The sequence below is a fragment of the Rhodopseudomonas sp. RCAM05734 genome, from assembly GCF_052658035.1.
Map to the genome: position 1 here is coordinate 2,886,751 of NZ_CP199742.1, position 54,473 is coordinate 2,941,223.

Genomic DNA, 54,473 nt, shown 5'->3' on the forward strand with positions numbered 1-54,473 from the left:
AACCGCTCCGGGCACGCGGATATTTTGCTTTGAACTTGAAGCACTTCCGGAGAGATCAGGGTTCCAACACGATGGCGTGGATCTGGCGGCCATAGTCGGACTCGCGGCGATGGACCGAGCGGCGATAGCTGTAGAAGCGCTCGTCGGCGTAGGTATCGATGCCGATATCGTCGATCTCGCTCACTCCGGCCCGCTGCAGCCGCATTTTGATAAAGCCGGCAAGATCGAACATCGCGTGGTTTTCTTGCGTCGACGCACCGAAGAACCCGGCGTAACCGGCATCGGCCGCGAGGAAACTGTCGACGAACTCGGCGCCGACCTCGTAGCTGGGCTGGCGGATCAGCGGCCCGATCGCCGCCACCATGTTGGCGCGGGCGGCGCCGAGGTCTTCCATGGCTTGAATGGTGGATTCCAGCACGCCGTTGAGGGCGCCTCTCCAGCCGGCATGCGCCGCGCCGATGACGCGCGCCTTGGGGTCGGCGAACAGCACCGGGCCGCAATCGGCGGTGGTGACGCCAATCGTCAGCCCAGCGACCGCGGTGACGATGGCGTCAGCGCGCGGTCGCGTCGCGTTGTCCCACGGCGTTTTGGCGACGGCCACGTCGGCCGAGTGGATCTGGTGGGCGGTCAGGAAATGCTGCGGCTCGACGGCCATCCGTACCGCCATGCGCCGCCGGTTTTCCAGCACATGGGCAGGATCGTCACTGGAGCCGAGGCCGCCGTTGAGGCCGGCATAGATGCCTTCGGAGACGCCGCCGTCGCGGCTGAAAAAGATGTGGCGCAGGCCCGGTGTCGACGCCAGCAGGGGGGATGCAATGCTCATGATGCGGTTGCCTCGGTGTCGTCGCTGAGCGCCACCAGGTTGGGGATGGCGGGATCGGCGATGCCGATCACCTTGAACATCGAGCCCATGCCGCCGCGGCCGGAATCCGTCAGGCGTTTCAGGGCGCCGGAAATATCCTCCGACACCTCCACGCTTGCCTTGGCCATCAGCGTCAGCGCGCGGGTCTCGATGCCCAGCCGTCTCAGAAAATCGCCCTGGGTCACCGGGCCGTGCACGCGGGCGCCGACGTCCTCGGCGGCACGGCCGAGCGCCTGGAAGTCCACATGGGCGGTCACGTCGACCTGGCCGGGGTTTTTCAGCGGATCGGTGAAGCTGTGGCGGGCGATGGCCTGGAAGGTGTCGCCGGCGTCGGAGCGCAGATGGCCGTAATCGATGATCAGCGCGGCGCCGCCGTCGTCGCGGACGCGGCTGGCGATCTTCATCATCTCGACATCGGGGCGCCATTCGAACACCGCGCCCACTGGCGCCGCGCGCACCAGTGGCGGCAGCAGCAGTTCGAAGCGCGGGATCGGATCGGCGGAGGCGCCGAACTGCAGCCGGCCGTCGTCGGTGATCTCCACCGTGCGCTCGTGCCAGCCGGTGTCGCGCTTGATGGCCTGGTGCACCGGCAGCACGTCGAAATATTCGTTGGCGAGGATCACCGAGGGGCCGGCCGGCACGCTGTCGATGCTGTCGTGCCACTGTACGTTGCGGGCGCCCTGCAGGGTCGCCTTCTGCTTCTCGCGCAACACCGGGTTGATCTCGACCAGATGAATGTTCAGCGCCTGGTACAGCGGCGGCAACACGCGCAACGCGCGCAGCGCGTCGGCCATCATGGTGCCGCGGCCGGGGCCGAGCTCGATCAGGTGCAGCAGCGGCGGCGAGCCGATCGCGCGCCACACCGACGCGGCCCACAGGCCCAGCAACTCGCCGAACATCTGGCTGACTTCAGGCGCGGTGGTGAAGTCACCCTCGCGCCCCAGCGGATCGCGCGAGACGTAGTAGCCGTATTGCGGATGGGTCAGGCACAGCTGCATGTAACGCCATACCGGCATCGGTCCGGCGGACTTGATCAGGCGCTTGATTTCATCCTGCAGCGGTGAGGACTCGGTCACATCATGCTCTTGTCAAATTCGGCTCGGGCCGCAGCGGCGGTCTGCGCCAGGCGGTGATCATCACAACAAGTCCAACCACAATCATCGGCAGCGACAGCAGCATGCCCATGGTGAGACCGCCCCACAGGAATCCCAGTTGCGGGTCCGGCTCACGGAAGAATTCGCCGACGATACGCGCCAGCGCATAAAAAAAGATGAAACTGCCGAGGATCAGGCCGGGGCGCTTCAGCGCGCCGGCGCGGATCATCAGCGCCAGGATGGTGAACAGCACGATGCCTTCCAGGCCGGCCTCGTAGAGCTGGCTGGGATGGCGCGGCAGCGGCCCGCCATTGGGGAACACCATGGCCCAGGGCACGCTGGCGTCGGCCGGCCGGCCCCACAATTCGCTGTTGATGAAGTTGGCCAGCCGCCCGAGCAGCAGCCCGATCGGCCCGACCGCGCAGGTGAGGTCGCCGAGCGACAGCACCGGCAGGCCACGCTTCCAGCAGAACGCCATCACCGCGACCACACAGCCCATGAAGCCGCCATGGAACGACATGCCGCCCTTCCACAGCTCGAGGATCTCGGCGGGATGGGCGACGAAGAAGTCGAGATTGTAGAACAGCACATAACCGGTGCGGCCGCCGACAATGATGCCCAGCGTCACCCACAGGATGAAATCGTCGAAATCGAGCAGCGAGATCGGCGAGGGGCCGCCCCACAGCCGCTCGCGCTTGATCAGCGCGCGGGCATAGGCCCAGCCGAGCACGATGCCGCCGATATAGGCCAGCGCGTACCAGCGGATCACGATGGGACCGAGCGCGATGGCGACGGGATCGAAGACGGGAAAGGTGATGGCGAGAAAGTGCATCGTCTGGACTTACGATTCAAAGCCGCGGCGGTAAAGCACTAGCAGGCATTTGCGACGAATTTGGCGGGGCCTGTGGCGCGGGGCGCACCTGCCGGGGGCCGCGGGCTTGATCTGCACCGCCGGGATCGCCATTGTCAGGGATCAGTTGCCGCCGACCGGAGTTCCGCGACCATGACCCAGACCAATAATCGGTTTTTCGACGAGATCGGCCGCCTGATGAACGATGCCGCCGGGGCTGCCCAGGGCGTCAAGCGCGAGGTCGACACCGTCGTGCGCAACCAGGCCGAGAAGATCCTGCGCGATCTCGACATCGTCAAGCGCGAGGAATTCGAGGCGGTGAAGGACATGGCGCGCCTCGCCCGCGAGGAGAACGAGGCGCTGAAGGCGCGTATCGCGGCGCTGGAAGCGAAGCTCGGGGCAGGTGAGGCACCGAGCATCTGACACGAAGCGCCACGGCCAAGGCCGGGCATTGACCGCGGTTGCCGGCCCCCTCAGGTCTCGACGTATTCCGCAATGCTGGTCGGCGCCGGCACCGGAAGGCCATCATCCTTCAGGCCGTCGATATGAAAACGGATCGCGTCGCGGATCTCGATTTCGACGGCTTTCACGCTGTCTCCTGTCGCAATACAACCGGGCAGGTCCGGCACATAGGCAGAATAATTGCCGTCAGCCTTCTCGATCACGACCGCGTAGCGCATCAGCGTCGCTCCTTCAGGCCAGCTTGTTTTAAGATACTGGCAAACGTCCCCGGTGCAAGGTCATCGGAGAGGTGACCGGCGATCGTAACGCGGCCTGGCTTCAGCAAATGCTTATATTGCCGACGGCTTCGCCGCGTGGCGACCAGAAACCAGTCGTCGTCCTCGATCATGCGGATGGCGTCGCGAACTTTCATCGCCGGCCCGGAACCTGATAGGGTATGGAGCAATCCTATCCCGCGCCGGATACCGGGTACAAACCGCAAAATTCCCCCACGTTTCCTTGTGTTTTCGCCCCTTTGGGGCTAAAAGCCCGGCACGTCTGCAGCCCCCGCACCCCTGGAGGCTTGCTGCGACGACGAAACGGGCCGCGTTGCGGCCTTTAACTTTTTTGAAAACAAGGACTTAAACGATGGCTTCCGTCAAGGAATTGAAGGCGACCGTACGTTCGGCAGGCGGCAAGGGGGCCGCACGGGCTGTACGGCGCGCCGGCCGAGTGCCGGGTGTGATCTATGGTGACAACAAGCCCCCCGTGTCGATCTCGGTCGATGATGCCGAGCTGCGCCAGCGCATTCTGGCCGGCCGTTTCCTGACCACCATCTACGACATCGAGCTCGATGGCGCGAAGCACCGCGTGATTCCGCGCGACTTCGCTCTCGATCCCGTCAGGGACTTCCCGCTGCATGTGGACTTCCTGCGCCTCGGCGTCGGCGCCACCATCCGCGTCAGCGTTCCCCTGCATCTGAAGAATGCGGAAACCGCTCCGGGCGTGAAGCGCGGCGGCACCATCAACGTCGTCACCCACACGCTCGAACTCGAAGCCGAGGCCGACAGCATTCCGCAGTTCGTCGAAGCCGACGTCGGCCAGCTCGACATCGGCGGCTCGCTGCACATGTCGGACATCGCCTTGCCGAAGGGCGTCAAGACGCTGAAGAGCGCCGAGGACGTGACCCTGGTCACCATCGTGCCGCCGTCGGGCTATGGCGAAGAATCCGCCGCGCCTGCCGCTGGTGCTGCTGCTGCGCCCGCAGCTGCCGCAGCCGGTGCCAAGGCTCCTGCCGCTGGTGCCAAGGCTCCCGCAGCCGGTGCTAAGGCTCCCGCAGCCGGTGCCAAGGCGCCTGCCGCCGCCGCCAAGGCGCCTGCGGCTCCCGCGAAGAAGAAGTAAGAGACCGCGGACAACCGCGCCGTGCGACTCTTTGTTGGTCTCGGAAACCCTGGCGCGAAATACCAGGGCAACCGGCACAATATCGGGTTCATGGTTGTCGACGAGTTGGCACGGCGTCACGGTTTTGCACCGTGGCGCCGCCGCTTTCAGGGCGAGACCTCGGAAGGCACGCTGGAGCGCGAACGCGTGATCCTGCTGCGCCCGCTGACGTTCATGAACGACTCCGGGCGCGCGGTGCAGGAAGCCGCTGCTTTCTTCAAGCTGACGCCGGCCGAGATCGCGGTGTTCCACGATGATCTGGAATTGCCGTACGGCAAGGTGCGCGTGAAGGTCGGCGGCGGTATCGCCGGCCACAACGGGTTGCGCTCGATCTCCGCCCATGTCGGCAACGAATATCGCCGGGTGCGGCTGGGTATCGGCCATCCCGGCGTCAAGGAACTGGTGCATAACCACGTGCTCAGCGACTTTGCCAAGAGCGAGCGGCCGGCGCTGGAGGCGCTGATCGACGCGGTGGCCGACAATGCCGGGCTGCTGGCGGTGGATCGCGACTCCAACTTTCAGAACAAGGTGCATCTGACGATGCAGGCCAAGGGTTTCACGTCGAAAGACGACAACGGCGTCATCGCGAAGCCGTCGAAGATTTAGGACAGGTCATGGGATTCAAATGCGGTATCGTCGGGCTGCCGAATGTCGGCAAATCGACGCTGTTCAATGCGCTGACGGAAACGGCGGCCGCGCAGGCGGCGAACTATCCGTTCTGCACCATCGAGCCGAATGTCGGCGAAGTCGCTGTGCCCGATCCGCGGCTCGACAAGCTGGCCGCCGCCGGCAAATCGCAGCAGATCATCCCGACGCGGCTGACCTTCGTGGACATCGCCGGCCTGGTGAAGGGCGCTTCCAAGGGCGAAGGCCTCGGCAACCAGTTCCTTGCGACCATCCGCGAGGTCGATGCCGTGGCGCATGTGGTGCGTTGCTTCGTCGATGACGACATCACGCATGTGGAAGGCAAGATCGATCCGCTCGCCGACATCGAGATCATCGAGACCGAACTGATGCTGGCCGATCTCGACTCCTGCGAGAAGCGCGTCGACAACCTGACCAAGAAGGCCAAGGGAAACGACAAGGACGCCAAGGACCAGCTCGACCTGGTGCAGCGCGCGCTGGTGCTGCTGCGCGAAGGCAAGCCGACGCGCTTCCTCGAGCGCAAGCCGGAAGAGGAGCGTGCCTTCGGCATGCTCGGCCTGTTGACCTCGAAGCCGGTGCTCTATGTCTGCAACGTCGAGGAAGGCTCCGCCGGCACAGGCAACGCCTATTCGAAGCTGGTGGCCGAGCATGCCGCGAAAGAGGGTGCCGTCGCCGTTGCCATCTCCGCCAAGATCGAATCCGAGATAGCCACCCTGTCGCGCGCCGAGCGCGCCGAATTCCTGGAGACCCTGGGTCTCGAAGAAGCCGGCCTCGATAAGCTGATCCGCGCCGGCTATCAGCCGCTGAAGCTGATCACCTATTTCACCGTCGGTCCGAAGGAAGCCCGCGCCTGGACCATCACCCGTGGCACCAAGGCACCGCAGGCGGCGGCGGTAATCCATACCGATTTCGAGAAAGGTTTCATCCGCGCCGAGACCATCGCCTATGACGACTACATCGCCTTCGGCGGCGAATCCGGCGCGCGCGATAACGGCAAGCTGCGGCTGGAAGGCAAGGAATACGTGGTCGCCGACGGCGACGTGCTGCACTTCCGGTTCAATAACTAAACGCTGATCTGTTCCCCGGACGCTGCGCAGCGCGAAGCGGTGCGCCGCAGATCCGGGGCCACGGTTCTTGCAAAGAAGTTACTTGGATCCCGGATCTGCGCAGCGGCATGGCGGCGATGCAAGCGCATCGCCTCAGAATGACGCAGCGCGTCCGGGACACGATGCATACGATAGTTCAATGCACCTGGCCCTGGTCGCGAATGGCGCCGAGATGCTCGTTGATACGAAAGACGATAAGGATGAATTCGGCGGCGATACGCGAGAAGACGATGCCGACGACGACGCTGGCGATGCTCGACAGAACGATAATGAATCCGCCGAACGGACTGATGGCCATGGCGGCGAGGCCGGAGAAAACGCCGGAGACGCCGAACAACAGGATCAGCACGATGATCAGCCAGTAAAACGTCTTGATGATCGTGGGCGTGATGAAACGGTCCCACTGAAAAAGATCTCGAAACTCGAACATCGAACGCTCTCCTGGCGATTCAGCGAAAGTGACATGCAAAAATCTGGCCGTACAGGCACTATCGCTGAAGGTCGTTGCGGGCAAGATCGCGGGCAGGCCATGCGACCGCGTTGCTTGAGAATGACGCAAATAGCGGCCACAATCAGGCCTCCTCACCGGCAATTCCCATCATGACCATGACATTCGAAGATTTCCCGCCGGGACATTTCGGCACATTCGGGCCGCGCCATGTGACGCGCGAAGAGATCATCGCGTTTGCCACGGAATTCGATCCGCAGCCGATGCATCTCGACGAAGCCGCCGCCAGCAAGTCGATGCTCAAGGGCCTCGCAGGATCCGGATGGCACATGTGCGCGCTGATGATGCGGATGATGTTCGACGGCTTCCTGCACAACACCGCGTCGATGGGCTCGCCCGGCGTCAACGAGATGCGCTGGCTGGCGCCGTTTCGGCCCGGCGACGACCTCACGATGGATGTTGAGGTGCTGGAAGCGCGACCGTCGCAGAGCCGTCCCGAGACCGGAATCGTGACATTCAAGTGCAGCACGCGCAACGCCGCCGGGCAGGCCGTGGCGGAGATGGTCGCGCCGATCATCATTGGCCGCGCCGCTGCAATGGACCAGGGTTGAGCGATGCGATTTCTCGAAGACATCAAAGTGGGCCATCGGCGCGAACTGGGATCGTTCACCTTCACCGCCGAGCTGATCAAGACGTTCGCTGCCCAGTTCGACCCGCAGCCGTTTCATCTCGACGAGGACGCCGGTCGACGATCGCTGTTCGGCGGGCTTGTCGCGTCGGGCTGGCACGTCGCGGCGGTGGGCATGAAGCTGCTGGTGGCCGACGGCCAACGGGAGACCGCGGCGCAGATTGCCGCCGGCGAGACGGTGGCGACATGGGGGCCGTCGCCGGGGTTTCGCGAGTTGCGCTGGCTGAAGCCGGTAAGGGCAGGTGATACGATCAGCTACGCCAACCAGGTGGAGACCGTGCGCGCGACCGCGACGCGGCCGGGCTGGGGCATCGTCCAGGCCCGCAACATCGTCACCAACCAGCACGGCGAACAGGTGATGACTTTCATGGCGACGGCGTTCGTGCCGCGCCGGAGCGACGCTGGTTAACCAATCCAATTTTCTTGAAGGGAACAGGGCGCGCGTTAACGCGTTCTGAACCTTGCGAGAGTGTCTTGATACTTACGCTACGATGACTGAATACGCTTTGGGGATGACAATGGCTGACCGCACCGGACTGAAATTTGTAGGCTTCATCTTTGCCAGCATCACGCTGGCAGTGATGCTGGTCACGGGAATGGTGGTGAAGGGTTATGCCGACGGCGGCTACTCGCTGGACAACGCCCCGGTCGCCGGCCGCTAGTCAGACTTTGCTAACCATGTCGCGCGAGCGGCATTGCGTGAGCCGGTCCATCAGCGGCTCCACGCCCAGGCCAGCAGCCCCACCGCAATCACCAGAAGGCCGACGAATCGGACGATAATCGTTCCCATCCTGGGCGACGACGGCCGGTGCGGGATCGGATCTGTTGTGTTCGGCCGAATGGTTTGCACGATCGTTTGCCCCCAACAAGGACTGCGGCTGCGTTGCGCGCATCAGGGCTTGGTCGCGGCTGGAACAAATTGCGTTCAATTGGATTCAAAAGAAAACCGCCGCGCTCCCCACGGAGCCGGCGGTTTTCTTCGTGGACCCGGAGGTCGCTCAGGGCTGGCGCAGATTGTCCGCCGTGCGCTTCCATTGCGCGACATTGTCGGCAATCAGCCGGGTGGATTTCATGGCCGCCTGGCTGAGCTGGGCATAGCCCGAGATTTCGCGTTGCACGCGCTGCCCTTCGGCATGCAGCAGGTCGCGCAGGCTTTCCAGCTCCGCCACCAGGTTTTCGATCTCGGTGAGCGAGGTGCCGGCGACCCGCTGGATCAGCGAGTTGACGCTGTTGACGGTGGCCTCGGTGCTGGCCTCCAGCGGCAGGTCGGTGCTGCCCGGTGTGTTCAGCATGCCCGGCACCGGGCGGCGCAGATAGGCGACGTCGTTGCGCACGAAATCGCGGATCCCTGCCTCGACTTCGGAGACGGCGGCGAGATCGCTGTCCACGGTCGATTCAGTTTTTTCGGAAAGTATTGCATTCATCGGCTCTTCCTTGCTGGTTCGCATCTAGCGAGCGCGGATTGTCCCCCGCACGACAAACTCAGTTTACTATCTGGGCAGCTGAATTTGACGAGATCGCGGCCAATGTGCGGCGCGCTCCCGTTCTTTGCATGATCGCGGTAGCAGTTGACCCGCGCACGGTTACCAGCAGGTTACCAGTCTGTGTTTGAAGCCTGCGGTCAGGCTCTTGTTGGCAGGGCCCTGCAGCGTCTCGCTGACCGTCGCCGAAATGTTGACGCCGCCGAAGATCTGTTGCTCCGCGCCCACCTTGCGCAGCCACTTTTCGTCAACGGTCGAAAGCGACTGGCCGGCCACCAGGCTGGTGCCGGTCTCGTTGAAGCGCAGCTTCGCCGACTGATCGGTCTCGTAGCTGCGCGTCGGGCGTCCGTTGAAGCCGATCACCGGCAGGCCGGCCTGCTGCACCACGTTGTAGCCGTTCTGCAGGGTCAGCGAATACTGGTCGCCGGCGAGCGGCATCGATTTGCTGAGCGAGGTCGCGAGTTTGCTCTGGTCCTGGCCGGGATCGATGCGGGCCTCGATGGCGGTCTTGTCCCAGATCGAACCCACGCCCGGCGCGGTCACGGCCGCCCAGGCCGTACCGCCGGATTGCGATGGTGAACCGTCGGGTCCGTATTTCTGTCGCAGCATGTCGGAGGTACTCATGCTCGGTGCGCTCCGTGCCACGTTCATGTCGGCACCGATCCTGGCATCCCAGAACGGCACCAGCTGCTGCTTGACGGAGAGGGCGGCGGAGCCGTCGGCCTTGTTCTGCGATGTCCACGCCGTGGCGTCGCCGGACTGCCCGGCGCGCGCTTGGCGGGGCGACGATTTTGCGGCGGCATTGGTGCTGGTATCGAGCAGGCTCCAGTCCGGCTCCGGCAAATCCAGCACTGCGGCCGGCTGATCGTGGGTTTCAGGTGCATCGTCCGGCGCTGCCGCCGGTGCCAATATGCTCCAGGGATCCTGTGCCCGGGCTGGCGCGCTGATTGCGCCTGCGGCGAGCAGCGCGACTGCGGCGCCCCGTGTCAGTTTGATGGTCAAGGCCGTCACCATGCGAGCCGCCCAGCGAGTTGGCGTGAGAAGCCAATAGTACCGCTTGAGGCCCGGCAGAATTGTGGCAGCGCAGCAAAGTGCGTGGTGGACATTCAACGTTCAAGCACTTGCTTCAGGCTTGCCTGAGTTTAGGCGATCCGCGGCAGATGCAGCGGGTGGCCCAACGCCTGTTCGACCAGGTCAAACGTATCGATCACCACCCGCATGCTGGTCAGCATGCCGGCCTTGAACTGGGCGAACTGCGCCAGTCGCAGGCTGATCGGGCGGTTGGAATCCAGCGCCGTGAGCGAAAACCGCATGATCGAGGCCCCCGAATCGGCGCCGAGCAGCACGGATTCGCGTTCGAAACGATGGATCCGGATGTTGTCTGCGACCTGTTTGCAGACCTGCATGACTGCAGCCTTGCCGCGCCGTGCGCCGAGGAAGGGAAACATGTCGATCGGTCCGTAAACCGCCCATTCGATGTTGTCGTCGATCAGGTCGGTGAGGTCTTTCAGCTGACGTTCGTTGATGGCACGATGCAACGCGCGCGAGAAACGCCAGAGACTGTGCTCTGTCATGAGGTCATATCCTGAAATGAAATAGCGCCGCACGGCCAATATTGGGGCCGACGCGGCGCGGAAAGTTCAATCGTTTGAGCTTGGAATAATCTCGTTTAGCTCAAATACAATCCGTTTTTGTGCATTGCACAATTGCAGGAAGAGGTAGGTACTTTAGTATTCGATGTGGTTTCTTGTTACCGGTGAGCGGTCATTTTCATGCGCTGCAAGATGCTCGATGGCGATTTCCACGTCGCTGGCGGCAATCCCACCCAACAGGATCGCGCCGCGCGTCAATTCGGGCACCAGCCCGGCAGACTGCGCCATGCGATTTGATTGCTCTCATGGGTGCCTAAGGCCAATCGGTCGTGGCAACAGGGCGGCCGGTTCAACGGTCGCGCGGATCTGCCGCCGCAGCAGTGCTAGCCGGGACGCATGGCGAGGCGGACGCTGCTGGCGTAGTCGGGGGTCAGGTCGCGGCCGAGTATCTGCTGCACCAGGTCGAAGGAATCGAAAAACGAACGATGTTCGAAGACGAGTCCATCGCGCAGGGTGAAAAAGTCGGCGATCTTGAAACTGAGGATACGCTGGTCGCTGCGTTTCTGCAGCGCCACCTGGAGCATGGTCGCAGCCTTCGCTCCGTCCACGGCCATGAAGGTGATTTCGATGCGGCGGCTCGAATAGCGCTCCTGCTGGGTGCGGATGGCCTCGGCCGCCCAGGCCTTGCCGCGGTGTTGGCCGTGGTGCGGGAACAGTTCGATCGGCGCATAGGTGATGCTGTCGATATCGTCGTGGCAGCAGTTTGCGAGGCGCGCGGTGTCGCCCGCATAGAAGGCATCGAGAAAGTCGGATACGCATCGGCGCGTCTGGAGATCGTCCATTATTGGCTCTTCTGGTGTCTGCTCTCCCCGTTCCCGCGGTACTCTTGTCAGGTCGGACCGGTCGGGATCAACCCTTGCGCGGGGCAAAGGTTGGGAAAGCCTTAACGCGACATCGTGGATCACAGGGTATTGACCGGGCCTTGGCGCATCGGGCTGGGCGTCACTTGAGACAGGACCATCCGGCGAGCCAGGCGACACCGCCGGTGACGGCCCCCGCCACGGCGGCAACCACCCAGCGCTCGCCGAAGCGCCACGCCGCGGCCATGCCGCCCAGTAACATGCCGGGAAAGCTCACCTTTAGCGCCAGCAGGCTGGCGCCGGCGAGTCCGTCGGCCAACGCGATGCGCGACCGGAAACAGAAAAACAGCAGCGCCGCATTGAGGGCGATGCCCGCCAGCGCGCCGAGCGCGGCACCACCGACGCGGCGTTCACGCCAGGCGATGGCGCCCAGCAGAAGCCCGGTCAGAAGACCGGGCGAGCAGGCCAGCAGCGCGATCGCGATGAGGTCGATCGCGTTCCAGTGCAGCCCGATGTCGGACACCTGGTCCGGGCCGTACGCTTACTTCTTGTTCGGTGCGGAGCCGGCCGGGGTCTTGCTCGATGCGAACGGGTTGACGTTGGCGACGCCGCCCTTCTTGAGGTTCTTGTCCGCCTTCGGTTTCTTCTTTTCCTTGTTGGACTTCATCTGACCTTTAGCCATCGCGGTCTCCCTGCGCCCGGTTGATGGACTCGGCGCAGATGACGCATAGCAAATGCAGATGGGTTTGTATGTGGGCTTGCGCGACGCGCGGCAGGCTAGAGCTGGCAGGTGATGACGCTTATTTCGCGGTCGCCAGGCTCGTAGCCCGGCCGCGGCGCCAGCGATTTCCGGTGGGTGATCAGCGCGCCCCTGGCGTCCTTGAGCGGCAGCATCTTCCAGCCTGCGACGCCTTCGGGGCCGAGCTCCCAGACGTGGGCGATCGGCTCGTCGGCGGCGTTGAAGCCGACCGTGTGAACCTCGACCAGTCGTGAGGTGCCGTCATATTGCAGTTCGAGCACATGGCCCGAACGCAGCGCTTCACAAGCCGTCTGTACCAACATCGGATATTCCCGCCGGTTGTTTCAATGATCCTAACAGGTCGGCGGTGCCGCGTCGCGATCCTTCTGCGTCGTGCTGCCTAAGCGGCCCTGACGTCGGCGAGGAAAATATTGACCTGGCTGGCGAGATCCGTGGATTGCCGGGACGGCTGCTCGGCTGCACCGAGCACTTGCGATGCCGCCGCGCCGGTGTCGTTGGCCGCCTGCTGCACGTCGGAGATATTGGCGGTGACATTCTGAGTGCCGTGCGCGGCTTCCTGAACGTTGCGGGCGATTTCCTTGGTCGCCGAGCCCTGCTGCTCGATGGCGGCGGCGATGGCACTGCCGATCTGCTCGATCTCGGCGATCACGTTGACCACGTTGCGGATCGCCGCAACGGTCTCGTCACTGGCGCCCTGGATGGCTGCGACCTGTGCGGAGATCTCGGTGGTGGCCTGTGCGGTCTGCCCGGCCAGCGACTTCACTTCCGAAGCGACGACGGCGAAGCCGCGCCCGGCCTCGCCGGCGCGGGCCGCCTCGATGGTGGCGTTGAGCGCCAGCAGGTTGGTCTGCGCGGCGATGTTCTGGATCAGCGTGACCACATCGCCGATCTTCTGCGCGCCGGCGGCGAGCGACTGGGCGGTGTCGCCGGTGCGGCGCGCGTCCTCGACCGCGCGGGCCGAGATCTGCGCGGATTGCGCGACCTGACGGCTGATTTCGGAAATGGAGGACGTCAGTTCCTCGGTGGCGCTGGCCACCATCTGGACGTTCGACGATGTCTGTTCGGAGGCTTCGGCGACGACGCCCGCCTGCCGGTTGGTGGTCGATGCCGTCGAGGACATGGAGCGCGCGGCGTTTTCCATCGTTGACGACGACGACGACAGCCCGCCCACCAGCTCGCCGATACGCGACTCGAACGAGCGGGTCAGGTCGTCGATCAGTTGCGCGCGGCGCATCTTGGCGTCGTTCTCCGCCGCCTGCTCGGTGGACAGACGGGCGGCGGTGAGCATGTTGTCCTTGAAGACCTGGACCGCGGCGGCCATCGCGCCGATCTCGTCGCGGCGATTGCTGGCCGGGATGTCGCCGGACGCGTCGCCGCCGGCAATGCGCGACATGGCGGCGGTGATGTCGACGATCGGCTGGCAGATCCGGCGCCGGACCATCACGATCAGGCCGGCACTGGCGGCCACGACGGCTGCGAGCACCAGCAGGGCGATGATGAAGCTCGTACGCGCGCTGCCATAGGCCGCGGTCAGCAGTTGCTCGGCGTTGTCGTAGAAGGCGTCGCGTACACCGATCACGGTGCCAAGACCGAGCTGCGTTTCGGCGAAATAGGTGTCGACGTCATGTTCGTATTTGCCGCTGACGGCGCCGGCCTTGACCAGCTTCAGCTCCTTGCCGAAGCGTTCGACGAAGACTTCCTGCATCTTGTTGAGCGCGGCCGCGACATTGGCCGGTGTCGCGGGATTGCCGCGCAGTTCGAGCAGCGAGGCCTGGATCTGATCGGCGGCACCCTGGGAGCGGGCAATGTCCAGGCGCTCCTGCTCGGTCGCCACACGGTTGGCGCCGACGAGATTCTTGTGCAGGCTGGAATTGAGGCCGCCGATGTCGCGCAGCGTCCATGCGACGTTGGCGTAGGTTGCCTGGCGATAGGCCTCGCCGTTCAGCGAAGCCATCTTGCGGACCTGCTCGGCAAGCAGGGCGGTGACTGCGGTGTTGAAGATCGAGTTGTCGGCGACGATCTTCTTGGCCGCATCGCGGCGGGCCTCCGCCGGGCCTTCGATCGCTTTGTCGATGGCCGCGCGCAGCGCCTTGAACTGAGCGTTCAGCGCATCGATCTTGCCGGCAATCTCGGCGCTGTCGTCGAACGCGCCGAGCGATGTGGTCCTGAGCCGGTTCATCTTGTCGACGGCACCGTCGGTCTGCTTGCGGTACTTGTCCTGCTCCGCGCGCGCCTTCGGATCGATCGCGGCGGGGCCGTACAGGATGTTCGTGGAGAAGCCGCGTTCCGGATTGAGATAGCGCGGGATGTCGCCGACGGTACGAACCAGTTCGAGGCGCCCCTGCGCGTTGGAAATCTTGTCCATCGTCTCGTAACGGCTCGCGGCGACATAGACCGCAAGCCCGCCGCCGGCGGCCGACAGAGAGGCGATGGCGATGGTCAGCAAGGTACCGATTTTCATGAAATTACCGTCGGTTAAGAATTGAGTGCAAATGAACGCCCGTCAACCTACGGAAGGTGCATTAAGCTTCCATTGACGGCGGTACGCGGCGGCGGGGCGCTCGCGTCCGTCGGCAACCTCTCGGCTCATCAGAGTACCTTTTGCGACGATTTCTCCCGCTGCAGCCGGCGGCGGCGAGCAGCGGATCCGGTCGATCGTCCGACGCGCAGCGGCGCCGGCAAAGGCGCATTGTTGCGCGATGATATTGCAGGCAAGGTCGCCGCCTGAGTCAGAGGTCTTGCCATGCGTTCATTGCGATGGATTGCCATGCTGTTTGTTGCCGCCGCAACTCCGGCCTTCGCCCAGCCGGCGCCGTCGGCGGAGGTGCTGCGCGATCTCGCGCCGACCGGACAGACTGCGCGCTGCGATCAATTTCGGCAACAGCGTGCTGGCGCAGAAGGGCGAGGGCGGCGCGCCGCGCGGCGTCTCTGTCGATCTCGCCACCGAGCTTGCGAAGCGGCTCGGCGTGCCGGTCGCCTTCGTGCCCTATGAGGCCGCGGGAAAGGTCTTCGAGGGCGCCAAGGCCGGGGTCTGGGACATCGGCTTTATGGCGATCGAGCCGGCGCGCGCGGCCGAAATCACGTTCACCGCGCCCTATGTGATCATCGAGGGCACCTACATGGTGCGGCAGGATTCGCCGTTGCAGTATGTCGGCGACGTCGACAAGCCCGGCATCAAAATCGCCGTCGGCCTCGGCTCGGCCTACGATCTGTACCTGACCCGCACCATCAAGAGCGCCACGGTGCTGCGCGCGGAGGTGGGCGGCGGCACGGCGATGATCCGGAAGTTTCTCGACGAGAAGCTCGACGTCGCTGCCGGCGTCCGCCAGCAGCTCGACGCCTATGCCAAGGACCACCCGGAGATGCGGGTGATGTCCGGTCATTTCCAGGAGATCAAGCAGGCCATGGGGATGCCCCGCGTTGACGGCCAGCCGCGCGCGGCCGGCGCGGCCTATCTCGCGGCCTTTGTTGAGGAGATGAAGGCGTCGGGCTTCGTCGCCGCGGCGCTGGCACGCAGCGGGCAGGTCGCCGACGTCGCGCCGGCCGAGAAATAGCGCCGGGTGGCGGCGCGGATATTCCGCCACGCGAAGTTGCGCTGTGGCCGGTCAGGCTTGACTTCGCGCCCGCGTCGGCCAATCTCGCGACCGTAAAAATATCAAAAACACTTCGGGAGATCATCATGGCCGACGCCTATATCATCGACGCAGTCCGCACGCCGCGCGGCATCGGCAAGGTCGGCAAGGGCGCGCTCGCCGAGCATCATCCGCAGCATCTCGCGGCTACCGTGCTCAAGGCCATCGCCGAGCGCAACCACCTCAATACCGCGGATGTCGACGACGTCATCTGGTCGACCTCGACCCAGCGCGGCAAGCAGGGCGGCGACCTTGGCCGCATGGCCGCGCTCGACGCCGGCTACGATATCAAGGCGTCCGGCACGACGCTGGACCGGTTCTGCGGCGGCGGTATCACCGCAGTGAACTTCGCGGCGGCGCAGATCATGAGCGGCATGGAAGATGTGGTGATCGCCGGCGGCACCGAGATGATGTCGCTCACGGGAGCGATGGCCGCCGAGGACATGGCCGCCGGCAAGCCGCCGCTCGGCATGGGCTCGGGCAACAAGCGGCTCGCGCAGGTGCATCCGCAGTCGCATCAGGGCATCTGCGGCGACGCCATCGCCTCCATGGAAGGCATTTCGCGGGAAGCGCTCGATGCACTCGGCCTGGAGAGCCAGCGCCGCGCCGCGGTCGCCATCGCCGAAGGGCGCTTCGACAAGAGCCTCATTCCGGTGAAGGACGATGAAGGCAATGTGGTTCTGGCGAAGGATGAATTCCCGCGGCCCAACACCACAGCCGAAGGCCTCGCCGGCCTGAAGCCGGCCTTCGCCGCCATTGCCGATCATCCGCTGGATGCGGACGGCACGACCTATCGCAAGCAGATCAACCAGAAATATCCCGACCTCAAGATCGAGCACTTTCATCACGCCGGCAATTCGTCGGGCGTGGTCGACGGCGCCGCAGCCTTGCTGCTGACCTCCAAGGACTATGCCGACAAGCACGGCCTGAAGCCGCGCGCGCGCATCGTGGCCATGGCCAATATCGGCGACGACCCGACCTTGATGTTGAACGCACCGGTCCCTGCTGCGCGAAAAGTGCTCGCAAAAGCCGGGCTGACTGTCGATGACATCGACCTCTGGGAGATCAACGAGGCCTTTGCCGTTGTGGCTGAAAAGTTCATCCGCGACCTCAAGCTCGACCGCGCCAAGGTCAACGTCAACGGCGGCTCCATCGCGCTTGGCCATCCCATCGGCGCGACAGGGGCGATCCTGATCGGCACCGTGCTCGACGAACTCGAGCGCCGCAACCTGAAGCGCGGCCTGGTGACCATGTGCGCCGCCGGCGGCATGGCGCCGGCGATCATCATCGAGCGGGTGTAGGCAGCTCCACCTGTCGTCCCCGCCTATGCGGGGACCCAGTACACGCAGGTGCCCGCGTTTCATCACGGTCGCCGTCGGTTACTGGGCCGCCCGCTTTCGCGGGCGATGACAGCGGCGTGTGTCGCGCCTGCGTGCGTTGCCTCGCCATTCCGATTCAATTGTCAAACATCCCGGCGGCGTCGGTTCGCTTCGCCCACGCGCCGTCGGTTTCGCGCCGCCGCGCAAAACCGCCTTTCCCGACGGCCCCTCGCCCAACGAGGGGGGACGGCGCGCCGAAAGGCGCGAACTGTAGCAGTGGCGCTCCGCGCTGCGGCCTGCGATGGCCGCATCCCGGCGCGCGCGCGCCTTTCGGCGCGGCCCGCAGACAAGTTTACGCAGTCTGCGACTGCGACTGGCGGCGATTTTTGTCCGGAGGACCGTGCTTCCGGGTACGGGAGGCACTGTGCTCGCCCCCTTGCGGGTTGGAGCTGCCAATCGATCCGGCGGGATTTCCCCCGCCTTCACCCGCACCCGTCCGGCCATTGAAGGCAGAGCCCCGTAGTGGGCCCGGACGGCGACCCCCGGCCTCCCGAGTGCAGGGCTGCGAACCCCGCCCGCAGGCGCCGCATCCCGCTCCACTCAACGAGCGCCCTCGAGAAGCGCCCCTCTTGAGCAGGACGACGGGGGGTATATAGTCTTGTAGGAATATTGTCGAGATGTGGATGGTGAAAAGTCAGTCTGCAGACAGAAACGCGATCGCCTCCTGCTCGGTCGGGAAGTATCCGAGCACCCGATAATCCGGATCGTGTTCCGCCGTCTCGGGCGACCAGCGGACTACGAAATTCGATCCTTCCTGTTCAATCAGGGTGGTGAGGTCTTCGCTGGTGTGGGGCGTCATGTACCGGGCGCCACAATGCGGACATTCATCGTCGCACATGCAAGACCATTCGTCAGCCCACCGGCGCTTGCAGCGTTCGCACTTATAGTGATTGAGAAACCAAGCCATGGCGCGGCTCCTATTTGCTCAGACGATAACTGCCTCGAGAGACAAATTCAACGAATCCACGATCCCTGAGATATTGAAGTTGCTGGCGTATCTTCGGCCGAACATTCTGGTTGTCGGGATAGCGATGGCTAAGATGCTGTTCGAACGCATAGACATCGTCGAGCGTGAACTCCGGCTTGCCCAGCGCTTCAACGCATTTCATAACGTCTAGCAACCATCCGCGAGATTCGAGCGACTCTTCTCTGAGAAAGAGCGTCTTCTGCCATTCCTTAAGCACGAGGTCTTTCGGGCGAATAACGCCGTCCCGGATAATTTGAATTTTGCCGGTGTCGGGCACGTGGCCGAGCAAGATGTTCGATCCGATCCATCCAGCACGCCGAGCAGTGGCGGCTAACGGCTTTCGTTCCTCGATGGTATCTCGGACGAAAAAGTGCTTCGGGATGATGAACAGATTGACGACCGCAAGCGATTTCAGATCGTAGTTCATTAGAAGCAATTTGGGATTGTTGCTCGCAGAAAGCCGTTCGACCTTGGTCTTAAATGCGCCGTCAACAACGCGCTTGCCGAATTTTCCTTTCTGACTCTTAAGCTCGAATTCCTCATCGCATGAAGTGCAGAAGAAATCCGCGAGAGGGCTGTTGTTCGGAAATTGTGAAACTTTGGCATTTCCGCAGTGTGGGCAGTAAGCCCACGCGCTAACCCAGGCCTCGGTCCACGAGCGCGCATTTTGTGAACTGCTCGAATAGGCGGATTGAGGTTCTTCAAATCCAAGCTTCATCGTTGCAAACTAAACGAGCTGACCAAGATTGCCAGTAGATAAGCTGATCCTTGTGTTACCTAAACGCCGCGTCCTCACTCCCCATACCCCACGCTCCACTCCGTCAGCACCGGCTTCACCGCCAGCAGTTTGGCGTCCGACGACGACAGCTTCTTCTCGCCGAGCAGGCCGGCGTGCTTCCTGGCGTCGAGCGCCATGCCGGGCGAGAAGCGCAGGGTCATGGCGCAGCCGCCGGGCAGGATGGCGAGCTTGCCCTTGAGGTCGACGACGAAGCCGCCGTAGTCCCATTCGAAGCCGTTGAGTTTGAACGGCTGACCGTTGAGGCGGGTGACCTCGTCCAGCGTCATGCCCACGCGGATGCCTTCGGGGCCGCTCCAGGCGGAGGGCTTTTTCACACTGGCCGATGCGAGCCCGCTGCGTTTCTTGTCGTCGCTCCAGGCGACTTCCAGCCGCTTCTCCGGGGTGGAGCGATAGAGAACGCTGGCTTCAAAGCTCTCGCCCTCGGCACCGTCGACTTTCTGGATCGCGACGTTCGGCGCGCCGAAGGTCTGCTGAAGGCGTCCGTGGGAGGAATCTTTTGCGAACGGGCCGCTGCAGGCGAGGGTCAGCGGCGGGGTTGGTTGCTGGGCGTAAGAGGGCGTGGCGAGGAAGAGCATGAGGGCGGGCAGGGCGAAGCGACGATGCGGCATGAAGGTCCCCGGGGTTAAAGACGGTTAGTCGTCGGAAACGACGTATCCGTCCAATGCCGGCATGAACGCCGTTCCGTGGGGCGCCCCCTCTCCCTGCCCCTCTCCCACCCCGCGAAGCTGCGCTTCGCCGGGGGAGAGGGGACATGACGGCCGGTGCCTTACCTCACGCTGCTATCGCTTCTTCCATCCGCCGCGATGCCCCGGCGCGCCGCCGGAGCTTCTTGCCACCGGTCCGAATTCCGGGCCGGACTCCCGCGAGTTGGTGGGCTGGATGATCTTGCTTCCGTCGGAAGGCGCAGTCTTGCGCGATTTCGGCAGCGCGTTGGGCATCGACTCCGTCATGCTCTGCGGCAGATAGATCTTGCTCTCGGTGCCCGGGCCCATCTCATCCAGCGTCGGCTTGCGCGGGCGCGCGACCTTGTTGCCGCGCGCGGGCTTGACCTCGTGCCAGCCGGCGATACCCATTTCGTCGAGATCGGGCTTGTGCACTTTGGATGATGGCGTGTTGTTGCCGCCGCGCTCGCTCGATTGCTTCGGCATGTTGGCGGAGGCGCCGAACTGCTTGTTGCCCTTGAAGGCACCGGCGGCGCCGGCCACCTTGCGTTGCTTGGCGGTGGGGTCGTCGACCACGGCCAGCTCGGTGGCGCGCAGGCGCTTGACCTCGTCGCGCAGCCGCGCGGCTTCCTCGAAGTTGAGGTCGGCGGCGGCCTCGCGCATGCGGGTTTCGAGATCGGCCAGCACCGCCTCGAAATTGTGGCCGATGCTGCTGACGTCGTCCGACCAGGAATGGCCCTTGCCGCCGCCGATTTCCACCAGCACGTGATCGCGCTCGTAGACCGAGTTCATGATGTCGCCGATCGACTTCTTGATGCTCTCCGGCGTGATGCCATGCAGCGTGTTGTACTCGACCTGCTTTTCGCGGCGCCGGTCGGTCTCGGCGATGGCGCGCTCCATGGAGCCCGTCACCCTGTCGGCATAGAGGATCACCTTGCCGTCGACGTTGCGCGCGGCGCGGCCGATGGTCTGGATCAGCGAGGTCTCGGAGCGCAGAAAGCCTTCCTTGTCCGCGTCGAGGATCGCCACCAGCGCGCATTCGGGAATGTCGAGGCCCTCGCGCAGCAGGTTGATGCCGACCAGCGCGTCGAAGGCGCCGAGGCGGAGATCCCTGATGATCTCGATGCGCTCGATGGTGTCGATGTCCGAGTGCATGTAGCGCACGCGGATGCCCTGCTCGTGCAGGTATTCGGTGAGATCCTCCGCCATGCGTTTTGTCAGCACGGTGATCAGGCTGCGATAGCCGGCGTTGGCGGTGGCGCGAACCTCGCCGACGAGATCGTCGACCTGGGTGCGGGCAGGGCGGATGTTGATCGGCGGATCGATCAGTCCTGTCGGGCGAATGACCTGCTCGACGAACACGCCGCCGCTCTCGTTGAGCTCCCACGCGCTCGGCGTGGCCGACACTGCGACCGACTGCGGGCGCATCATGTCCCATTCCTCGAAACGCAGCGGCCGGTTGTCCATGCAGGAGGGCAGGCGGAAGCCGTATTCCGCAAGCGTCGCCTTGCGCCGGAAGTCGCCTTTGAACATGCCGCCGATCTGCGGCACGGTCACGTGGCTCTCGTCGGCGAACACCAGCGCATTGTCCGGCACGTATTCGAACAGGGTCGGCGGCGGTTCGCCCGGCCGGCGGCCGGTGAGATAGCGCGAGTAGTTCTCGATGCCGGCGCAGGAGCCGGTGGCTTCCATCATCTCGATGTCGAAGGTGGTGCGCTGCTCCAGCCGCTGCGCTTCCAGCAGGCGACCCTGTTCGTGCAGTTGCTCGAGCCGCCATTTCAGTTCGGCCTTGATCGACTTGATGGCCTGGATCAGGGTCGGGCGCGGCGTCACGTAATGCGAGTTGGCGTAGATCTTGATGAATTCCAGCTCGTCCTGCTTGTGGCCGGTGAGCGGGTCGAATTCCTCGATGGTCTCCACGGTGTCGCCGAACAGGTTGACGCGCCAGGCGCGGTCTTCGTAATGCGCCGGGAAGATATCGATGACGTCGCCTCTGACACGGAAGGTGCCGCGGGTAAAATCGTGCTGGGTGCGCTTGTACTGCAGCGCCACCAGATCGGCGATCAATTGCCGCTGGTCGATGCGCTCGCCCTTCTTAAGCGCAAACGTCATTGCGGTGTAGGTCTCGACCGAGCCGATACCGTAGATGCACGAGACGGACGCGACGATGATGACGTCGTCGCGCTCCAGCAGCGCGCGCGTTGCCGAATGGCGCATGCGGTCGATCTGCTCGTTGATGGACGAATCCTTCTCGATATAGGTGTCGGTCCGCGGCACATAGGCCTCGGGCTGGTAGTAGTCGTAATAGCTGACAAAATACTCGACGGCGTTGTCGGGGAAGAAGCTCTTGAACTCGCCATAGAGCTGCGCCGCCAGCGTCTTGTTGGGCGCGAGGATGATCGCCGGGCGCTGCGTCGCCTCGATCACCTTGGCCATCGTGTAGGTCTTGCCGGAGCCGGTGACTCCGAGCAGCACCTGGGTGCGGTCGTTGCGCTGTACGCCCTCCACCAGTTCCTTGATGGCGGTGGGCTGGTCGCCCTTCGGCTCGTATTCCGACTTGATCACGAACGGCACGCCACCCTCGGATTTCTCCGGCCGTGGTGGGCGGTGCGGCACCCAGATCTTCTCGTCCTTGAATTCCGGACGGCCGTCGCGCACCAGCGCCTCCAGCGCGTCGGCGGTGGCCTGCACGCCCAGGGCTTCCATCTTGTTGCGCGGCGGACGCGCCAGTGCGGCGTTGTCGTCTTCCTCGGTGGTGAAGCCGAGCTGTTTTGCCAGTTCCGGATCGAGTTCCGGAATCGCCGCATGGGTGCCATAGACCGCCTGCGGGGCCTCCTCGAAGGCCTGTTCGCTCAGGCGGGGCGCGTAGGGTGCCACTGCGGGCTGCGGAAACGGCTGCAGCGGCGTTGGGCGCGCGCCGGCGTCGCCTTCGAACTTCTTCGGCGTCGAGGCGCGGGCGCGATGGATCGCGGCCTCGCCGCCGGAGCGGCGTTCCAGCGAATTGCCCGGTGGCGGCTGCAGCCCGGTGCCGGAACCCATGCCGGCATCGCCGCGGTTGATCGCGGGATTCAGCAGTTCCGCAAGTGCCGGGCCGATCGGCTTGACCTCGGGCCGCCCTGCGCCGGGTTTGGCCGCGGGGGTCTTCGCGCGCTTGGTGACGGTCTTCTTGGGGGAGTCGGGATTTTTCGCCATGACACCAATATGGGGGGAAAAGGCCGTCGAAAAAGGTCTCCCGATCACCCGATTGATGGTCGGACCCGCAGTCTTTCGCCGGTTCAGCTGCGCTGTTCCGACGCTGGTGACCGAGCCCGGCGCCTTCAAGCGAGCCGGGCCCCTCCCGGTGTTGATAGCTCTGTCTTGCGCCGGTCGGAGGCCTCTTGCCGGCTCACATCAGCAGCTTCAGCAACGCGCGGCCGGCGGGCGTCGCCAGTTCCTTCGCATCCAGCGTGCCGTCATTGTCGGGGTCTGCAGCGCGGAAGCGGGCTTCGACGATGGTCATGTATTCGTTCTTGTCGAGCGTGCCATCCTTGTCGGGATTGGCGGCGGCGAATTCCTTGGCGCTGACCCGGCCGCGCAGCTCCTTGGCTTCCAGCGTGCCGTCCTTGTCGCGGTCGAGCTTGTCGAACAGTTTGGACGCGGCAGCCTTGGCTTCGGCCAGATCGACGGTGCCGTCCTTGTCGGGATCGAGCAGCTTCAGCGGCGAGGCCGCCTCCGCGGTGGCAAGGCCGGCGAAACCCAGGGCGAAGGACAGCAAAACAGCGCGTCGTGACGTGGTCATGGCGACTCTCCAGGGGCAATTTTTGAGGGCAATTCTCGGTTGCAAGTTGCCGCAGGGCGACCCCGCGTACAAGATGAAAGTACCACACGGCGCGCTGTCCTGCCATTCGCGGGCCGTCGGGGAGCCAATTGAGGCCCTTCGCGCGGCGCCGTCATGGCCGCCCTGTCGTGGCCGGGCTTGTCCCGGCCATCCACGCCTTTAGTGTACGGATCGCAGCAAGATGAATGCCCGCGACGTGCGCGGGCATGATGGCTTGGCAATCGACGCCGGCAGGAAGCAAGTATGGCCATCCAACTGTTTGAACTGGTCGGCACCGACGAGTCCCGTCCGTTCAGCCCGTATTGCTGGCGCACGCGGATGGCGCTGGCGCACAAGGGTCTCGACGTCGCCTCGATTCCGTGGCGCTTCACCGAGCGCGAGGCCATCGCCCCGCACAGCTCCGAGAAGGTGCCGGTGCTGCTCGACGGCGACCGCGCCGTCTCCGACTCCTGGACCATTGCCAACTATCTCGAGGATACCTATCCCGACCGTCCGTCGCTGTTCGGCGGTGAGGGCGGCCGCGCGATGGCCCGGATGCTGAACTGGTGGGGCGACATGGTGGTGATCGCCGGCATATTCCCGATGATCGTCGCCGACATTCACGGCCATCTCGGCCCGGTCGATCAGGCCTATTTCCGCAAGAGCCGAGAAGCGCGCTTCGGCAAGACGCTGGAAGAGGTCTCGGCCGGTCGCGACAGTGTCGTCGCCGGTTTCCGCAAGTCGCTCGATCCGTTGCGGCTGACGCTGAAGACGCAGGCCTATGTCGGCGGCGACACGCCGAACTACGCCGACTACATCATGTTCGGCGGCTTCCAGTGGGCGCGGGCCACCAGCCCGTTCAAGCTGCTGGCGCCCGACGATACAATTTATGCATGGCGCGAAAGAATGCTCGATGCCTTTGGCGGGATGGCGCGGAACTCGCCGGGATACGCGGTGTGAAGAGCCCGCCCGACGGCCGCACACGGGTTGAGAGTTTCTTGACAAGTCGTGCGTAAGAAACGGTAGAACCGCACCCGAACACCGATCGCGAAGATGTCCATGTCTGCTCTATTCACCGATCCAAACGACGACGCCAAGATGTTCGATCTGGCGCCGGTCTCGCTGTGGATCGAGGACTACAGCGACGTCAAGGCGCTGTTCGAGCAATGGCATGCGCAGGGCGTCGACGATATCGAGACGTTCCTGCTCGCCAACCCCGAACGCGTCCGGCAGTGTTCGCAGCACATCCGCATCATCAAGGTCAACCGCAAGACGCTGTCGCTGTTCGGCGCCCGCGATCTCGACCATCTGATGGTCAGCCTCAGCCTGGTGATGCGCGACGACACCTTCAAGAGCCACGTCTCGGAGCTGGCGCAGCCGTGGAGCGGGCGCACCCACTTCTCCAGCAACACCGTCAACTACACGCTCACCGGCGAACGCCTCGACGTCCAGCTCCACGGCATCGTGCTGCCCGGCCATGAGCAGAAATGGGACCGGGTGATGATCTCCATCGAGGACGTCACCGAGCGGGAAACCGCGCGGCGCCGCCTTGTCGACAGCGAGAACTACGCATTCGGCCTGTTCGCCCATTCCCCGGTGTCGTTGTGGGTCGAGGATTTCAGCGATGTGAAACGTCTGCTCGACGAGGTGCGCGCGCGCGGCGTCGAGGATTTTCGCGTGTTCACCGATGTCCACCAGGAGTTCGTTGAGCGCTGCATGAGCGAGATCCGCGTGCTCGACGTCAACGGGCGGACGCTCGAACTGTTCGGCGCGCCGGACAAGGCGACCTTGCTGAGCCACCTCGGCGATGTCTTCCGCGACGAGATGGGGCCGCATTTCCGCGAGCAGCTCGTCGATCTGTGGAACGGCAAGCTGTTCCAGCAGCGCGAGGTGGTGAACTATGCGCTCGACGGCACCAAGCTGCACCTGTTGCTGCAGTTCTCGGTGCTGCCCAGCCACGAAGGCGACTGGTCGCTGGTGCAGGTCGCGCTGACCGACATCACCGCGCGCAAGAAGGCGGAAGCCTATCTCGAATATCTCGGCACCCACGACGTGCTGACGCGGACGCTGAATCGCGCCTTCTATGTCGACGAGCTCAACCGGATCGAGCGCAGGGGACTGCACCCGGTCACCATCATCATCGCCGACCTCAACGGCCTGAAGACCGCCAATGACGACCTCGGCCATAGCGTCGGCGACGCGCTGTTGCGCCGGGCCGGCGAGGTGTTCGGCTCGCTGGTGGAGAAGCCGGCCTCGGTGGCGCGGATCGGCGGTGACGAATTCGCGGTGCTGCTGCCCGGCACCGACGCCGCCGGCGGCGACGCCGTGCTGGCCTCGCTGGCGGAACTGATCGAGGTCAACAACCAGTACTATCCCGACCTCGAGCTGAGCATGTCGATCGGCATTGCCACCAGCCGGCCGGGCGACCGGCTGGAGCAGGTCATCAAGCTCGCCGACATGCTGATGCTGCAGGCCAAGCGGCAGTATTACGCGCAGGCCGACTGCGACCGCCGCAGCGTCAGCGATCAGGCCTGACGCATTCCGGTTACTTCGTCTTGGTGCTTCCCACCGTGGCCGGAGCCTTGGCGAGGTCCTGCGCCATCTCCAGATGGTGCTTCAGTGCGGGCAGGGTCTTGCCGGCCCAGCTCTTCAGCTCGGCATTGTCGCCACCCTTGGCGTAGCGCTCGAACAGTGACACCGCATCCTTGTGGGCGCTGACCTGCATGGAGTCGAATTCCGAGCTGAAGTCCTTGCCGGTCTTGGCCTTCAGGGTGTCGAGCTTCTTCTGGTGCGACTCGTCGAGCCCGGCCGGCAGTTCGGCCTTAACCTTGCCGCCGCTGACCAGGGCCTTCAGCTCGGTGCTGGTCTTGGTGTGGTCGGTGACCATCATCGATGCGAATTTCTTTTCCGCGGCATTGCCCTTGTCCTGAGCCAGTCTGTTCGATTCCAGTTCGAACATGTCGCTGATGGCGACTTCCTTGACGAAATCGGCGGTGGCCGGGCTGATGCCGAGCGTGGAGTTGACGCCGGTCTTCTCGGCCACCGACTGCGCCAGCGCGGGCGTGGCGAGCAGCAGGCTTCCAACGATGATGGCGGTGCGGTTGAGTTTCACGGATGTCTCCTATGGCGGCGATCAGCGGCGCCGCAGCACCATGCTGCGACCCGGTGACGGTTACCGCTCCAATCGCGAAAGTGGTGATTGGTTCCGACCCATCGGCGGCTCACGGTCCGGTTCGCACCAGTCGCACCGAGAGCTGAAAACCGCGGCTGTGGCCGTCGGCGGCGCCGTTCATGAAGTCGAAGTAGTAGACCAGGTTCGCCGCGCCGACCTCGTTGGTGGTCCAGTATTTGGCCATGCCGTCGGCGTCGGGCCTGATATCGGTAAACACCGCTGTGTCGACCACCGGACGTCCGCAGCCGGTATCGACGATGGTTTCGAGTTCGGGCCCGGAGGGCACACGCCAGCCCGCACCGGCTTGCTCCGCCGCGGCGCGCGCCTCGGCGAAGTTGGCGGCGGCCGGCTCGCCCTCGCAACGCCGCTTGCCGTCCCAGCGGGTGCCGAGACTGCATCGCTTCCAGACCAGTCCGGTGCTTGTATCGCGCGCTTCGTCGCCGCTCAGCTTGAACCGGGTCTCGGTCTCTCCGGCGTTGCGGCCGTAGCAGGATGCCAAAGCGGCATCGGACGGCATCGCGCTGATGGTGACGAACAGCAGGGTGGCAAGTTTTGTCGCGGACGTCATCGCGCATGCATCTTTGAATGGATCGAACACCGATCCTAACCTGCGGCATTCCAGCCAGGCAATCAGCCGGCGTTCATGTCGGTGGCGATGCCGAGCGCCGGCTGGCCGAAGCGGGCGCGGTACACCTGCAGGTTTTCGAGCACGCGCTGCACGTAGTTGCGGGTTTCCGCGAACGGGATCCGCTCCACCCAGTCGACCACGTCCACATCGGGCCGGCGCGGGTCGCCGTAGCGCGCGATCCATTCCTTCACCCGTCCGCGCCCGGCATTGTAGCCGATCAGCGCCAGCACATGATTGCCGTTGTAGTCGCTGAGCAGGTTGACGATCTCGGCGGAGCCGAGCCGCAGATTGTAGGCGGAGTCCTCGTGCAGTCGCTTGACGTCGAAAGCGAAGCCCATCCGCCGCGCCAGCGTCTCGCCGGCCGCTGGCGTGACCTGCATGAAGCCGGTGGCCCTGGCGCCCGAGGTGATGCGTGGATTGAACGCGCTCTCGGTGCGGGTGATCGCATAGACGAGGCTCTTGTCGGCTTTCGCGCCGAGCGGCGCAAAGGCCGGCAGGCCGGCCGCGGGGAAGGCATAGCTGTCGAACGCCATGCCGCGGTTCAGCGCGGCGCGGTCGATCGCCAGCATGGCGGCGGCGTCGTTGCGGCGCGCGGCCACCTCGGCGATGTGCACCAGCGCGCGGCTGTCCTTCACGCCGTCGAGATCGGCGACGAACGGCACCACCAGCTTGCGGTTGCCGGTGAGATACAGCAGTTCCGCGGCGCCGATGAGATCGCGATGCGCGGCGCTGGCCGACTGGATGCTGCCGGGCGATGGCGGCTGGCGCAGGCGGGTGTTGCGGCAGCCGAGGCGGGCGCAGGCGAGCTGGCCGTAATAGGCGGTGCCGTGCACGGCCGCGGCCTGGTAGTGCTGCCGCGCCGCCGGCGTGTTGTGACGGGCATCGGCAACGCGGCCGAGCCAGTAATGCGCCCGCGCCACCGAGGTCGGCTGCGAGGTGATGCTCAGGATCTCGGCGAAATTCCGTTCGGCCGTCTTCTGGTCGTGCAGGTAGCGCAGCGCGATCCAGCCGGCCATGAAGGCGCGATCGACCTGATAGGTCTGCTTGTCCGGCGCCGCATCGCGCGCGGTGCGGTAGGCGCCTCTGGCGTCGCCGGCATCGAGCAGTTGCCGCGCCAGCGCGCGCCGCTCCAGCCACCACGCGTCGGCATTGCCGAGCGCGGCGGACGTGCGCGGCGCGGTCGCCATCAGTTGCGCAGCCTGCGCAGTGTGGTCGTTGCGACGCAGCCACTGGATCCGCGTGAACAGATAGGCCGGGTCGCTGCGCGCGCCGGCCGGAACCGCCGCCAGCAGCGCGCCGGCCCGCGGGCTCTTGTGGACCATCGCCGTGCGCGCCGTGACAATGGCCACCTCGGCGGCGCCGAGCCGCCTTGCGGCGCGCATCGCGGTGGCCAGGTCGTTGGCGTAGAGCCGGTTCTGCATGCGCGCCCGGTGGTCGGCGGCGTCAAGCCGGGCGCCGAAGCTTGCCAGAATGTCGGCCTCGAGCCTGGCGGAGAGATCGTCGTTGCGCCAAGCCTGGCGCGCGTAGTCGGTGGCGGCGGCGTGCTGGCCGCGCGTCCATTGCGCCCGCGCCATGGCCAGCCGGCCCAGCGCGCTGCGCGGCGCCCGCTGCGCAAAGAAGGCGAGCACGGTGCCGCTCTCGGCGCGTTCGGTCCACAGCCGTGCTTCTGCCCGTCGCTGCAACAATCCCATGCTCGGCCACGCCGGATTGTCGCGCATGAAGGCGGCGTAGCGCGCGAAGTCGGCGTCATTGTCATTGGCGCGCAGGATCACCCATTCCGCCACGCGGCGTCCGAGCGGATCGCGGATCTGGTCGCGGCGCTGCGTGGCCGCGGCCGTCTTGCCGGACATCGCGAGTTTCGTGGCGTCGGCGATGGCCGCGATATCGTCGCGGGATGTCGCGTGCGCCGGCGCATGAACGGCGACCAGCGCGACCGCAACCACTGCGGTGAGCGCTGCGACGCGCGATACCGGCATCGGACGAAGGAACGTGATCGCAGATGAATATCTCATGAGTCTCCGTGACGTCGCATGCGGCTATGGCGCTGTGGGGTTTCGCCGACGGTCGGCCATAAACCTTCACGAAATGCCAACGCATGGGCATCGCTGCATGTGGTCAACAGCGTCACGATGCCACGCCGCGTGGAATGACGCGGTTTCAAAGCCCGCCGCGGGTTTTCAGCAGCGCCAGCGCGGCATGCAGGTCGGGAACCACAGCGGCGCATTGTGCGATCGTCTCGGCGGAGGGTGCCAGGATGTCGGGCACCATGATCGGGATCGTGCCGGCGCCGTGCGCGGCGGCGATGCCCGGTCCGGAATCCTCGATGGCGACGCAGGCCGCGGGCGGCACGCCGAGCCGCTGTGCCGCCAGCAGATAGAGGTCGGGATACGGCTTGCCGCGGGCGACGTCGTCGCGGGTCAGCACGGTCTCGAAATGCGCGCGGATGCCGCCAGCCGCGAGATGCGCTTCGGCGGTGGCGCGGCCCGACGAGGTGACCAGCGCCACCTTGCAGGCGGCGGTGCGCAGCGCATCGAGCAGTTCGACGGCGCCGGGCTTCAGTGGCATGCCCGCGCGAAACATCTCGTCGCGTCTGATGACATAGGCGTCGTTGAGCGCCGACAGCGGAAAATCCGCGCCATAGTGCTTCATCAGCATCAGCTCGCATTCCGGCCCGGGAATGCCGATCATGGCATGGCCCAACGCGGCGCCGTCGGTGTAGCCCATCGACTGCAATGCCGTGTCCAGGCTGGCGAGATAGACGCGCTCGGTGTCGAGCAGGGTGCCGTCCATGTCCAGCAGCACGGCATCGACCTGCCACGCGACGTTCGCCGCGGCGCGCAGGCAGTCCGGGCACAGGCAATCGCCACCGCCGACCGCCGGCATCGGCAGTTGCACCGGCTCCGCCATACACCAGCAATCGCCCGACAGCGTGCAGGAAAACCCGGTTCCGCAGCGTTCGCAGGTCAGGCTGCGTGGCAAGGCCAGGTCATCTGTCCGATTTGTCATGAAGCGGGCCAACTTTCACCGGCTTTTTCAGGCCGGGTTCATCGTTGCAGGCGTAGGGTTCGGCACCGACTCTACCCGCGCCGACCGGCAAGGGAAGACTGTTCAGAGGACATTCGATGGCGCGTGATTCTCGTGGCGGCCTGGTGGCGCTGAATCGTTTCGGCTTCGGCGCGCGCGGCGGCGCCTCCGGCGACATCCTCAATGCGGCGTCCGATCCGCGCGGCTTCGTCAAGGCCGAACTCGGCCGCCCCAGCGGCGTGCTGCTGGAACTGCCGGGGCTGCAATCCACCCCGGCGCTCGGTCAGGCCATGTTCGCCTATCAGGACGAGGTCAAGGCGGCGCGCGCCGCCGCCGCCAAGGTGGCAACCGCCACACCGGAGCCGATGAAAGTGGCCGCCGGCGACGCGCCGCCGCCGCCCACCGCAACCATGACCGTGCAACCCGATGTGCCGCAACCGCCGCCGATGCCGCCGCAACCGCCCAACGTGGTGCAGAACACCTTTCGCAACGAGGCGCTGGCGCGGATCCAGCGCGCCACCATCGCCGAATGCGGCTTCATCGAACGGCTGGTGGTGTTCTGGTCGAACCATTTCTGCATCTCCGCCAACAAGGGCGAGCCGGCGCGGATCTGGGCCGGCTCGTTCGAGCGCGAGGCGATCCGCCCGCATGTGCTCGGGCGCTTCAGCGACATGCTGAAGGCGGTGGAACAGCATCCGGCGATGCTGTTCTTCCTCGACAACCAGCAGTCGATCGGCCCGCAATCAAAGGCGGGGCAAAACGGCAAGCGCGGCCTCAACGAAAATCTCGCGCGCGAGATCATGGAGCTGCATACGCTGGGCGTCGGCAGCGGCTATTCGCAGGATGACGTCACCACGCTGGCGCGCATCATCACCGGCTGGACCTTCGCCGGCCGCGACGGCAAGCTCGGCGTGCCCGGCAGCTTCGCCTTCAACGCCAATGCGCATCAGCCCGGACCGCAGGTACTGCTCGGCAAGACCTATGACGACAACGGCGTCGGGCAGGGCGAGGCGGCGCTGGCGGACATCGCGCGGCATCCGGCGACGGCAAAATTCATCGCCACGAAATTCGCCGCGCATTTCGTCGCCGACACGCCGCCGCCGGCCCTGGTCGCAAGACTGCAGGCCACGTTCCGCAGCACCGACGGCGACCTGCGCGCGCTGACGCTGGCGCTGCTGGATTCCGACGAGGCATGGAGCGCGCCGCTGACCAAAGTGCGCAGCCCCTACGAATACCTGATCGGCACGGCCCGGCTGCTCGGGCGCATCCCCGACAATCCCTATCAGGTGATCGGCGGGCTCAACACGCTCGGCCAGCCGCTATGGACGCCGCCGGGTCCGAACGGCTTTCCCGACAGCAACGCCGCCTGGGCCGCGCCGGAAGGCATGAAGCTGCGGCTCGATCTCGCCGCCCAGGTGTCGTCGAAAATCGCCGACAGCATCGACGCGCGCGAACTGCTCGACGTGATCGCCGGCGATGCGGCGTCGAACGAGACGCGGCAGACCATCGCGCGTGCCGAGACCCGTCAGCAGGCGCTGGCGCTGCTGTTGATGTCGCCGGAATTCCAGAGGAGATGACCATGGACTGCTGTGAAAGCCGCACCTCGTTGCGCAGTTCGCGCCGTTCCCTGTTGCTCGGGGGCGCCGCCTTCGCCGCCTGGGCCTATATCCCGAAATTCGCCCGCGCCGCCGATGCCCGCGATCCCCGCCTGATCGTGGTGATTTTGCGCGGTGCCTTGGATGGTCTTGCCACCGTGGCGCCGCTGGGCGATCCCGACTATGCCGGCCTGCATGGGTCCATCGCGCTGACCGCCGATGGCCCGAATGCCGCGCCGATGCTGGATCTCGTTCTTCGCCATGCATCCGGCGATGCCGGAATTCACCCGCATGGTGCGCGAGAAGAAGGCCGCGGTGGTTCACGCGGTGGCCACCGCCTATCGCGAGCGCTCGCATTTCGACGGCCAGGACGTGCTGGAGAGCGGCTTCGCCGGTCCCGGCCGGGTGCAGTCCGGCTGGCTCAACCGCGCCATCGACGCGCTGCCCGCGGGGCAGCGCGTCAGGAGCGGGCTGGCGATCGGCCCGACCACGCCGCTGATCCTGCGCGGCAACGCGCCGACGGTCGGCTGGGCGCCGGTCAATCTGCCGACCGCCGCCGACGACACCGCGCAGCGGCTGATGGAGCTCTATCGCGGTCGCGATCCGGCGCTCGGCGCCGCGCTGGCGCAGGGCCTGCAGCTCGACAAGATCGCCAAGGGCGACACCATGAAACCGGACAAGGGCATCACGGCGATGCAGCAGATCGCCCGCGGCGCCGCCAAGCTGATGGCCGCCGATGACGGTCCGCGCATCGCAGCGCTGGCGTTCGATGGCTGGGACACCCATGCCGGCGAAGGCGGCCCGGTCGGCCGCCTCGCGCAACTGCTCGGCGGACTCGACGGCGCATTGCTGGAATTCGAGAAAGGCCTCGGCCCGCACTGGCGCGACACCGTGATCGTGGTCGCCACCGAGTTCGGCCGCACCGCGCGGATCAATGGCACCGCCGGCACCGACCACGGCACCGGCACCGTGGCGCTGCTCGCCGGCGGCGCGGTGAAGGGCGGCCGGGTGATATCGGACTGGCCCGGCCTCAAGCCGGCCAACCTGTTCGAGGCCCGCGACCTCGCGCCGACCACCGACCTGCGCGCCATCCTCAAAGGCGTGCTGCACGACCACCTCGGCCTGTCGGAACGCGTGCTGGCCGAGTCGGTCTTCCCCGACAGCGCCATGGTGAAGCCGGCCAAGGGGCTGGTGGCATAGTTCCGGTCGCATAGGCCGCGGCGGGCGCGCGATCCCACGCCTGGACTTCTGCTTCAGCGGCGTCGTCGGTGCGGTCAAGCGGACCTGCCGGCGGCCGCAGGCGGCGTGCCGGCCGAAAACAGCGATCCCTGATACATTTTCTGCCACGGCGCCTTGCGTAGCTGGCCGTGGGCGGTAGGATTGCGCCTATTGTTATTGCCCTGTTTCTTCATTTTTTATTTGGAGCCGACCGGCTCATGCATCGATATTTCAGTTTGATGACAGCGGTGAGCCGGAGGTTGTCCTTCGGCGGTGCTGGCATCGGCGTCGTTCCCGCTCCGAACATGGACCAAACGATACGGGAGTGCCCGTCAGCGGACGCGACCGCGAGGGCTGTGGCCGAAGAGATCAATCATTCGCTGGTCGCACCCACGGCGTGGTCGCTTGGACCCATCGTCGCTGTCCTGATGGCGCTGCAGGTTCTGCTGATCTGTTACCGCGTGCGCAACAGCTGGCTGTTTTCCGACGATTTCTTCGGTTTCATCGTGTACCAGGACATGGGCTTCACGCTGAAATACCTGTTCCGCGATGTGTTCGGGCAGGTGGCGCCTGGCTTCAGGGCCGTGCACGCGTTGCAGTTCGAGCTCGCCGGCGTGTCGTTTGTCGCGACCCAGTTCTATATCGTCGTGCTGTCGGTCCTGTCGTCGTATCTGCTGGTACGGATCGCCATGCATTTCACCACGTCGCGCTGGAGCATCGTGGCGCTGCTGATCGTCTATATCTTTTCGCTGCAGGCCCTTCACATGCAGCCGTGGTGTTCGTCGGCGCTGCATACGGTGTCGTGCATGGCCACGATGTTGCTGGCGATCCACGCCGCGCTGCAGGGGCGCTTCCTGCTGTCGGCGGTGGCCTATGCGATCGGCCTGTCGTTCACGGCGAAGGCGATCTTTTCCATCATCCCGGTGGCGGGATTTTATTGGGCGTCCGTGGCGCCGCTGGGCAGCCGTTCCGATGTCTGGCGGGCTGCCGTGCGCTTCAAGTTTCACGTGCTGGCGCTGGCGCTGTATGTGGCGATGGTCGTGGTGGTATCTCCCGGCATGAGCGCGCCGCGCGGCAGCGTCGCCGACGTGGCGCTGTTCGTCTGGAATGCCTTTGCCGACGGCGCCGCGGCATCGAGCATCGGGCTGGGCTCGCAGGCCTCGTCGGCCCCGCAACCCTTTGCCGCGATCGGGGCGGTGGTGTTGCTGGTCGTCGTCGCCATTGTCACCATCCGGGCGCAGCCGCGAAACGCGATCCTGTGGGCGACCTACCTGGCCTATGTGGTTCTGGGGATTCTCCCGGTGGCGATCCAGAGGGCAGGGATGTTCGGCAGCGGCAGCGGCAGCTCGCTGCGCTACAATGTCGAGACCTCCGCGCTGCTCATTGTCGTGCTCATGATCGCGCTATCCAGCCTGCGGCCCACCTTGCTGTTGCGCATGTCGGCCGTCGCCGCCGGCGTGGCGATTGCCGGGGTGCTGCAATGGCAGAGCACCAATGTGTTTCATGCCTGGGACATCGTCGCCACCAAGAAGTACATGCAGAATCTGCAGCTCTCGCTGGCGTCGTTGCCGCCGCAGGCGGCCATCGTCGATGAGGAAACGCCGGAGTTTGTCATTCCGAAATGGCTGGCGCCCTACAACACCACGCAGCGGATCAGCTATCTGCTGCGGCCCGCTCTGAAGCGGGCCGGTCCTGCGTCTGCAAGGTATCGCATCGATCCGTCGGGGTTCGTCGTCCAGCTGGTGAGCGAACGCACCGCGCCGCAGTAGCGGCGCAGTGCGGCGCGCCTAGCGCAGCGAGATCGCCAGCCCGCTGAGGTCGGCATTGACCATCAGCCCGGTCTGCCGTCCGCTCAGTTCCAGCAACGCGCCCTTTTCGTTGGTCAGCACGATGGCGCTGACGCCGCGGCCGACCGCAGCACCGGCACCGCCCGCGCCATAGACGCCCGCGACATCCGAAGGACGGTTGATGCGGCTCACCCGACCGGACAGATAGGTCTGCGACGCGCCGAACACCAGGCCGGCGCTGAGGCCACCGATCGACAGCGGATACTGCCGGCCGCGAAACGTCAGGGTGCCCGAGCCGCCCGACGCGCCGATGAACCAGCCGCCCTTCAGCACATTGATGCGAACCGTGCCGCTGTCGGCGCGCGCGGCGGAGGCGGCGAGGCTCGTGAGGGCGATGGTGGCAGCGACGAGGGCGGTGCGCAGGGTGGAGGTCATCATGAGAAGTCCTTGGGAACGTGATTCTTGCGCCGGTGCGGCTGAGGCGCAGAGTGCGGGAAATCGCAGGCGGGGTCCATGGGGAGCTCAGGGACCCGACCGCCTGCGTCCTCGTTGCGATGCCCCGACGCTACTTCTTGGCAATCTCGTCCAGTGCGGCGGCGAAGGCACCCATCACGACTTGCAGCGGCGCGGGCCCTGTCATCGCCGCGCGATCGATCGGGGTATGAAACAACGGGTGCAGGCCGAAAATGCCGATGAAATTCGGATAGCCCGCGGCAAAAACGTCGCGCAACTCGCCGATCGCCGCCCGGTCGCCCTGCATCCGGACCGCCGGCACATCTTGAAACCGGCGATCAATGGTCGCCGCGAGGCTTGCGCTGACGCCGATAAAGCGGGCTTTTGCATCGACCTCCGGCACGATGCGCCAGTCTCCGCCGTCGCGCACGCGCTGATAGCAGGCAAGCGATGCGCCGTAGTGAATCCATGCAGCAACCCGATCCGGCTTCGGCGCCTTGTCATGCAGGAACAACTCCATGCCGCCATGGCCGATTTCGTGCCCGGTGGTGGCTACGAAGATGAAGTTGGCATCGGGCAATGATGTTGCGGCGTAGCTGGCGGTGGCGAGAAAGGCCGCAATGCCCGGGCCTCGTTCGCAGGTGCTGGTGAACCAGCTGGAAACCGGGGTCGAGACCACGACGGTGCGGTCCTTGCCGCGGTCAAGCCGTCCGATGAGGTTTCGCCCGGCGACGCCCTTTTCATAATGCCCTTGAACCGACGCCGAAACCGAAGCTCCGGCGGTCTCGGCGGCTTCGAGCAGCGGCTCGTCTTTCGCCGCCACAAGAATGACCGGCACCGGCCACGGTTCATCGGTCTGCGCAACGTTGTAAGTGAAGATTTCACCGCTGGGGTGGCCGATGCTGAGCAGCACCGCAGCGGGGTGTTTGGCGATGGCGCCGGCGATCAGCTCCCGGTGTGTCTTGTTGAGATAGGCGCCCTGGTCATAGGGAATGTGCAGCCGGACAAATTTTCCCGTTGCATCGCCGCCATTTGCGATCGGGGCGGAGAGGCTGAAGCTCGCTTTGTCCTCCGGGATCCACCATTGCGGCAGCACGGCGAGGGTCTTGTCGCCGACGGTCAGGGACGCCGCGTCGAGAAAATACTGCTTGCCGATCGAGAAGCGCTGTTCCTCGATGGTGAGCCCGTCCGTCCGCAGCCGGTCGGCCAGCCAGTCCATCGCCCGCTGAATGCCGACGCTGCCGTACCTGTGAATGCCGAAGGAGTCGTATGTCTCGACGTCGGCATACAGCGCGTCGCCCGCCAATGGATCGACAGCTTGCTGCGATATCTTGACGTCGCGCGCCTCGTGCAGGGAAGGGTCTGCCGTCTGCGCCACAGCGGCAAACGGCAGGGTCCATGTCACGACAACGAATGTGAGCGCGATCCTGAAATACGACACCGGTTGCCTCCATTTTGGATGACCGACAGAAGCCAACATAGCCGGGAGAGTAGAACGATATCCGGGACTTCGGCGAGTCCTGCATATCTCTGCGCTCATGCGGGTTGTTTGCTTTCCGCTCACGCGCTCTTGCGCTTTGCCACGACGCGCGGCGGCGTTGCCTTCCGCTTGTCGCCCGGTCCAACGAACTGAATCTTTCCTCGCTTGATGCGCGCTTTCAGCATGTCGTTGATCCGCGTCTGCCAGCCCGGTCCGGTGGCGCGCAGGGCCGCCACCACGTCATCATCAAGCCGCAACTTCACCGGCACCTTGGGATTGTCGAGGCGCGGGCGGCCGATCCTGTTCTTGAATTGCGCGAGGATTTCCGGCGGCAGGTCCTCCGCGGGCTTTGAGGCCGCGAAATCGGCTGCCGTCCAGTCGGGGTTGTCGTCGAGGGGTGCCGTTCCGGCTTTCTTCTTACGGGGCATGTCGTTTCATCTCCTTGGCATGAGCGCGGCGCAGGCTGATCGGCCGCACGATGCCGTCGCGAACGGTGAAGGCGAGATAGTAGGCTTTGCCATCGATATGGCCCCACGCGCGGTAGCGGACTTCGCCATAGTCCGCGCGTTCGTCGACGATGTAACGCGCGATCACCATGTCGGTCGCGCGATCCAGCGAAATCCTGTGCCGTGCGCGATTTATGGCGTCTTTCGCGGGATCGAAGGGCTTGGCCATGAAACTAAATGTGCACCCGGAAAGCCGGTACGTCAAATAGTTGGGTGTACAATAATGAGATTCGCGGGGATGTCAACCGCGTGGAGGATAATTTTCACATCGTGGATTGACGGCTGCGTTGATTTGGATTATAAACCTAGTCACCTCATCCCACTGAGGGGCGTTTCCTGGGACGCTTGGAAGTGCGGGATGAGGCGGTGGCGCCTGCGGGCGCGAGGCAGACGTTGCCTTGCGCACTCGGGAGGCCCTGTGTGGCCGTCCGACCCTACTAAGGGGGGCTGCCTTGAGTGGCTGGACGCGGACAGCGAAAGGCGGGGAAATCCCGCCGGAGTGGCGCAAGCCACGTGCTGGCCCGGAAGCACGGCCCTGGAGCCCAAAATCGCCACGGTGGGAGCGCTGACAAGGCGTTTCCCCGGCCTCTCCTCCCGATGCGTCGGGATCACGCTGCGGCCACTACTACAAAAGCTGCGCCTGTCGGCGCTCCGCCTCCCTCGTTTCGGGAGGCCCCCTGGCAAGACCTTCACGCAAAGCATTTTGCGGGCAACGCACAGGCTTGCCCGGCCGGGGCGGCGTGCCGCGATCAATCATCCGAGAGGAGAGCGAGGCATGGCAAGGACGACGATCTGGGACGAGGCATTTCTGAAACAGCGCGCGGTCGATGCGCGCGCGGCGGCGCTGGCGCGGCAGACCGACGCCGACTGGGAGCGCGCGCAATTGCAGATCAAGCGCGAGGTGTCCGACGTGCATCGCGGCTTTGTGCGTTGTCCGGATAAGCGCTGCCGCCGTGCGCGGCACTGCCGGCCGGCAGCCTATCTCGCCTGCTTCGCCGTGCTGCGCGTCAGGCTCCCCCATGCTGTCGAGCAGGAGCTGATCGAGTATGTCTATGCCGAAATGCAAGCGCTGAGGCGGGATGCGGCGGATGTGGGGACGGAGGTAGAGTGCGAGAGGTAAGCGCGGTTCGTGCTTCCCCTCTCCCCCAGCAAAGCGCAGCTTTGCGCAGCGGGAGAGGGTGCCCGAACGAAGTGAGGGCGGGAGAGGGGCTTGCGGCGTATGCGGCTGCGCCCCTCTCCCGGCCGCGCGGGCGCGCGTCCACCCTCTCCCGCCACGCGCAGCTGCGTTGCGCGCGGGGGAGAGGGGAAAGGAAGTGCTGCCCTTCAGCAGCAGCGTGCAACTACACCAGCGTGATGGTGTCGATCTCGGCCATGTCCTCGGCGCTGAGTTTCCATTCGATCGCTCTGACGTTCTGCTCGATCTGCTCCGGCGTCGAGGCGCCGGCGATGACGCTCGACACCTGCGGCCGCGCGGCGAGCCAGGAGAAGGCGAGTTCGAGCATGGAGTGGCCGCGCGCACTGGCAAAGGCGGCGAGCTTGTCGACGATGGCTTCGTTGCGCGGCACCAAGTAGCGGTCGCGCAGCGCCGGCGCCTTGGCGAAGCGGGTGTTGGCGTCGACATTGGTGGCGCCGGCGTATTTGCCGGTCAGCATGCCGCCGGCCAGCGGGAAAAACGGCAGCAGGCCGAGATTGTATTGCTGCGCGGCCGGGATCAGTTCCTTCTCGTGGTCGCGCACCAGCAGGCTGTATTCGTCCTGGCACGACACGAAGCGGCTGGTGCCGGCGCCGCGCGCGGTGAATTCGGCCTCGGCGATGCGCCAGGCCGGGAAGTTGGAATTGCCGATGTAGCGCACCTTGCCCTGGCGCACGAGGTCTTCCAGCGCGCGCAGGGTTTCCTCGATCGGCGTCAGCGAGTCGAAATCGTGCTGCTGGTAGAGGTCGATCCAGTCCGTCTTCAGCCGGGTCAGGCTGGCTTCGACCGCGCTCATGATGTAGCGGCGCGAGGCGCCCTGCTTGCTGCCGTCGGTGGCCATAGGCTTGCAGAATTTCGTCGCCAGCACGATGTCCTTGCGGCGATCGCCGAGCACCTGGCCGAGCACGGTTTCCGAGCCGCCCATGCAGGCATAGATGTCGGCGGTGTCGAACAAAGTGATGCCGCAGTCGATCGCCTTGTGGATCACCTTTCGCGAGGCTTCGAGGTCGCTGCGCTGGCCGAAATTGTTGCAGCCGAGGCCGACCGCGGAGACGCGCAGGCCGGAGCCGCCGAGATTGCGAAGTTGCATGGAAGGTCCCATCAGGTTGTCACAGCTTCGTCTTATCGCGCGCACCACGCGCCGCGGCAAGACGCACCGCATCATGGCGGCCGCGCGCGCGTGTCAGGCGGCGGGCAGCGGCTGCGGGTCGACCGTGGCAACAGGCGCCTGCTTCGGCGCCCCGGCGCGCAGCGCCGCGGTGGTCATGCGGCGCACCGCCAGTTCCGCATCCCTGGCGATCTGCTTGCGGTCGGCGCTCATGTCATAGGCCACCGCATCGCCCCAACTCACGGTGATGTCGATGGCGCCGGAGGCCAGCACGCCGATGAAATGCGGGATCAGGTCGGCGTCGCCATACCACGCCACGCGCTCGCGAAAGGCGCGTCCGACCGGCAGGCCGTCGACGCGCACATAGGCCAGCGACATCGGCTGCACGATGATGGACTTGTGGTGAGTGCTGCTGCCGAGCGCATGATGCACCGCGCCGACCAGCGCCGAGCGGAACGGCAGGATGCGGATGCCGTCGCTGGAGGTGCCTTCGGCGAACAGCACCACGGCGTCGCCGCCAAGCAGCCGGTCGCCGATCTCGCGGGTGGCCGCCCCGGTCTTGTGGCGGGCCTGGCGGTCGATGAAGATGGTGCGCTGCAGCTTCGACAGAAAGCCGAACACCGGCCAGCGCGCGACCTCGCTCTTGGCGATGAACACCACCGGGTTCAATGCACCGATGACGCAGATGTCCAGCCACGAAACGTGGTTGGACAGGATCAGCACGGGCGAGTCCATGGTGCGGGTGCCGACCTGGCGAATGCGGACGCCGAACAGCGCGCAGACGATGCGGTGAAACAGATGCGGCAGGCTGCGCTGCAGGCGCAGGTTGAAGGCGATGGCCAGCAACTGCAGCGGCAGCAGCAGCAGGGTCAGGACCGTGACAACGATGAGGACGGCGATGAAGCGGATCATGACACCTTGTACCGCGATTTCGGACCGCAGCGCGAGGACAGAGCAGGGAGCTCGGATAGTTATCCCGGCGGGATGCGAAAAAAAATGCGGTCCCTGCCGGACGCGGCGACAGGCAGGGACCGCTTGGGGACATCCGGTCGGCGACGGGGGAAGCGGCCGGACGCAGGCGCAGGCTAGTCCGGGGTTGTTACGCGGCTGTGACACGCCTGGTTATCCCCAGCCGCACGGCCTATTCGGCGGCGTGCAGATGGCCGTCGGCGAACACGTCGCCGGTGCCGCGCAGCGCCAGGTAACGATCGTAGTCGGCGGGATTGTCGCTGCGCCGGATCAGATCGGTGATCGGCGTGTAGCTGAGCATGCGGCCGCCATCGGGCAGCGCCGTGCAGCTCAGCCGCACCACGATGCCGCTGCTGAGCCTGATATCGCACGGCGTGGTGTCGCCGGCGCGGATCATTTCGGTGCGCCGCGCGATAAAGCCGTCCAGTTCGTCGTCCGGCAGCGCATAGGCGCGGGTGTCGCGGCCGTGATACATCAGCGCGATGAAGGGCGGGTTGCTGTCGGCGAGCGCGTCCGGCACCGCGAACAGATCGCGAAACGCCCGGTTGATGAATTCGGCGCGGGTGTCGGCGTCGAGCAGGACGATGCCGATGGTGGTCTGGTCGAGCGCAGCGGCGAGCCGCCGTGCGGTGGCATGACGCGCGCGCTCGCGCCGCGATGCCTTGTGCGCGGCGGTGTGCAACATGCCGGTGACGATCGCTGCCATGGTTGCGCCGATCGCCAGCAGCGCGATGTCGATCAGGTCAGCCAATCTGAAGCCCAACGGCGTGCCGTGGACGAGCGCCAGCAGTACAACGCAGCCGACCGCGATGGCCGCGCCGGCAAGGCCCGCGCCGATGCCGCCCAGCGCCGCGGCGCAGACCACGAGGCCGACGAACAACGGCGCCAGATCCAGCGTTACGGCGAAGTACAGATTCGCCGCCATGGCGGCCAATGCCGCCGTTGCGGTCAGAAGAAGTCCGGACGTGGTGCGCGCGCTGAATGGCATCGTGTTGTCCCGTGTGGCCCAGAGACTAGGGCGACGCCATGACGAACGGTGCGATGTACACGAGTTCTTTTGTCGGTATGCCTAGGGCCGGATGGATTGATCCGGCGCATTTTTCCGTTTTTTCGATTCAATTGGTCGCGACATCGGAAGAAGCCGGTAAGGTTCGAGGCGCCGTCGCGTTGCCCGCACGCGGTGCCGGGCCACGATTGCTACTTCGCCGGCGACACGCGAAGAATTCGTCCGGCCGTACTGTCCGTCAGCAGATACAATGCGCCGTCCGGTCCCTGCCGGACATCGCGGATGCGTTCGTTGAGGTCCCGCAGCAGGCGTTCCTCGCCGGTGACCTTGTTGCCGTCGAGCGACAGCCGCACCAGCATCTGGCCGGCCAGCGCGCCGGTGAACAGGCTGCCGCGCCATTTCGGAAACAGTTCGCCGGTGTAGAACGCCATGCCGCTCGGCGCGATCGACGGCACCCAATACTTGACCGGCTGTTCCATGCCGGGCTTCGACGTGCTGCCGTGGATCTTGGCGCCATTGTAGTCGATGCCGAAACCGATCACCGGCCAGCCGTAGTTCTTGCCCGGGCTGATGATGTTGACCTCGTCGCCGCCGCGCGGGCCGTGCTCGGTCTCCCACAATTCGCCGGACGCCGGATTGAAGGCGAGGCCCTGTTCGTTGCGGTGGCCATAGCTCCAGATCTCGGGCCTGGCGCCGTCGCGACCGACGAACGGATTGTCCGAAGGGACCGAGCCGTCCGGCGCAATGCGGATCAGCTTGCCAAGATGATTGGCGAGATTCTGCGCCTCGTCGCGATACGTAAAGTGCTCACCGAGCGTGACGAACAGGTTGCCGTCCGGGCTCTGCGCGATGCGGCAGCCGTAGTGATTGCCCGACGACAGCGGCCCGTCCTGGCGGAAGATCACCTTGACGTCGTCGAGCCGCCCGGCCGCCGCGTTGAGTTTCGCGCGCGCCACCGCGGTGCGGCCGCCGTTGCCTGCGCGTTGGGCGTAGCAGAAATAGATGTCGCTATTGTCAGCGAAAGAACGATCGATGATGACGTCGAGCAGCCCGCCCTGGCCGGATGCCCAGACCTCGGGCACGCCTTTCAGCGGCGGCGAAAGCTGCCCTTCATGTGTGACAAGGCGCATGCGGCCAGGCCGCTCGGTGACCAGCATGCGTCCGTCGGGCAGGAAGGCGAGCGCCCACGGATTGACGAGGCCGCCGGCGACGGTCTGCACCTGGAGTTGTCCCGCGGAGGAGGCGAACGAGGAATTCTCGCCGCGGGTGCCGGTGGCGATCAGGAACGTGGCGGTCACGATGATCGCGGCTGCCAGCGATGCGGTGACCCAGACAACTGGCGACTTCATCCTGGTCTCCATCGCGGGGGTGACCGTGGTTCGCTGGCGTCGTCGATCATCCCCGGTGGATCGCGAGGGGGAGACGATGTGCGTGAGGGGGAGAGGTCAGGAGTTCAGCCGAGGACAGGCATCGCCGTGGCTACCCTGATCGACAGCATGGTGAGGGTGACGATGAGGCAGAGCGACAGACAGCCGACGGCGAGCGCCGCAGCGACGGCGTTGGTCAGCCGGGATGAAGCAACCGGGGCAAGGCGAAGCTGGAAACCGGGACCTTGGCGAAGCGACCGTATCATGGCCGTAAATCCTTCAATACACGAGCGAATCACCCGCGTACCTCCAGATTTTGCAGCGATGGCAGGCAATATTTGGGCGAAAAACCGCCAACCGTGGCGAAAGGAGGGCGTAAATGCCGGTTATGGCCGCTATTTTAAGAAATTATGCCTCGGCGGCAGCTGCTGCGGTATCGAGATCCGCAACCGCGCCGGCGCGTTCGGCCATGGAGACGAAGCCGGGTTCCTGCTCGACGCGACGCAGCCAGCGCCGGATCGACGGGAAGGTGGACAGGTCGAAATCGCATTGCTCGGCGACGTGGGTATAGCCGTACAGCGCGATGTCGGCGATGGTGAGCTGCCCGGCGGCGAAGTAGTCGTTGGTGTTGAGATGGTTATCCATCACCTGCAGCGCCGCGTAGCCGCGCTCCATCCAGTCTTCCAGCGCGTGGGTCTGCAGATCGCGGCCGCCCTTGACCAGGCACAGCCAGAAATAGGCGGCGCCGATATTCGGCTCCAGCGCGTGCTGTTCGAAGAACATCCACTGCAGCGCCTCGGCGCGGTCCATGCGGGATTCCGGCGCCAGCGACGTGCCGATGGCCACATACCACAGGATGGCATTGGACTCGGCCAGGAAGCGGCCTTCGGCGACCTCGAGCAGCGGCACCTGGCCGCTCGGATTCATGGCGAGAAAGTCAGGGGTGCGGCTTTCGCCACGCAGAATATCGACCTCGACGGCGCGATAGGGCGCGCCCAGAAACGCCAGCGCAAGGCGGACCTTGTAGCTGTTGCCGGATCGCTGCATGGAGTAGAGCTTGTACATTCGCGGTCGTTCGATTCATCGGTGATTGACGCGCGCGTACCCCCGCAACGCGTTCAAACAATGATGCCGATGGCCTTGCGTCGCAAGCCCCCGGATCTGGAAAAAGTCGAAAACCAGCGTCGCGTGAAGAGGGCGTGAAAGATCATGCCATGCGCCGCGCCATGCCGCACCGCGACGATGGCGCGACGTTCATCGGCGCGGCGTCGCGATCACTCTTTCGCGAACGCGATGCAGCAGCAGCGCCGACCTATGCGGCCGTCAGGCTGTCGCTCAGCGGCATTCGCGAAAATCGACTGAATTGCCATCGATGCCGCTCGCTCCGGACAAAATCGGCAAAAAAAGCCCGTCTGACGCGGCGTGTTTTGCCCAAGCTTCTTGCGATGCTGCGTTGCGGGCTTTAGGGTGCGCCGATCCCAACAGGATCGTTCATAATTGAAGTCGCGCCCGGCTGTTGCGCGACGTTGCAAGGAGATGATGATGTCGTTTTTGTCCGCTGCGCTCGACCGTGTGAAGCCGTCCGCGACCATCGCGGTGACGGATAAAGCACGTGCGCTGAAAGCAGCCGGCCGCAACGTCATCGGCCTCGGTTCGGGCGAGCCCGACTTCGACACCCCGGCCAACATCAAGCTGGCGGCCATCCACGCCATCGAAGCCGGCAAGACCAAGTATACCGCGGTGGACGGCATTCCCGAGCTGAAGGACGCGATCATCGCGAAGTTTCAGCGCGAGAACGGCCTGACCTACAAGCCGAACCAGATCATCGTCGGCACCGGCGGCAAGCAGGTGCTGTATAACGCGCTGATGGCGACGCTGAACCCCGGTGACGAGGTCATCATCCCGGCGCCGTACTGGGTCAGCTATCCGGAAATGGTGGCGTTGGCCGGCGGCACTCCGGTGCCGGTTGTCTGCACCGCCGAGTTCGGCTTCAAGCTCCAGGCGCAGGCCTTGGAAGCGGCGATCACGCCGAAGACCAAGTGGATCATCCTGTGCTCGCCGTCGAACCCGACCGGCGCCGCCTATTCGCGCGCCGAGCTGAAGGCGCTCACCGACGTGCTGGTCAAGCATCCGCACGTCTGGGTGATGACCGACGACATGTATGAGCACCTGGTCTATGACGACTTCGTGTTCACCACCCCGGCGCAGATCGAGCCGAAGCTGTATGACCGCACGCTGACCGTGAACGGCGTGTCCAAGGCCTATTGCATGACCGGCTGGCGCATCGGCTATGCCGGCGGCCCGGTCGAGCTGATCAAGGCGATGGCGACGATCCAGTCGCAGTCGACCTCGAACCCCTCGTCGATCGCCCAGTGGGCGGCGGTGGAAGCCCTGAACGGTCCTCAGGACTTCATCCCGGCCAACAACGCGGTGTTCAAGGAGCGCCGCGATCTGGTGGTGGCGATGCTCAACCAGGCCAAGGGCATCGATTGCCCGCGTCCGGAAGGCGCCTTCTATGTCTATCCGTCCTGCGCCGGCACCATCGGCAAGACCGCGCCGTCGGGCAAGGTGATCGAGAACGACGAGGACTTCGTCACTGAACTGCTGGAGACCGAAGGTGTCGCCGTGGTGCAGGGCTCTGCCTTCGGCCTCGGCCCGGCATTCCGGATCTCCTATGCAACCAAAACCTCGGATCTCGAGGATGCCTGCAACCGGATTCAGCGCTTCTGCGGCAACCTGCGCTGAGTCAAAATATAAAACGTCAAAAATCGCGACCTTTTGACGCCGTTTATTGGGAAGCGCCTTGTTTTGGACACGGCGCTTCCTTCCTGTGCCCACGCAATTTGAATCCCAAAAAGGCGGAGTAAATCTATGCACTTCTCTAAAATGTTCGGTATCGCAACCGTTGCGCTCGTCGCGTCATTCGCTTCGGCGAACGCGCAGCAGGGCGTCCGCGTCGGCGTGCTCGAATGCACCGGCGGCCAGAATGTCAGCTTCGTGGTTGGCTCGAATGCGACCCTGAACTGCGTCTTCCAGAGCGAAGGCGGCCGTGCAGAAGGTTACGTCGCCAACATCAAGCGCTTCGGCCTCGATCTCGGCTTCACCCAGAACACCACCGTTCAGTGGACCGCCTTCGCACCCTACGCGCGCGTTCCCCGCGGCGGTCTCGCCGGCAGCTACGGCGGCGTCGGCTCCAATGCCTCGGTCGGCATCGGCTTCGGCGGCAACTTCCTGCTCGGCGGCAACGGCAATCAGTACACCCTGCAGCCGATCAGCGTTCAGGGCCAGACCGGCCTCAACGTGGCAGCCGGCATCGTCAACCTCGAGCTGACCCCCGCTGCGCCGGTGCGTGGCAAGCGTCACTCGCGCCGTCATCATCGTCACCACTAATCGACGACCGGTTACGGTTAACGAAAGGCCCGCGCAAGCGGGCCTTTTTGCTTGTTGGGATCGGCTGCGCCCGTGGTCATTGAACAGACACGGCTGCTGTGACTAGATACCGCCGCGGATCGGCAAGGGATTCTGTCGCGCCGGCCCCGCATCGTTGTGCATCACACCGCTGACCCCTTGGAGATCATATTATGAGCCGCCTCTCGCTACTTCTCGGCACCGCTGCCGCCATGCTGGTCGCCGTCGCCGCGCAGGCGCAGCAGCCGCAGGCCGTTCAGATCGGCGTTCTCAACTGCCGCGGCGGCGCGAGCGTCGGCTTTGTCGTCGGCTCGGTGACCAATCTGGGCTGCCTGCTGCAGGCCAGCGGTCGTCCGGACCAGCCCTACGTCGCCACCATCCGCAAGGTGGGACTCGACCTCGGCATCACCCAGGAAACCGCGTTGTCGTGGGCGGTGTTTGCCCCGGTCGAGCGCGCCGGCATCGGCGATCTCTCCGGCAACTATGCCGGCGCCCAGGGCTCGGCCTCGTTCGGCGTCGGACTCGGCGCCAATGTCCTGGTCGGCGGCTCCGCCAATTCCATCGCATTGCAGCCGCTCAGCCTGCAGGGCTCGACCGGCGTCAACGTCGCGGCCGGCCTGGAAAGCCTCGAGCTGCGTCCGGGACGATAAGCAGCAACACGCAGAATGTCCGTGCCCCGGATGCAGCGCAACGCGCCGCGGAGTGGCGTGGTGCGCTGCTGATCCGGGGCCGTAACGGGCGGCGGTATCTGTGACGGTCCCGGATCTGCGAAGCGGCATAAGAATGCCGCATCGCCTCCGGGACACAACACCCCTGCAGCGCAGCAACGTTTGTGACTTGCCAATAGCGCAGCGCGGGCGGACGATCCCGTGCCGACCCAATCACGGGCCGAGCTCCAGATCAGGAGGCGGCAATGGGACAAGACCTGAGAAGTCCCCGCGGGCCCCGGTGCATTGCACTGGTGGGCCCTTTCCAGAGCGGAAAAACCACCCTGCTTGAAGCGATCCTGACCCGCACCGGGGCGATCCCGCGGGCCGGCAGCGTCGATGCCGGCTCAAGCGTCGGCGATGCCAGCCCCGAGGCGCGGCACCACAAGATGGGCGTCAGCCTCACCGCCGTCAGCACCACCTTCATGGGCGACAGCTACACCTTCATCGACTGTCCAGGCTCGGTGGAATTCGCCCATGACATGCGCGCGGCCTTGCCGGCGGTCGATGCTGCGGTCGTGGTCTGCGAGGCCGACGAGCGCAAGCTGCCGCAGCCGCAACTGATCATGCGCGAACTCGAGGATCTCGGGATTCCGCGCTTCCTGTTTCTCAACAAGATCGACCGCGCCAGCAAGCGCGTGCGCGAAACCCTCGACACGCTGCAGCCGGCGTCGCGGATTCCGCTGGTGCTGCGGCAGATCCCGATCTGGAACGGCGAACTGATCGCCGGCTTCGTCGATCTCGCGCTGGAGCGCGCCTTTGTCTATCGTGAGCATAAGGCGTCCGAGGTGATCGCACTCGATGGCGGCGATCTCGCGCGCGAGAAGGAAGCGCGCTTCTCGATGCTCGAAAAACTCGCCGATCACGACGACGCGCTGATGGAGCAATTGCTCGAAGATATCGTGCCACCGGCCGATGCGGTGTTCGACGACCTCGCGCGCGAATTGCGTGAGGGCGTGATCTGCCCGGTGCTGCTCGGCTCGGCGCTGCGCGAGAACGGCGTGCTGCGGCTCCTGAAGGCGCTGCGCCATGAGGCGCCGGGGATTGCGGAGACCGCGAAACGTCTCGGCGTGCCCGCCGCGGGCAAGGAGGCGCTGGCCTGCGTGATCAAGACCACGCACCAGCCCCATGGCGGCAAGCTGTCGCTGGCGCGGGTCGTCTCGGGCCGGCTTGAGGACGGAGTGACGCTGCAGGCCTCGTCCGGTGAGAGCGGTCGGGTATCGGGCATACTCGCCGCCGATGCCGGTCACGACAGCAAGCGCGCGGCGGCAGAAGGCGGCGAGGTGGTGTCGCTGGGCAAGCTCGAGCACATCAGGACCGGCGACACGCTGTCGTCGGGCAAGACCGCGCCCAGGGCGCTGTTCAGCGTGGTGGCGACGCCGCCGGTGCTGGCCATGGCGCTGGCTGCGGCCGACCGCAAGGATGACGTCAAGCTCGGCCAGGCGCTGTTGAAGCTGAACGAGGAGGACCCCTCGCTGAGCGTCGTCAACAATGCGCGCAGCCATGACGTGGTGCTGTGGGGGCAGGGCGAAATGCATCTGCGCGTCGCGCTGGAGCGCCTACACGACCGCTTCGGCGTCACCGTCAGGTCGCAGCCACCAACCATCGGTTACCAGGAGACCATCCGCAAGCCGATCACCCTGCGCGGCCGTCACAAGAAGCAGTCCGGCGGCCACGGCCAGTTCGGCGACGTGGTATTGGAGATCCGGCCGTTGCCGCGCGGCGGCGGTTTTGCTTTCGACGAGAAGGTGGTGGGCGGCGCGGTGCCGCGCAACTACATTCCGGCGGTCGGCGAGGGCGTGGTCGACGGGCTCGCCCGTGGCCCGCTCGGTTTCCCGGTGATCGACGTGCAGGTCACGCTCACCGACGGCTCCTATCACAGCGTCGATTCGTCGGATCTCGCGTTCCGCACCGCCGCGCGCATCGGCGTCTCGGAGGGGCTGCCGCAGTGCCAGCCGGTGCTGCTGGAGCCGATCCATGTGGTGGAAGTGGCGTGCCCCACGGAGACCACGGCGAAGATCAATGCCATCCTGTCAGGACGCCGTGGCCAGATCCTCGGCTTCGACACCCGCGAGGGTTGGCCGGGCTGGGACCGTGTGCGCGCCATGTTGCCGGAAGCGGAGATCGGCGACCTGATCGTCGAACTGCGTTCGGCCACCGCGGGCGCCGGCAGCTTTGTCCGCGCCTTCGACCGCATGGCCGAAGTCACCGGCCGCGCCGCCGAGCAGATCATCGCCGCGCACAGGGTCGCGGCGTGAGGTAAACTGCGGTCCATGATTTTAGGACCGCGAGATCGTCATCATCGGCAACAGCGGCTCAGGCAAGAGCACGCTGGCGCGACTGCTTGAGAGCCGGATCGGTGGCGAGCATACCGATCTCGATCGCATCCACTGGCTGGACCAGGTTGGGGTCAAGCGCGACGAAGCCGCGGCGAAGGCGATGGTCGCCGCCTTCGCCGCGGCGGGGCAGCGCTGGATCATTGAAGGCGTCTACGGCTGGCTGGCCGAAGCGGCGCTGTTCCGCGCGACGACGCTGATCTGGCTGGACATGCCGTGGAGTCTCTGCCGGGAAAGCCTTGCGCAGCGCGGCCCGTGGCGCGGCGCGACGGCCGAACAGCACGGCGAATTTCTCTCATGGGCAGAGCACTATTGGCAGCGTCGGACCTCCACCTCCTATGATGGTCACCTCGGCCTGTTCGAGGGGTTCATGGGAGACAAACTTCGCATCCGGGATCGATCGGACATCGGTCCGTTACTCAATGCCAAACAGATCGACGGAATCGCCCCTGCTTGATCCCGCTCAATACCTGCGGCCGTCTACCGGGATATGGTAGTCTGGCATCGGGACATGGGGGCGAGGCACCGCATGGAGCAATTGAAGCAGCCGACCTTTGCAGAACTGTTCACGCCCAAACTGGTCACGGTATTGCGCGAGGGCTATGGCGTCGCCGATTTCCGCGATGACGTGCTGGCCGGGCTCACCGTCGCGATCGTGGCGCTGCCGCTGTCCATGGCCATCGCCATCGCGTCGGGCACCTCGCCTGATCGCGGGTTGGTCACTGCAGTCGTCGGCGGTTTTCTGGTGTCGGCGCTCGGCGGCAGCCGCTTCCAGATCGGCGGCCCGGCCGGCGCCTTCATCGTGCTGGTTGCCGCCACCGTCAGCCGTCACGGCATCGACGGCCTGGTGCTGGCGACCATGCTGTCCGGCGTGATCCTGATGGCCGCGGGCTATCTGAAGCTCGGCACCTACATCAAGTTCATCCCGTTTCCGGTCACCGTGGGCTTCACCGCCGGCATCGCCGTCATCATCTTCGCCAGCCAGGTCAAGGATCTGTTCGGGCTGACGCTGGATGGCAAGGAGCCCGGCGAATTGCTGCCGAAGCTCGAAGCGCTCGGCCGGGCGCTGCCCAGCTTCAATCCCGCCGCGGTGGGCCTGACCGTCGCCAGCCTCGTCATCATCCTCGGCCTGCGGCTGTGGCGGCCGGCGGTGCCCGGCATCCTGATAGCGGTGATCCTGAGCGCCGTGGCGGCATGGGCGTTCGCGCTGCCGGTGGAAACCATCGGCACCAAATTCGGCGGCATCCCGCAGAGCTTTCCGCGGCCATCCTTGCCGGCGATCTCGCTGGCCAAGCTGCAGGCGGTGCTGCCGGACGCGATTTCCTTCGCGCTGCTCGGCGCCATCGAGTCGCTACTGTCGGCGGTGGTCGCCGACGGCATGACCGGGCGACGCCACCGTTCCAATTGCGAGTTGGTGGCGCAAGGTATCGCCAATATCGGCGCGGCCCTGTTCGGCGGCATCTGCGTTACCGGGACCATCGCGCGCACCGCCACCAATGTCCGTGCCGGCGCTCATGGTCCGATGTCGGGCATGCTGCACGCGGTCTTCCTGCTGGTCTTCATTCTCGTCGCAGCACCGCTGGCTAGCTACATCCCGCTGGCGGCACTGGCGGCCGTGCTTGCGGTGGTCGCCTGGAACATGGCCGAGAAGCACGAATTCGCGACGCTGGTCCGCTCGTCCTGGGGCGATGCCGTGGTGCTGCTGGCCACCTTCCTGCTCACCGTCTTTCGTGACCTGACCGAAGGCATTCTCGTCGGCTTCGCGCTCGGGGCCGTGCTGTTCATCAACCGCATGGCGGAGACCACCGGCATCGAGGCCGGCGCGCCGCTGGCAGCGGGCGACCGCGCCGACGACGCCAATGGCGAGCGGGTGCCCTACGACACCCGGTTGGTGGTCGATCCCGACGTGCTGGTCTACCGCATCACGGGCGCATTCTTCTTCGGCGTCGCCTCGACCATCAGTTCGGTGTTGGACAGCATCTCGGATCGCCACAAGGCCTTCGTGATCGATTTTGCCGCGGTGCCGTTCCTGGATTCCACGGCCGCCAATGCCATCAAAGGCATTGCCGAAAAGGCCAGGCGGCGCGGTGTCCGCGTCATCCTCACCGGCACGTCGCAGCCGGTGCGCCGTGCGCTGCTGACCCATGGCGCGCGACCGCCGCTGGTCAAATACCGGTCGGACATCGCCGACGCCGTCGCAGAGATCAAGGCACGGACCGGCAGGCTTGACGCGATCGGACCGGCCGCGTCGCAGTCTGCGGCGGGCTGATGGCGGGGCCGCGCTGCGCCCTGTTGGGGTGGTCTGCGGCCTCGCCTGCCACCGTTGCTGCGCTGCCAGCGCATGCAAATGTGACACGGCATTGACAGCCCGGACATCAGCATGATTTGAGCATCGCAATGCCTTGATGATAGGGCAAAGGAATCCACATGCCCTACCAGAGCAAACCTCGCGCCGCATGCCTGATCGGTTGGCCGGCGGCGCATTCGCGTTCGCCGCTGATTCATCACCACTGGCTGCGCACGCTCGATATCCCCGGCGGCTACAGCATCGAATCGGTCCCGCCGGAAGGCTTCGCCGAATTCGTGCTGAACCTGTCGAAGCACGGCTATATCGGCGCCAACATCACCATTCCCCACAAGGAGCGGGTGCTTACCTTGACCGCGCCGGACCAGCGTGCCCGCGCCGTCGGTGCCGCCAATACGCTGTGGTACGACCATGGCACGCTGCGCTCGACCAATACCGACATCGAAGGCTTCATCGACAATCTCGATCATGCGGCGCCGGAATGGGATGCCGCCGACGATGCGCTGGTGCTCGGCGCCGGTGGCTCGGCGCGCGCTGTGGTGTTCGGCTTGCTCGAACGTGGCGTGAAGCGCGTGTATCTTGCCAACCGCACCACGGACCGGGCGCAGGCACTGGCCGACCAGTTCGGCGCGGGGGTCGTGCCGGTGGCATGGCAGCAGATCGAAATGGTCCTGCCGCAGGCAGGGCTGCTGGTGAACACCACCTCGCTTGGCATGAATGGTCAGCCGGCGCTGCAGGTCGATGTCGGCTTGCTGCCGGACCATGCCGTCGTCGCCGATCTCGTCTACGTGCCGTTGGTGACGCCGCTGCTGGCGGCGGCGCGTGCTCGCGGCCTGCGCACGGCCGATGGTCTTGGCATGCTGCTCTATCAGGCGGTGCGCGGATTCGAGTTGTGGTTCGGGCTTCGGCCCGAAGTGACCCCTGAGCTGCGCGCGCTGGTCGAGGCCGATCTCGCCGTCACAGTGGCGTGATGCGGGAATAGCAATCCGGCCATGGTGTTTCCATCTGCAGGGTACTGGGTGCTCTCTGCAAAGGATTGATCATGTCAGGTTCTGTTTCACTGTTCTCGCGCGCCGGCGCGGGAATGCTGTTGGCCGCGACGCTGCTCGCATCGGGCGCGTGGGCGCAGCAGCCGCAGCCGGTGCGTATTCGCGGCAGCATCGAAAGCGTCGATGGCGCGCTGCTGACCGTCAAGACCCGCGACGGCGACGAGCGGAAGGTGCATCTGTCTGACAATGTCGCCGTCACCGGCATCGTCAAGACCACGCTCGCCGACATCAAGCCGGACTCCTATATCGGCGTCACCGGCCAGCCGCAGCCTGACGGCACCCAGAAGGCGATTGCGATCCACATCTTCCCGGAAGCCATGCGCGGCACCGGTGAGGGGTTCCGTCCCTGGGATCTGCGCCCCAACAGCACGATGACCAATGCCACGGTGGATCAGAAGGTCGAGGCCACTGACGGTCAGACCCTGACGGTGAAATACAAGGACGGCGAAAAGAAAGTCACGGTGACGCCGGAAACGCCGATCGTCACCTTCGTCCCGGGCAACAAGGCCGAGCTGAAGGCGGGCGCCAAGATCATCATCATGGGGGCCACCAAGAAGGAGGATGGCACCTACGACACCGCGCGCGTCAATGTCGGCCTGGATGGATTGACGCCGCCGATGTGAGCTCACTTGCTTCCCCTCTTCCACGAACGCAGCGAAGCTGCGTTTGCGGGAGAGGGAAGGACGCGGCCGTGTCGCTACTGCACCAATACGTGCTTGTCGATTTCGGCAATTGAATTGACGCCGCACAGGCCCATGGTGACGCTGAGTTCGTTGCGCAGGATATCCAGCGCCTTGGTCACGCCGGGGCCGCCGTAAGCACCGAGGCCGTAAATATAGGCCCGCCCGATCATGCAGGACTTCGCGCCCAAAGCGAGCGCGCGCATCACGTCCTGGCCGGAGCGGATGCCGCTGTCGAACATCACTTCAATATCCGACCCCACCGCATCGACGATCCCCGGCAGCACCGAGATCGACGACGGCGCGCCGTCGAGCTGACGGCCGCCATGGTTGGAGACCACCATGGCCTGGGCACCGACCTTCACCGCCTCGCGCGCATCGACGACATCGTGGATGCCCTTGATCACGATCTTTCCCGGCCAGATGCTGCGGATCCAGTCGAGATCCTTCCAGTTCAGCGAGGCGTCGAACTGTGTCGCCGTCCATTGCGAAACGGATTCCAGGTCGTCGGCGTTCTTGACGAAACCTGCGATGTTGCCGAAGTTGCGCCGCTTGGCCTGCAATGTGCGCATCAACCATGCGGGCTTGCTGATGAAATCGATCATGTTCTTGAGATTGTAGATCTTCGGCGGCACCGACAGGCCGTTCTTGATGTCGGCGTGGCGCTGACCGATCACCTGCAGGTCGACGGTGAGGACGAGCGCGCTGCACTTCGCAGCAATGGCGCGCTCGATCAGTTCCTTGATGAAGCCCCGGTCCTTCATCACGTAGAGCTGGAACCAGAACGGCTTTTCCACGTTCTCGGCGACGTCCTCGATCGAATTGATCGACATGGTGGACAGCGTGTAGGGAATGCCGGCCGCCTGCGCGGCGCGGCAGGCGTGGATCTCGCCGTCGCCGTACTGCATGCCGGTGGAGCCCACCGGCGCGCAGATCAGCGGCATGGTGGCCTTCTCGCCCAGGATCGTCGTCGACGTGTCG

Annotated in this window: 58 protein-coding genes and 1 pseudogene (1 of these 59 running past the window's edge); 24 read left to right on the forward strand and 35 right to left on the reverse strand. The window is 65.2% G+C overall.

The annotated features are described in order from the left end of the window. Positions 1-55: 55 nt before the first annotated feature. The 3 genes from pgeF to lgt form a co-directional block, all read right to left on the reverse strand. A complete protein-coding gene (gene pgeF, locus ACUXVA_RS13710) occupies positions 56-823 on the reverse strand; it encodes a peptidoglycan editing factor PgeF (protein ID WP_445492668.1) in 768 nt (255 codons plus the stop codon). Further along, positions 820-1,878: a class I SAM-dependent methyltransferase gene (locus tag ACUXVA_RS13715; protein ID WP_445493284.1), complete on the reverse strand. Its 1,059-nt coding sequence runs from the start codon at positions 1,876-1,878 to the stop codon at positions 820-822. Before ACUXVA_RS13715 ends, pgeF begins: the two co-directional genes overlap by 4 nt. A 61-nt stretch (positions 1,879-1,939) precedes the next feature. Further along, positions 1,940-2,788: a prolipoprotein diacylglyceryl transferase gene (gene lgt / locus ACUXVA_RS13720; protein WP_445492670.1), complete on the reverse strand. Its 849-nt coding sequence runs from the start codon at positions 2,786-2,788 to the stop codon at positions 1,940-1,942. Positions 2,789-2,959: 171 nt separating this feature from the next. Here lgt and ACUXVA_RS13725 point away from each other — a divergent pair, with 171 nt between their 5' ends. Next, on the forward strand, positions 2,960-3,229 hold the full coding sequence (locus ACUXVA_RS13725; protein WP_265079803.1) for an accessory factor UbiK family protein: 270 nt from the start codon (positions 2,960-2,962) through the stop codon (positions 3,227-3,229). A 50-nt stretch (positions 3,230-3,279) separates the two neighbouring features. Here ACUXVA_RS13725 and ACUXVA_RS13730 read toward each other — a convergent pair whose 3' ends face one another. Both ACUXVA_RS13730 and ACUXVA_RS13735 read right to left on the reverse strand, forming a co-directional pair. Continuing rightward, on the reverse strand, positions 3,280-3,486 hold the full coding sequence (locus ACUXVA_RS13730) for a type II toxin-antitoxin system HicB family antitoxin (protein WP_445492672.1): 207 nt from the start codon (positions 3,484-3,486) through the stop codon (positions 3,280-3,282). Next, positions 3,486-3,680: a type II toxin-antitoxin system HicA family toxin gene (locus tag ACUXVA_RS13735; protein WP_265079801.1), complete on the reverse strand. Its 195-nt coding sequence runs from the start codon at positions 3,678-3,680 to the stop codon at positions 3,486-3,488. Before ACUXVA_RS13735 ends, ACUXVA_RS13730 begins: the two co-directional genes overlap by 1 nt. A 215-nt stretch (positions 3,681-3,895) precedes the next feature. Between ACUXVA_RS13735 and ACUXVA_RS13740 the strand changes: the two genes are divergently transcribed. Genes ACUXVA_RS13740 through ychF form a run of 3 tightly spaced genes read left to right on the forward strand, consistent with a single transcriptional unit; the run spans position 3,896 to position 6,399 of the window. Further along, complete coding sequence (locus ACUXVA_RS13740) at positions 3,896-4,648, forward strand: 50S ribosomal protein L25/general stress protein Ctc (protein ID WP_265079800.1); 753 nt, start codon at positions 3,896-3,898, stop codon at positions 4,646-4,648. A gap of 21 nt (positions 4,649-4,669) precedes the next feature. Next, positions 4,670-5,293, forward strand: a complete 624-nt coding sequence (pth, locus tag ACUXVA_RS13745) for an aminoacyl-tRNA hydrolase (protein ID WP_445492675.1) — start codon at positions 4,670-4,672, stop codon at positions 5,291-5,293. A gap of 8 nt (positions 5,294-5,301) precedes the next feature. After that, positions 5,302-6,399, forward strand: a complete 1,098-nt coding sequence (gene ychF, locus ACUXVA_RS13750; protein WP_445492677.1) for a redox-regulated ATPase YchF — start codon at positions 5,302-5,304, stop codon at positions 6,397-6,399. 175 nt (positions 6,400-6,574) lie between these two features. Here the strand turns inward: ychF and ACUXVA_RS13755 are convergent, their stop codons facing one another. Next, positions 6,575-6,868: a DUF4282 domain-containing protein gene (locus ACUXVA_RS13755; protein ID WP_265079797.1), complete on the reverse strand. Its 294-nt coding sequence runs from the start codon at positions 6,866-6,868 to the stop codon at positions 6,575-6,577. 170 nt (positions 6,869-7,038) lie between these two features. Between ACUXVA_RS13755 and ACUXVA_RS13760 the strand changes: the two genes are divergently transcribed. The 3 genes from ACUXVA_RS13760 (at position 7,039) to ACUXVA_RS13770 (ending at position 8,236) form a co-directional block, all read left to right on the forward strand. Further along, the gene (locus ACUXVA_RS13760; RefSeq protein ID WP_265079796.1) at positions 7,039-7,497 is read left to right on the forward strand and encodes a MaoC family dehydratase; all 459 of its coding nucleotides are present in this window, start codon (positions 7,039-7,041) and stop codon (positions 7,495-7,497) included. A gap of 3 nt (positions 7,498-7,500) precedes the next feature. After that, positions 7,501-7,983, forward strand: coding sequence for a MaoC family dehydratase (locus ACUXVA_RS13765; RefSeq protein WP_445492680.1), 483 nt, complete (start codon positions 7,501-7,503; stop codon positions 7,981-7,983). 109 nt (positions 7,984-8,092) lie between these two features. After that, complete coding sequence (locus tag ACUXVA_RS13770) at positions 8,093-8,236, forward strand: hypothetical protein (protein ID WP_265079794.1); 144 nt, start codon at positions 8,093-8,095, stop codon at positions 8,234-8,236. Positions 8,237-8,572: 336 nt separating this feature from the next. Here the strand turns inward: ACUXVA_RS13770 and ACUXVA_RS13775 are convergent, their stop codons facing one another. From ACUXVA_RS13775 to ACUXVA_RS13815, 9 genes are all read right to left on the reverse strand, one after another. Then, positions 8,573-8,998, reverse strand: coding sequence for a hypothetical protein (locus tag ACUXVA_RS13775; protein ID WP_265079793.1), 426 nt, complete (start codon positions 8,996-8,998; stop codon positions 8,573-8,575). A gap of 159 nt (positions 8,999-9,157) precedes the next feature. Continuing rightward, positions 9,158-10,066: a hypothetical protein gene (locus ACUXVA_RS13780; protein ID WP_445493285.1), complete on the reverse strand. Its 909-nt coding sequence runs from the start codon at positions 10,064-10,066 to the stop codon at positions 9,158-9,160. Between the two features lie 131 nt (positions 10,067-10,197). After that, positions 10,198-10,629 (reverse strand): nuclear transport factor 2 family protein, encoded by a 432-nt coding sequence (locus tag ACUXVA_RS13785; protein WP_265079792.1) that lies wholly within the window; start codon positions 10,627-10,629, stop codon positions 10,198-10,200. 153 nt (positions 10,630-10,782) lie between these two features. Then, entirely contained in the window at positions 10,783-10,935 is a 153-nt protein-coding gene (locus ACUXVA_RS13790) for a hypothetical protein (RefSeq protein WP_265079791.1), read from the reverse strand. Between the two features lie 95 nt (positions 10,936-11,030). Next, a complete protein-coding gene (locus ACUXVA_RS13795; RefSeq protein WP_265079790.1) occupies positions 11,031-11,489 on the reverse strand; it encodes a nuclear transport factor 2 family protein in 459 nt (152 codons plus the stop codon). A gap of 160 nt (positions 11,490-11,649) precedes the next feature. Beyond that, entirely contained in the window at positions 11,650-12,030 is a 381-nt protein-coding gene (locus ACUXVA_RS13800; RefSeq protein WP_265079789.1) for a hypothetical protein, read from the reverse strand. 18 nt (positions 12,031-12,048) lie between these two features. Next, positions 12,049-12,189 carry a hypothetical protein gene (locus ACUXVA_RS13805; RefSeq protein WP_265079788.1) on the reverse strand — a complete coding sequence of 47 codons (141 nt, stop codon included), beginning with the start codon at positions 12,187-12,189 and terminating at the stop codon, positions 12,049-12,051. Positions 12,190-12,284: 95 nt separating this feature from the next. Next, complete coding sequence (locus ACUXVA_RS13810) at positions 12,285-12,569, reverse strand: hypothetical protein (RefSeq protein WP_265079787.1); 285 nt, start codon at positions 12,567-12,569, stop codon at positions 12,285-12,287. Between the two features lie 77 nt (positions 12,570-12,646). Continuing rightward, positions 12,647-14,728, reverse strand: a complete 2,082-nt coding sequence (locus tag ACUXVA_RS13815) for a methyl-accepting chemotaxis protein (RefSeq protein WP_445492685.1) — start codon at positions 14,726-14,728, stop codon at positions 12,647-12,649. Between the two features lie 424 nt (positions 14,729-15,152). Between ACUXVA_RS13815 and ACUXVA_RS13820 the strand changes: the two genes are divergently transcribed. After that, positions 15,153-15,821 carry a transporter substrate-binding domain-containing protein gene (locus ACUXVA_RS13820; protein WP_445492687.1) on the forward strand — a complete coding sequence of 223 codons (669 nt, stop codon included), beginning with the start codon at positions 15,153-15,155 and terminating at the stop codon, positions 15,819-15,821. 125 nt (positions 15,822-15,946) lie between these two features. Then, positions 15,947-17,200, forward strand: a complete 1,254-nt coding sequence (locus ACUXVA_RS13825) for an acetyl-CoA C-acetyltransferase (RefSeq protein WP_265079784.1) — start codon at positions 15,947-15,949, stop codon at positions 17,198-17,200. A gap of 712 nt (positions 17,201-17,912) precedes the next feature. Here ACUXVA_RS13825 and ACUXVA_RS13830 read toward each other — a convergent pair. The 5 genes from ACUXVA_RS13830 to ACUXVA_RS13850 form a co-directional block, all read right to left on the reverse strand. Then, complete coding sequence (locus ACUXVA_RS13830; protein ID WP_445492689.1) at positions 17,913-18,185, reverse strand: hypothetical protein; 273 nt, start codon at positions 18,183-18,185, stop codon at positions 17,913-17,915. Positions 18,186-18,195: 10 nt separating this feature from the next. Continuing rightward, entirely contained in the window at positions 18,196-18,963 is a 768-nt protein-coding gene (locus ACUXVA_RS13835) for a DpnI domain-containing protein (protein WP_265079782.1), read from the reverse strand. A 74-nt stretch (positions 18,964-19,037) separates the two neighbouring features. Next, positions 19,038-19,652: a hypothetical protein gene (locus ACUXVA_RS13840; RefSeq protein WP_445492692.1), complete on the reverse strand. Its 615-nt coding sequence runs from the start codon at positions 19,650-19,652 to the stop codon at positions 19,038-19,040. A 171-nt stretch (positions 19,653-19,823) separates the two neighbouring features. Beyond that, the gene (gene uvrB / locus ACUXVA_RS13845; protein ID WP_445492694.1) at positions 19,824-22,898 is read right to left on the reverse strand and encodes an excinuclease ABC subunit UvrB; all 3,075 of its coding nucleotides are present in this window, start codon (positions 22,896-22,898) and stop codon (positions 19,824-19,826) included. A gap of 193 nt (positions 22,899-23,091) precedes the next feature. Next, entirely contained in the window at positions 23,092-23,484 is a 393-nt protein-coding gene (locus ACUXVA_RS13850) for an EF-hand domain-containing protein (RefSeq protein ID WP_265079779.1), read from the reverse strand. A 282-nt stretch (positions 23,485-23,766) separates the two neighbouring features. On the opposite strand from ACUXVA_RS13850, the gene ACUXVA_RS13855 reads away from it, so the two are divergent. After that, positions 23,767-24,462: a glutathione S-transferase family protein gene (locus tag ACUXVA_RS13855; RefSeq protein WP_265079778.1), complete on the forward strand. Its 696-nt coding sequence runs from the start codon at positions 23,767-23,769 to the stop codon at positions 24,460-24,462. Positions 24,463-24,561: 99 nt separating this feature from the next. Next, positions 24,562-26,037, forward strand: coding sequence for a diguanylate cyclase domain-containing protein (locus ACUXVA_RS13860; RefSeq protein WP_445492696.1), 1,476 nt, complete (start codon positions 24,562-24,564; stop codon positions 26,035-26,037). A 10-nt stretch (positions 26,038-26,047) separates the two neighbouring features. Here ACUXVA_RS13860 and ACUXVA_RS13865 read toward each other — a convergent pair whose 3' ends face one another. The 4 genes from ACUXVA_RS13865 to ACUXVA_RS13880 all read right to left on the reverse strand — a co-directional run bounded on the left by ACUXVA_RS13865 (position 26,048) and on the right by ACUXVA_RS13880 (position 30,308). Further along, positions 26,048-26,614: a DUF4142 domain-containing protein gene (locus tag ACUXVA_RS13865; RefSeq protein WP_265079776.1), complete on the reverse strand. Its 567-nt coding sequence runs from the start codon at positions 26,612-26,614 to the stop codon at positions 26,048-26,050. A gap of 109 nt (positions 26,615-26,723) precedes the next feature. Further along, the gene (locus ACUXVA_RS13870) at positions 26,724-27,242 is read right to left on the reverse strand and encodes an Lcl C-terminal domain-containing protein (RefSeq protein WP_265079775.1); all 519 of its coding nucleotides are present in this window, start codon (positions 27,240-27,242) and stop codon (positions 26,724-26,726) included. Positions 27,243-27,304: 62 nt separating this feature from the next. Further along, positions 27,305-29,314 carry a transglycosylase SLT domain-containing protein gene (locus ACUXVA_RS13875; RefSeq protein ID WP_445492699.1) on the reverse strand — a complete coding sequence of 670 codons (2,010 nt, stop codon included), beginning with the start codon at positions 29,312-29,314 and terminating at the stop codon, positions 27,305-27,307. Positions 29,315-29,459: 145 nt separating this feature from the next. After that, complete coding sequence (locus ACUXVA_RS13880; protein WP_320109663.1) at positions 29,460-30,308, reverse strand: HAD-IA family hydrolase; 849 nt, start codon at positions 30,306-30,308, stop codon at positions 29,460-29,462. A 116-nt stretch (positions 30,309-30,424) separates the two neighbouring features. Here ACUXVA_RS13880 and ACUXVA_RS13885 point away from each other — a divergent pair, with 116 nt between their 5' ends. From ACUXVA_RS13885 to ACUXVA_RS13895, 3 genes and pseudogenes are all read left to right on the forward strand, one after another. After that, the gene (locus ACUXVA_RS13885; protein WP_445492701.1) at positions 30,425-31,903 is read left to right on the forward strand and encodes a DUF1800 domain-containing protein; all 1,479 of its coding nucleotides are present in this window, start codon (positions 30,425-30,427) and stop codon (positions 31,901-31,903) included. After that, positions 31,900-33,121, forward strand: a pseudogene (locus ACUXVA_RS13890) (DUF1501 domain-containing protein). Before ACUXVA_RS13885 ends, ACUXVA_RS13890 begins: the two are co-directional and overlap by 4 nt. Positions 33,122-33,495: 374 nt before the next feature. Next, positions 33,496-34,908, forward strand: a complete 1,413-nt coding sequence (locus ACUXVA_RS13895; protein WP_445492703.1) for a hypothetical protein — start codon at positions 33,496-33,498, stop codon at positions 34,906-34,908. 18 nt (positions 34,909-34,926) lie between these two features. Here ACUXVA_RS13895 and ACUXVA_RS13900 read toward each other — a convergent pair whose 3' ends face one another. The 4 genes from ACUXVA_RS13900 to ACUXVA_RS13915 form a co-directional block, all read right to left on the reverse strand. Further along, positions 34,927-35,361, reverse strand: a complete 435-nt coding sequence (locus tag ACUXVA_RS13900) for a hypothetical protein (protein WP_413776538.1) — start codon at positions 35,359-35,361, stop codon at positions 34,927-34,929. Between the two features lie 130 nt (positions 35,362-35,491). Further along, positions 35,492-36,820 (reverse strand): hypothetical protein, encoded by a 1,329-nt coding sequence (locus tag ACUXVA_RS13905; protein WP_445492705.1) that lies wholly within the window; start codon positions 36,818-36,820, stop codon positions 35,492-35,494. A 119-nt stretch (positions 36,821-36,939) separates the two neighbouring features. Beyond that, positions 36,940-37,287, reverse strand: coding sequence for a BrnA antitoxin family protein (locus ACUXVA_RS13910; protein ID WP_445492707.1), 348 nt, complete (start codon positions 37,285-37,287; stop codon positions 36,940-36,942). Further along, complete coding sequence (locus tag ACUXVA_RS13915; RefSeq protein ID WP_265079768.1) at positions 37,277-37,534, reverse strand: BrnT family toxin; 258 nt, start codon at positions 37,532-37,534, stop codon at positions 37,277-37,279. The genes ACUXVA_RS13910 and ACUXVA_RS13915 overlap by 11 nt, the downstream gene beginning before the upstream one ends. 606 nt (positions 37,535-38,140) lie before the next feature. Between ACUXVA_RS13915 and ACUXVA_RS13920 the strand changes: the two genes are divergently transcribed. Then, a complete protein-coding gene (locus ACUXVA_RS13920; RefSeq protein ID WP_265079767.1) occupies positions 38,141-38,485 on the forward strand; it encodes a hypothetical protein in 345 nt (114 codons plus the stop codon). A gap of 220 nt (positions 38,486-38,705) precedes the next feature. Here the strand turns inward: ACUXVA_RS13920 and ACUXVA_RS13925 are convergent, their stop codons facing one another. From ACUXVA_RS13925 to ACUXVA_RS13950, 6 genes are all read right to left on the reverse strand, one after another. Further along, the gene (locus tag ACUXVA_RS13925; RefSeq protein WP_445492710.1) at positions 38,706-39,647 is read right to left on the reverse strand and encodes an aldo/keto reductase; all 942 of its coding nucleotides are present in this window, start codon (positions 39,645-39,647) and stop codon (positions 38,706-38,708) included. 93 nt (positions 39,648-39,740) lie between these two features. Further along, positions 39,741-40,577: a lysophospholipid acyltransferase family protein gene (locus tag ACUXVA_RS13930; protein ID WP_265079765.1), complete on the reverse strand. Its 837-nt coding sequence runs from the start codon at positions 40,575-40,577 to the stop codon at positions 39,741-39,743. 229 nt (positions 40,578-40,806) lie between these two features. Beyond that, positions 40,807-41,622 (reverse strand): PAS-domain containing protein, encoded by an 816-nt coding sequence (locus ACUXVA_RS13935; protein WP_265079764.1) that lies wholly within the window; start codon positions 41,620-41,622, stop codon positions 40,807-40,809. Positions 41,623-41,831: 209 nt separating this feature from the next. Continuing rightward, positions 41,832-42,989 (reverse strand): PQQ-dependent sugar dehydrogenase, encoded by a 1,158-nt coding sequence (locus ACUXVA_RS13940; RefSeq protein ID WP_445492713.1) that lies wholly within the window; start codon positions 42,987-42,989, stop codon positions 41,832-41,834. Between the two features lie 104 nt (positions 42,990-43,093). After that, entirely contained in the window at positions 43,094-43,273 is a 180-nt protein-coding gene (locus tag ACUXVA_RS13945; protein ID WP_265079762.1) for a hypothetical protein, read from the reverse strand. Positions 43,274-43,415: 142 nt separating this feature from the next. Continuing rightward, a complete protein-coding gene (locus ACUXVA_RS13950; protein ID WP_265079761.1) occupies positions 43,416-44,072 on the reverse strand; it encodes a glutathione S-transferase family protein in 657 nt (218 codons plus the stop codon). Positions 44,073-44,206: 134 nt separating this feature from the next. Here ACUXVA_RS13950 and ACUXVA_RS13955 point away from each other — a divergent pair, with 134 nt between their 5' ends. From ACUXVA_RS13955 to ACUXVA_RS13995, 9 genes are all read left to right on the forward strand, one after another. Then, entirely contained in the window at positions 44,207-44,473 is a 267-nt protein-coding gene (locus ACUXVA_RS13955; RefSeq protein ID WP_445492716.1) for a hypothetical protein, read from the forward strand. A 76-nt stretch (positions 44,474-44,549) separates the two neighbouring features. After that, positions 44,550-45,752: a pyridoxal phosphate-dependent aminotransferase gene (locus ACUXVA_RS13960; protein WP_265079759.1), complete on the forward strand. Its 1,203-nt coding sequence runs from the start codon at positions 44,550-44,552 to the stop codon at positions 45,750-45,752. A 126-nt stretch (positions 45,753-45,878) separates the two neighbouring features. Continuing rightward, positions 45,879-46,397 (forward strand): DUF992 domain-containing protein, encoded by a 519-nt coding sequence (locus ACUXVA_RS13965; RefSeq protein ID WP_265079758.1) that lies wholly within the window; start codon positions 45,879-45,881, stop codon positions 46,395-46,397. Between the two features lie 191 nt (positions 46,398-46,588). Next, positions 46,589-47,065: a DUF992 domain-containing protein gene (locus ACUXVA_RS13970; protein WP_265079757.1), complete on the forward strand. Its 477-nt coding sequence runs from the start codon at positions 46,589-46,591 to the stop codon at positions 47,063-47,065. 263 nt (positions 47,066-47,328) lie between these two features. Beyond that, entirely contained in the window at positions 47,329-49,380 is a 2,052-nt protein-coding gene (locus ACUXVA_RS13975) for an elongation factor G (RefSeq protein ID WP_445492719.1), read from the forward strand. 181 nt (positions 49,381-49,561) lie between these two features. Continuing rightward, positions 49,562-49,915 carry an AAA family ATPase gene (locus ACUXVA_RS13980; protein ID WP_265079755.1) on the forward strand — a complete coding sequence of 118 codons (354 nt, stop codon included), beginning with the start codon at positions 49,562-49,564 and terminating at the stop codon, positions 49,913-49,915. Positions 49,916-49,987: 72 nt separating this feature from the next. Next, positions 49,988-51,727, forward strand: coding sequence for a SulP family inorganic anion transporter (locus ACUXVA_RS13985; RefSeq protein ID WP_445492721.1), 1,740 nt, complete (start codon positions 49,988-49,990; stop codon positions 51,725-51,727). A 158-nt stretch (positions 51,728-51,885) separates the two neighbouring features. Beyond that, a complete protein-coding gene (locus tag ACUXVA_RS13990) occupies positions 51,886-52,734 on the forward strand; it encodes a shikimate dehydrogenase (RefSeq protein WP_445492723.1) in 849 nt (282 codons plus the stop codon). 71 nt (positions 52,735-52,805) lie between these two features. Continuing rightward, positions 52,806-53,435, forward strand: a complete 630-nt coding sequence (locus ACUXVA_RS13995) for a hypothetical protein (RefSeq protein WP_445492725.1) — start codon at positions 52,806-52,808, stop codon at positions 53,433-53,435. A 74-nt stretch (positions 53,436-53,509) separates the two neighbouring features. Here ACUXVA_RS13995 and ACUXVA_RS14000 read toward each other — a convergent pair whose 3' ends face one another. After that, positions 53,510-54,473: the 3' portion of an alpha-hydroxy acid oxidase gene (locus ACUXVA_RS14000; RefSeq protein ID WP_445493286.1), read on the reverse strand. The gene runs 176 nt beyond the window's last position; the window shows 964 of its 1,140 coding nt (coding positions 177-1,140); its start codon lies beyond the right edge, outside the window; it ends in the stop codon at positions 53,510-53,512.

What these genes read in the sequence shown, in the direction of transcription:
- pgeF (WP_445492668.1), bottom strand. Translation starts at nt 823, where the DNA reads ATGAGCATTGCATCCCCCCTGCTGGCGTCGACACCGGGCCTGCGCCAC.
- ACUXVA_RS13715 (WP_445493284.1), bottom strand. Translation starts at nt 1,878, where the DNA reads ATGCCGGTATGGCGTTACATGCAGCTGTGCCTGACCCATCCGCAATAC.
- lgt (WP_445492670.1), bottom strand. Translation starts at nt 2,788, where the DNA reads ATGCACTTTCTCGCCATCACCTTTCCCGTCTTCGATCCCGTCGCCATC.
- ACUXVA_RS13725 (WP_265079803.1), top strand. Translation starts at nt 2,960, where the DNA reads ATGACCCAGACCAATAATCGGTTTTTCGACGAGATCGGCCGCCTGATG.
- ACUXVA_RS13730 (WP_445492672.1), bottom strand. Translation starts at nt 3,486, where the DNA reads ATGCGCTACGCGGTCGTGATCGAGAAGGCTGACGGCAATTATTCTGCC.
- ACUXVA_RS13735 (WP_265079801.1), bottom strand. Translation starts at nt 3,680, where the DNA reads ATGAAAGTTCGCGACGCCATCCGCATGATCGAGGACGACGACTGGTTT.
- ACUXVA_RS13740 (WP_265079800.1), top strand. Translation starts at nt 3,896, where the DNA reads ATGGCTTCCGTCAAGGAATTGAAGGCGACCGTACGTTCGGCAGGCGGC.
- ychF (WP_445492677.1), top strand. Translation starts at nt 5,302, where the DNA reads ATGGGATTCAAATGCGGTATCGTCGGGCTGCCGAATGTCGGCAAATCG.
- ACUXVA_RS13755 (WP_265079797.1), bottom strand. Translation starts at nt 6,868, where the DNA reads ATGTTCGAGTTTCGAGATCTTTTTCAGTGGGACCGTTTCATCACGCCC.
- ACUXVA_RS13760 (WP_265079796.1), top strand. Translation starts at nt 7,039, where the DNA reads ATGACCATGACATTCGAAGATTTCCCGCCGGGACATTTCGGCACATTC.
- ACUXVA_RS13765 (WP_445492680.1), top strand. Translation starts at nt 7,501, where the DNA reads ATGCGATTTCTCGAAGACATCAAAGTGGGCCATCGGCGCGAACTGGGA.
- ACUXVA_RS13770 (WP_265079794.1), top strand. Translation starts at nt 8,093, where the DNA reads ATGGCTGACCGCACCGGACTGAAATTTGTAGGCTTCATCTTTGCCAGC.
- ACUXVA_RS13775 (WP_265079793.1), bottom strand. Translation starts at nt 8,998, where the DNA reads ATGAATGCAATACTTTCCGAAAAAACTGAATCGACCGTGGACAGCGAT.
- ACUXVA_RS13785 (WP_265079792.1), bottom strand. Translation starts at nt 10,629, where the DNA reads ATGACAGAGCACAGTCTCTGGCGTTTCTCGCGCGCGTTGCATCGTGCC.
- ACUXVA_RS13790 (WP_265079791.1), bottom strand. Translation starts at nt 10,935, where the DNA reads ATGGCGCAGTCTGCCGGGCTGGTGCCCGAATTGACGCGCGGCGCGATC.
- ACUXVA_RS13795 (WP_265079790.1), bottom strand. Translation starts at nt 11,489, where the DNA reads ATGGACGATCTCCAGACGCGCCGATGCGTATCCGACTTTCTCGATGCC.
- ACUXVA_RS13805 (WP_265079788.1), bottom strand. Translation starts at nt 12,189, where the DNA reads ATGGCTAAAGGTCAGATGAAGTCCAACAAGGAAAAGAAGAAACCGAAG.
- ACUXVA_RS13810 (WP_265079787.1), bottom strand. Translation starts at nt 12,569, where the DNA reads ATGTTGGTACAGACGGCTTGTGAAGCGCTGCGTTCGGGCCATGTGCTC.
- ACUXVA_RS13815 (WP_445492685.1), bottom strand. Translation starts at nt 14,728, where the DNA reads ATGAAAATCGGTACCTTGCTGACCATCGCCATCGCCTCTCTGTCGGCC.
- ACUXVA_RS13825 (WP_265079784.1), top strand. Translation starts at nt 15,947, where the DNA reads ATGGCCGACGCCTATATCATCGACGCAGTCCGCACGCCGCGCGGCATC.
- ACUXVA_RS13830 (WP_445492689.1), bottom strand. Translation starts at nt 18,185, where the DNA reads ATGGCTTGGTTTCTCAATCACTATAAGTGCGAACGCTGCAAGCGCCGG.
- ACUXVA_RS13835 (WP_265079782.1), bottom strand. Translation starts at nt 18,963, where the DNA reads ATGAAGCTTGGATTTGAAGAACCTCAATCCGCCTATTCGAGCAGTTCA.
- ACUXVA_RS13840 (WP_445492692.1), bottom strand. Translation starts at nt 19,652, where the DNA reads ATGCCGCATCGTCGCTTCGCCCTGCCCGCCCTCATGCTCTTCCTCGCC.
- uvrB (WP_445492694.1), bottom strand. Translation starts at nt 22,898, where the DNA reads ATGGCGAAAAATCCCGACTCCCCCAAGAAGACCGTCACCAAGCGCGCG.
- ACUXVA_RS13850 (WP_265079779.1), bottom strand. Translation starts at nt 23,484, where the DNA reads ATGACCACGTCACGACGCGCTGTTTTGCTGTCCTTCGCCCTGGGTTTC.
- ACUXVA_RS13855 (WP_265079778.1), top strand. Translation starts at nt 23,767, where the DNA reads ATGGCCATCCAACTGTTTGAACTGGTCGGCACCGACGAGTCCCGTCCG.
- ACUXVA_RS13860 (WP_445492696.1), top strand. Translation starts at nt 24,562, where the DNA reads ATGTCTGCTCTATTCACCGATCCAAACGACGACGCCAAGATGTTCGAT.
- ACUXVA_RS13870 (WP_265079775.1), bottom strand. Translation starts at nt 27,242, where the DNA reads ATGACGTCCGCGACAAAACTTGCCACCCTGCTGTTCGTCACCATCAGC.
- ACUXVA_RS13875 (WP_445492699.1), bottom strand. Translation starts at nt 29,314, where the DNA reads ATGAGATATTCATCTGCGATCACGTTCCTTCGTCCGATGCCGGTATCG.
- ACUXVA_RS13880 (WP_320109663.1), bottom strand. Translation starts at nt 30,308, where the DNA reads ATGACAAATCGGACAGATGACCTGGCCTTGCCACGCAGCCTGACCTGC.
- ACUXVA_RS13885 (WP_445492701.1), top strand. Translation starts at nt 30,425, where the DNA reads ATGGCGCGTGATTCTCGTGGCGGCCTGGTGGCGCTGAATCGTTTCGGC.
- ACUXVA_RS13900 (WP_413776538.1), bottom strand. Translation starts at nt 35,361, where the DNA reads ATGACCTCCACCCTGCGCACCGCCCTCGTCGCTGCCACCATCGCCCTC.
- ACUXVA_RS13910 (WP_445492707.1), bottom strand. Translation starts at nt 37,287, where the DNA reads ATGCCCCGTAAGAAGAAAGCCGGAACGGCACCCCTCGACGACAACCCC.
- ACUXVA_RS13915 (WP_265079768.1), bottom strand. Translation starts at nt 37,534, where the DNA reads ATGGCCAAGCCCTTCGATCCCGCGAAAGACGCCATAAATCGCGCACGG.
- ACUXVA_RS13920 (WP_265079767.1), top strand. Translation starts at nt 38,141, where the DNA reads ATGGCAAGGACGACGATCTGGGACGAGGCATTTCTGAAACAGCGCGCG.
- ACUXVA_RS13925 (WP_445492710.1), bottom strand. Translation starts at nt 39,647, where the DNA reads ATGCAACTTCGCAATCTCGGCGGCTCCGGCCTGCGCGTCTCCGCGGTC.
- ACUXVA_RS13930 (WP_265079765.1), bottom strand. Translation starts at nt 40,577, where the DNA reads ATGATCCGCTTCATCGCCGTCCTCATCGTTGTCACGGTCCTGACCCTG.
- ACUXVA_RS13935 (WP_265079764.1), bottom strand. Translation starts at nt 41,622, where the DNA reads ATGCCATTCAGCGCGCGCACCACGTCCGGACTTCTTCTGACCGCAACG.
- ACUXVA_RS13940 (WP_445492713.1), bottom strand. Translation starts at nt 42,989, where the DNA reads ATGAAGTCGCCAGTTGTCTGGGTCACCGCATCGCTGGCAGCCGCGATC.
- ACUXVA_RS13945 (WP_265079762.1), bottom strand. Translation starts at nt 43,273, where the DNA reads ATGATACGGTCGCTTCGCCAAGGTCCCGGTTTCCAGCTTCGCCTTGCC.
- ACUXVA_RS13950 (WP_265079761.1), bottom strand. Translation starts at nt 44,072, where the DNA reads ATGTACAAGCTCTACTCCATGCAGCGATCCGGCAACAGCTACAAGGTC.
- ACUXVA_RS13960 (WP_265079759.1), top strand. Translation starts at nt 44,550, where the DNA reads ATGTCGTTTTTGTCCGCTGCGCTCGACCGTGTGAAGCCGTCCGCGACC.
- ACUXVA_RS13965 (WP_265079758.1), top strand. Translation starts at nt 45,879, where the DNA reads ATGCACTTCTCTAAAATGTTCGGTATCGCAACCGTTGCGCTCGTCGCG.
- ACUXVA_RS13970 (WP_265079757.1), top strand. Translation starts at nt 46,589, where the DNA reads ATGAGCCGCCTCTCGCTACTTCTCGGCACCGCTGCCGCCATGCTGGTC.
- ACUXVA_RS13975 (WP_445492719.1), top strand. Translation starts at nt 47,329, where the DNA reads ATGGGACAAGACCTGAGAAGTCCCCGCGGGCCCCGGTGCATTGCACTG.
- ACUXVA_RS13980 (WP_265079755.1), top strand. Translation starts at nt 49,562, where the DNA reads ATGGTCGCCGCCTTCGCCGCGGCGGGGCAGCGCTGGATCATTGAAGGC.
- ACUXVA_RS13985 (WP_445492721.1), top strand. Translation starts at nt 49,988, where the DNA reads ATGGAGCAATTGAAGCAGCCGACCTTTGCAGAACTGTTCACGCCCAAA.
- ACUXVA_RS13990 (WP_445492723.1), top strand. Translation starts at nt 51,886, where the DNA reads ATGCCCTACCAGAGCAAACCTCGCGCCGCATGCCTGATCGGTTGGCCG.
- ACUXVA_RS13995 (WP_445492725.1), top strand. Translation starts at nt 52,806, where the DNA reads ATGTCAGGTTCTGTTTCACTGTTCTCGCGCGCCGGCGCGGGAATGCTG.